At 68.0% G+C, this 42250-nt stretch carries 41 protein-coding genes (1 of these 41 running past the window's edge); 13 read left to right on the top strand and 28 right to left on the bottom strand.

Going from position 1 to position 42250, the window contains the following annotated elements; translation table 11 throughout:
* Positions 1-517: 517 nt before the first annotated feature.
* The 5 genes from ACTOWK_RS16540 to ACTOWK_RS16520 form a co-directional block, all read right to left on the bottom strand.
* Entirely contained in the window at positions 518-1294 is a 777-nt protein-coding gene (locus ACTOWK_RS16540) for an FKBP-type peptidyl-prolyl cis-trans isomerase (protein ID WP_441331208.1), read from the bottom strand.
* Positions 1295-1335: 41 nt separating this feature from the next.
* Positions 1336-2979, bottom strand: a complete 1644-nt coding sequence (locus tag ACTOWK_RS16535; RefSeq protein WP_441331207.1) for a multicopper oxidase family protein — start codon at positions 2977-2979, stop codon at positions 1336-1338.
* A 37-nt stretch (positions 2980-3016) separates the two neighbouring features.
* Positions 3017-3166 carry a hypothetical protein gene (locus tag ACTOWK_RS16530; protein ID WP_441331206.1) on the bottom strand — a complete coding sequence of 50 codons (150 nt, stop codon included), beginning with the start codon at positions 3164-3166 and terminating at the stop codon, positions 3017-3019.
* A 588-nt stretch (positions 3167-3754) separates the two neighbouring features.
* Positions 3755-6919 carry an efflux RND transporter permease subunit gene (locus ACTOWK_RS16525; RefSeq protein ID WP_441331205.1) on the bottom strand — a complete coding sequence of 1055 codons (3165 nt, stop codon included), beginning with the start codon at positions 6917-6919 and terminating at the stop codon, positions 3755-3757.
* 126 nt (positions 6920-7045) lie between these two features.
* Complete coding sequence (locus ACTOWK_RS16520) at positions 7046-8080, bottom strand: hypothetical protein (protein WP_441331204.1); 1035 nt, start codon at positions 8078-8080, stop codon at positions 7046-7048.
* 153 nt (positions 8081-8233) lie between these two features.
* On the opposite strand from ACTOWK_RS16520, the gene ACTOWK_RS16515 reads away from it, so the two are divergent.
* On the top strand, positions 8234-8824 hold the full coding sequence (locus tag ACTOWK_RS16515; protein WP_441331203.1) for a TetR/AcrR family transcriptional regulator: 591 nt from the start codon (positions 8234-8236) through the stop codon (positions 8822-8824).
* Between the two features lie 57 nt (positions 8825-8881).
* Here the strand turns inward: ACTOWK_RS16515 and ACTOWK_RS16510 are convergent, their stop codons facing one another.
* The 5 genes from ACTOWK_RS16510 to ACTOWK_RS16490 all read right to left on the bottom strand — a co-directional run bounded on the left by ACTOWK_RS16510 (position 8882) and on the right by ACTOWK_RS16490 (position 12532).
* A complete protein-coding gene (locus ACTOWK_RS16510; protein ID WP_441331202.1) occupies positions 8882-10141 on the bottom strand; it encodes an RNA polymerase sigma factor in 1260 nt (419 codons plus the stop codon).
* A 349-nt stretch (positions 10142-10490) separates the two neighbouring features.
* Complete coding sequence (locus tag ACTOWK_RS16505; RefSeq protein ID WP_441331201.1) at positions 10491-10973, bottom strand: VOC family protein; 483 nt, start codon at positions 10971-10973, stop codon at positions 10491-10493.
* Between the two features lie 80 nt (positions 10974-11053).
* A complete protein-coding gene (locus ACTOWK_RS16500; RefSeq protein ID WP_441331200.1) occupies positions 11054-11473 on the bottom strand; it encodes a YciI family protein in 420 nt (139 codons plus the stop codon).
* Between the two features lie 406 nt (positions 11474-11879).
* Positions 11880-12095 (bottom strand): hypothetical protein, encoded by a 216-nt coding sequence (locus ACTOWK_RS16495; protein ID WP_441331199.1) that lies wholly within the window; start codon positions 12093-12095, stop codon positions 11880-11882.
* A 50-nt stretch (positions 12096-12145) separates the two neighbouring features.
* Positions 12146-12532 (bottom strand): ArsR/SmtB family transcription factor, encoded by a 387-nt coding sequence (locus ACTOWK_RS16490; RefSeq protein ID WP_441331198.1) that lies wholly within the window; start codon positions 12530-12532, stop codon positions 12146-12148.
* 389 nt (positions 12533-12921) lie between these two features.
* Between ACTOWK_RS16490 and ACTOWK_RS16485 the strand changes: the two genes are divergently transcribed.
* Positions 12922-14031, top strand: coding sequence for a glycosyltransferase family 4 protein (locus ACTOWK_RS16485; RefSeq protein WP_441331197.1), 1110 nt, complete (start codon positions 12922-12924; stop codon positions 14029-14031).
* A 55-nt stretch (positions 14032-14086) separates the two neighbouring features.
* Here ACTOWK_RS16485 and ACTOWK_RS16480 read toward each other — a convergent pair whose 3' ends face one another.
* Positions 14087-14311 (bottom strand): hypothetical protein, encoded by a 225-nt coding sequence (locus tag ACTOWK_RS16480; protein WP_031373937.1) that lies wholly within the window; start codon positions 14309-14311, stop codon positions 14087-14089.
* Between the two features lie 310 nt (positions 14312-14621).
* Positions 14622-15758, bottom strand: a complete 1137-nt coding sequence (locus ACTOWK_RS16475; protein WP_441331196.1) for an acyltransferase family protein — start codon at positions 15756-15758, stop codon at positions 14622-14624.
* 505 nt (positions 15759-16263) lie between these two features.
* On the opposite strand from ACTOWK_RS16475, the gene ACTOWK_RS16470 reads away from it, so the two are divergent.
* A complete protein-coding gene (locus tag ACTOWK_RS16470; protein ID WP_441331195.1) occupies positions 16264-17565 on the top strand; it encodes a hypothetical protein in 1302 nt (433 codons plus the stop codon).
* Between the two features lie 1330 nt (positions 17566-18895).
* On the opposite strand, the gene ACTOWK_RS16465 is transcribed toward ACTOWK_RS16470, so the two are convergent.
* From ACTOWK_RS16465 to ACTOWK_RS16400, 14 genes are all read right to left on the bottom strand, one after another.
* On the bottom strand, positions 18896-19240 hold the full coding sequence (locus ACTOWK_RS16465; protein WP_441331194.1) for a hypothetical protein: 345 nt from the start codon (positions 19238-19240) through the stop codon (positions 18896-18898).
* Positions 19241-19440: 200 nt separating this feature from the next.
* The gene (locus ACTOWK_RS16460) at positions 19441-19920 is read right to left on the bottom strand and encodes a hypothetical protein (RefSeq protein ID WP_441331193.1); all 480 of its coding nucleotides are present in this window, start codon (positions 19918-19920) and stop codon (positions 19441-19443) included.
* Positions 19921-20194: 274 nt separating this feature from the next.
* The gene (locus ACTOWK_RS16455; protein WP_441331192.1) at positions 20195-21049 is read right to left on the bottom strand and encodes a hypothetical protein; all 855 of its coding nucleotides are present in this window, start codon (positions 21047-21049) and stop codon (positions 20195-20197) included.
* Between the two features lie 70 nt (positions 21050-21119).
* The gene (locus ACTOWK_RS16450; protein ID WP_441331191.1) at positions 21120-21890 is read right to left on the bottom strand and encodes a hypothetical protein; all 771 of its coding nucleotides are present in this window, start codon (positions 21888-21890) and stop codon (positions 21120-21122) included.
* An 11-nt stretch (positions 21891-21901) separates the two neighbouring features.
* Positions 21902-22393 (bottom strand): hypothetical protein, encoded by a 492-nt coding sequence (locus ACTOWK_RS16445; protein WP_441331190.1) that lies wholly within the window; start codon positions 22391-22393, stop codon positions 21902-21904.
* Entirely contained in the window at positions 22390-23742 is a 1353-nt protein-coding gene (locus ACTOWK_RS16440) for a FliI/YscN family ATPase (RefSeq protein ID WP_082639035.1), read from the bottom strand. Before ACTOWK_RS16440 ends, ACTOWK_RS16445 begins: the two co-directional genes overlap by 4 nt.
* A gap of 58 nt (positions 23743-23800) precedes the next feature.
* Positions 23801-24538, bottom strand: a complete 738-nt coding sequence (locus ACTOWK_RS16435; protein ID WP_441331189.1) for a hypothetical protein — start codon at positions 24536-24538, stop codon at positions 23801-23803.
* Positions 24539-24572: 34 nt separating this feature from the next.
* The gene (locus tag ACTOWK_RS16430) at positions 24573-25208 is read right to left on the bottom strand and encodes a hypothetical protein (protein ID WP_441331188.1); all 636 of its coding nucleotides are present in this window, start codon (positions 25206-25208) and stop codon (positions 24573-24575) included.
* An 8-nt stretch (positions 25209-25216) separates the two neighbouring features.
* Positions 25217-26017 carry a type III secretion system inner membrane ring lipoprotein SctJ gene (gene sctJ / locus ACTOWK_RS16425; RefSeq protein ID WP_441331187.1) on the bottom strand — a complete coding sequence of 267 codons (801 nt, stop codon included), beginning with the start codon at positions 26015-26017 and terminating at the stop codon, positions 25217-25219.
* A 19-nt stretch (positions 26018-26036) separates the two neighbouring features.
* Positions 26037-26450, bottom strand: a complete 414-nt coding sequence (locus ACTOWK_RS16420) for a hypothetical protein (RefSeq protein ID WP_051885287.1) — start codon at positions 26448-26450, stop codon at positions 26037-26039.
* A gap of 207 nt (positions 26451-26657) precedes the next feature.
* On the bottom strand, positions 26658-27020 hold the full coding sequence (locus tag ACTOWK_RS16415; RefSeq protein ID WP_441331186.1) for a hypothetical protein: 363 nt from the start codon (positions 27018-27020) through the stop codon (positions 26658-26660).
* A gap of 178 nt (positions 27021-27198) precedes the next feature.
* Complete coding sequence (locus ACTOWK_RS16410) at positions 27199-28623, bottom strand: FHA domain-containing protein (RefSeq protein WP_441331185.1); 1425 nt, start codon at positions 28621-28623, stop codon at positions 27199-27201.
* Between the two features lie 142 nt (positions 28624-28765).
* Entirely contained in the window at positions 28766-30805 is a 2040-nt protein-coding gene (gene sctV / locus ACTOWK_RS16405; RefSeq protein WP_441331184.1) for a type III secretion system export apparatus subunit SctV, read from the bottom strand.
* Positions 30806-31208: 403 nt separating this feature from the next.
* Positions 31209-31676: a flagellar biosynthetic protein FliO gene (locus ACTOWK_RS16400; protein ID WP_441331183.1), complete on the bottom strand. Its 468-nt coding sequence runs from the start codon at positions 31674-31676 to the stop codon at positions 31209-31211.
* Positions 31677-31817: 141 nt separating this feature from the next.
* Between ACTOWK_RS16400 and ACTOWK_RS16395 the strand changes: the two genes are divergently transcribed.
* The 6 genes from ACTOWK_RS16395 to sctT all read left to right on the top strand — a co-directional run bounded on the left by ACTOWK_RS16395 (position 31818) and on the right by sctT (position 36850).
* Positions 31818-32912: a sensor histidine kinase gene (locus tag ACTOWK_RS16395; protein ID WP_441331182.1), complete on the top strand. Its 1095-nt coding sequence runs from the start codon at positions 31818-31820 to the stop codon at positions 32910-32912.
* Positions 32913-32994: 82 nt separating this feature from the next.
* Positions 32995-33594, top strand: a complete 600-nt coding sequence (locus ACTOWK_RS16390) for a response regulator transcription factor (RefSeq protein ID WP_441331181.1) — start codon at positions 32995-32997, stop codon at positions 33592-33594.
* Positions 33595-33607: 13 nt separating this feature from the next.
* Positions 33608-34681, top strand: coding sequence for a type III secretion system cytoplasmic ring protein SctQ (sctQ, locus tag ACTOWK_RS16385; protein WP_441331180.1), 1074 nt, complete (start codon positions 33608-33610; stop codon positions 34679-34681).
* 3 nt (positions 34682-34684) lie between these two features.
* Positions 34685-35626, top strand: a complete 942-nt coding sequence (locus ACTOWK_RS16380) for a hypothetical protein (protein WP_441331179.1) — start codon at positions 34685-34687, stop codon at positions 35624-35626.
* 137 nt (positions 35627-35763) lie between these two features.
* On the top strand, positions 35764-36030 hold the full coding sequence (gene sctS, locus ACTOWK_RS16375) for a type III secretion system export apparatus subunit SctS (protein ID WP_031373468.1): 267 nt from the start codon (positions 35764-35766) through the stop codon (positions 36028-36030).
* Positions 36031-36061: 31 nt separating this feature from the next.
* Entirely contained in the window at positions 36062-36850 is a 789-nt protein-coding gene (gene sctT / locus ACTOWK_RS16370) for a type III secretion system export apparatus subunit SctT (RefSeq protein WP_441331178.1), read from the top strand.
* A 539-nt stretch (positions 36851-37389) separates the two neighbouring features.
* Here the strand turns inward: sctT and sctU are convergent.
* Positions 37390-38499: a type III secretion system export apparatus subunit SctU gene (gene sctU, locus ACTOWK_RS16365; RefSeq protein ID WP_441331177.1), complete on the bottom strand. Its 1110-nt coding sequence runs from the start codon at positions 38497-38499 to the stop codon at positions 37390-37392.
* 302 nt (positions 38500-38801) lie between these two features.
* Between sctU and ACTOWK_RS16360 the strand changes: the two genes are divergently transcribed.
* From ACTOWK_RS16360 to ACTOWK_RS16345, 4 genes are all read left to right on the top strand, one after another.
* Positions 38802-39122 carry a hypothetical protein gene (locus ACTOWK_RS16360; RefSeq protein ID WP_441331176.1) on the top strand — a complete coding sequence of 107 codons (321 nt, stop codon included), beginning with the start codon at positions 38802-38804 and terminating at the stop codon, positions 39120-39122.
* A 109-nt stretch (positions 39123-39231) separates the two neighbouring features.
* Complete coding sequence (locus tag ACTOWK_RS16355) at positions 39232-39912, top strand: hypothetical protein (RefSeq protein WP_441331175.1); 681 nt, start codon at positions 39232-39234, stop codon at positions 39910-39912.
* Positions 39913-39985: 73 nt separating this feature from the next.
* On the top strand, positions 39986-40525 hold the full coding sequence (locus ACTOWK_RS16350) for an SCO family protein (protein WP_441331174.1): 540 nt from the start codon (positions 39986-39988) through the stop codon (positions 40523-40525).
* Positions 40526-40532: 7 nt separating this feature from the next.
* A complete protein-coding gene (locus tag ACTOWK_RS16345) occupies positions 40533-40988 on the top strand; it encodes a copper chaperone PCu(A)C (protein WP_441331173.1) in 456 nt (151 codons plus the stop codon).
* A 1025-nt stretch (positions 40989-42013) separates the two neighbouring features.
* On the opposite strand, the gene ACTOWK_RS16340 is transcribed toward ACTOWK_RS16345, so the two are convergent.
* Positions 42014-42250, bottom strand: partial view of a response regulator transcription factor gene (locus tag ACTOWK_RS16340; protein ID WP_441331211.1) — the end only. 333 nt of this gene lie beyond the right edge of the window; 237 of the gene's 570 nt are visible here — the last part of the coding sequence; the start codon falls outside the window, past its right edge; its stop codon occupies positions 42014-42016.

The raw sequence follows: 42250 nt of genomic DNA, 5'->3' as shown, positions 1-42250 counted from the left end.
CCGCGGGTGAGCCTGGACATCCGTATGCCGGCGGAGGTGTTTCTGGAGAAGCTTTACAGGCGGCCGGTGAACTTCTCTATTGAGGACGTGCTTGCGGTGGGGTGATGCACTTGGATGTTGACTCCGCATAACCAAAGAAAAATGCTTTGTTTTGAATCACCAGCCCGCACGAGCGGTGCATACGAGGGGATGCTCCGCACAGGCCATCCATGGCCTGGCTGCGCACGGCCCGCATCCATGCGGGCCGCCCTCCGGGTCTCCTATTCGCAGGAAAAGCGAAGGGCGTAAAGCGGCAAGGCGGCAAGGCGGCAAGGCGGCAAGGCGGCAAGGCGGCAAGGCGGCAAGGCGGCAAGGCGGCAAGGCGGCAAGGCGGCAAGGCGGCAAGGCGGCAAGGCGGCAAGGCGGCAAGGCGGCAAGGAAAAATCTTGGGGAAGGCACCAGCTAACACAACCATTCTTTTTCGCGTAGCACCGCAGCCTGCGCGATCAGAGAAAAACCCCAGTCGCGACCGCCACCCTCACTCGCCCTGCACCGGCAAGCCCTGACCAGCCACCTCCAACAACTCGATCTCGAACGCCAAGGTCGCATTGGGTTCGATCTGGCCGGGCAGGCCCTGCTCTGCGTAAGCGAGCTTGGCCGGAATCCAGAACCGGTAATGGCTACCCGGGGTCATCAGCTGCACGGCTTCGGTCCAGCCCGGCATGACTTGGGCTAGGACGAATTCGGCCGGATGATCAGTGTCGTAGGTGCTCTCGAACTTGCTGCCATCGAGCAGGCGGCCGACGTAGTTGACGCGCACGGTGTCGCTGGCCTTCGGGTGAGCACCCTTGCCCGCACGCAGCATCTGGTACTGCAGGCCGGAGGCCGTGCTGGCCACACCGTCGACTTTCGCGTTCTTCTTCAGGAAGGCGTCGCCGGCTTCGAGATTGCGCGCCGCCAGTTGCTTGAGTTCGCCATCGCGCTGGTTGCGCAGATGCTCGCTGAAGCCCTCACGAATCTGCTTGCTCTTCGCTTCGTCGAACAGCAGCGGCGCACCGGCCTGGGCATCGCGGATCGCCTGCAGCACGATGCGCTGGTCCAGTTCGCCGCGGATCGGTTCGATGCTGCGGGCGAAGTCGCGGCCGACGATGTAGCTGATGCGGGCTTTTTCGCTATCGAGTTCGGCCGCGGTCAAGGCCGGGCCGGCGGCTCCGCTGGCGGCCTCATGCTTGGCTTGCCCGCCCCCAGGCGGCGTGCAGGCGGCCAGGCCCAGTACCGCGGCAAGCAGGGTCGGACGCAGGAAATCGTGGCGCATGCAAACTCCGTAATGCAGAGGCATCGATCGGGAAGACGGCATCAGTCGGTCACCGCGAAGGTCAGCATCATGCCCATGTCCTCGTGTTCGAGATTGTGGCAATGAAGCATGTAGCGCTGGTTGCCGCTGAGCGGTTGGGCGAAGTCGATGGCCAGGCGCACGATCTCGCCGGGCCAGACCACGACGGTGTCGTTCCAACCCAGGTCCTGCGCGGTCAGGCCGCCGGCGGCGACCTGGCGGCCGCGGATGTCCGGCGGGCTGATGCTGCGCGAGAGCACGCGGAACTGGAAACCGTGCAGATGGATCGGGTGCGGCATGCTGGTCATGCTGTTGCGGATTTCCCAGACCTCGCGGCTGCCGCGGCGCACCGAGAACGCCGGTTCGTGGCCGTCGTCGTGGAAATTCCAGTCGTTGATGAACCAGCGCCCTTGCTCGTCCATGCGCAAGCGCAAGGCGCGCACCGGCCAGTCGGCGGTGTCGGGCAACGGGTCGATCTTCGACAAGGCACTGAGGTCGGGCAGTCGCGCCGGTGGCCGGCGCTCGTCGGCGCATTCGATCAGGCGCAGTTCCATCAGGTCCAAGGCGGCGCCCATCGGCGCGGCGCCGGGATGATCGGCCATCGGGTCGGGCAGGAAGGCGCCGGACTCGTCTTCGTTCTCCATCGCCACGTAGTCGAGGCTGCGCAGCATCACCCGCTGCCCCGGCGTGAGCGCGCCGAAGTCGACCAGCACATCGATGCGCTGCGCCGGGGCCAGAAACACATCGTCGACCGGCCAGGCCTGGCCGAGCAAGCCGCCGTCGGTACCGATCAACTGCATCGGCAGCACCTGCTCGCCCTGCACGAACGCCACCCGCAGCATGCGCGCATTGGCGACGTTGGCCAGGCGGAAGCGGTACCAGGCCGGGATCACGTCGAGATAGGGCTCGGGCGTCCAGTTGACCAGCACGCGGTTGCCGATCCAATCGTCGGCACCGTCCTTGTAGACGATGGCATTGTCGGCACCGACCTGCTTGTCGGCGATCATCAAGGGCAGGTCGCGTTCGCCCCAACGCATGCCGAGGCGTTGCCGCAGCGCGCGTTCTTCGTCGTCTTCGACCAACAGCAAACCGGCTAGGCCGCGCTGCAACTGCACGCCGGTGCGGCCATGCGGATGAGCGTGATACCAATACAAGCCGGCGCGGTTGTCGACGCGGTAGCGATAACGGCGACTGGCGCCGGCCTCGACCGGATGCAGGCCGCTGCCGTCGTTGGCCTCGTCGATGGCGAGACCGTGCCAATGGATCGTGGTGGCCTCGGCAAGGCGGTTATCGAATTCGACCTCGACCGTGTCGCCGCGGCGCGTGTGCAGTAACGGATTGCCGACGTCGTGCGCGCCGACATGACCGGTATAGGCCCACAGCGCGGTCGGCGCGCCCGGGAACAAGCCCACGCTCAGCGCCTGCGCCGATAAGCGCAGCGGCTGCTTCAGATCGACCTCGGCGAGCAGGCCCTCGGCGCCGGGCAGGCGCAGCGGCTGCACGAAGCGCGCCTCCGGCGCGAGCTCCGACAACTTCGGCGCCCGGCCCGAACCCAGGCTGTGCCCGTGGCCGCCGGTCCAACGCCACAGCGCCAAGGGGCCGGCGACGGTCGCCGCGCCACCCACGGTGAGCCCGACCAGAAAGCGGCGGCGTTGCGGGTCGGTCATCGGTACGGCATCCCCGGAAGCGTCAGGCGACCCGCCATCATCCACAGCCCATGTTGCAGATGTTGCAGCCGCGCGTCGCTTCTGTGACGCCGATCAATTTGATGACCATTGCGGCGGGATCGAGCCGGTCGGCGGCGGGGTTAGGGCTGGATGCGCCGCAACGAAGTACAGCGCGGTCGCGGCTCACGCCGCTCCTACAGAGGTTGCAGTCGGTGACGCCGCAAGACCCATGCAACGCGGTCGCGACTTGCGTCGCTCCTACCCAACAGCCGCCGCGACCGGCCAACCGTTGTCGTTGCCGTTGCCGTTGCCGTTGCCGTTGCCGTGATGAGCTTGGCGCAGTGCCGAACTTGCGATGCAAGCGGAGACCCGGAGGGCGGCGCACAGGACGTGCGCCGTTTTTCGATAGGACAAGGATGTCCTATCGAAAAATCCCGGCGTAAGCCATGAACTCGCAAGGGAGCTTCGTCAAGGAAAGCCCTTTTCTTTGGTTAGCTTTCTTTTGGGCTTAGCAAAAGAAAGTAACCCGGCCGCGTCAGCGGACGGAAGCTCTAGATGTTGCTTCACCGCTCTGCGGCGAGAAACGCAACAACCGCCAGCTGCGCGGTCGCGACTTGTGTCGCTCCTACCCTGGCGAAGAGCATGCCGCTTCGACGAACGATGACGGCCTCGTTATCTCTGCGCGTCCCGCGGTCGCGGCTCACGCCGCTCCTACAGGGGTTGCAGTCGGCGACGCTGCAAGACCGATGCAACGCGGTCGCGACTTGCGTCGCTCCTACCCAAGGGTGATCGCGTTAGCAGGGCCCCGCGCCGCCGCGCCGCGTGTCACCCACTTGCGCAACGCCACATAGAACACCGGCGTCAGGAACAAGCCGAACGAGGTCACCCCCAGCATGCCGGCGAATACGGTGATGCCGGTGGCGGCACGCACTTCGCTGCCGGCGCCCTGGCCGATCAGCAGGGGCACGGTGCCGGCGATGAAGGCGATCGAGGTCATCACGATCGGGCGCAGTCGCAGGCGGCAGGCTTCCAAAGCAGCCTCGACGACGCCGCGGCCTTGCAGTTCGAGTTCGCGGGCGAATTCGACGATCAGGATCGCGTTCTTGCACGCCAGGCCCATCAGCACGACCAGGCCCACCTGCACGAACACGTTGTTGTCGCCGCCGCTCAGCCACACGCCGAACAAGGCCGACAGCAAGGTCATCGGCACGATCAGGATCACCGCCAACGGCAGGGTCCAGCTTTCGTACAAGGCCGCCAGCGCGAGGAAGGCCAGCATCACCGCCAGCGGGAACACGATCAGCGCAGCGTTGCCCTGGGTCGCCTGCTGATGGCTCAGGTCGGTCCACTCGATGGCCATGCCGTTCGGCAAGTGCTTGTCGGCGAGTTCGCGCAGGGACTGCATCGCTTCGCTCGACGAAAACAGGCGCGGGTCGGATTCGCCGACCAGATCGGCGGCGGGATAGCCGTTGTAGCGGATCACCGGATCGGGGCCGTAGGTTTCGCCCAGGCTGACCATCGAGCCGAGCGGCACCATCGCACCGTCGACGTTACGTACACGCAGGTTGGCAATGTCCTCGACGCTGTCGCGGTGCGCGCCGTCGGCCTGTGCGATCACCTGGTAGGTGCGGCCGAAGCGGTTGAAGTCGTTGACGTAGGCCGAGCCCAGGTAGGTCTGCAAGGTATCGAACAACTCGTCGAGCGGTACGCCCTGGGCCTTGGCTTTGGCGCGGTCGACGCACGCGTCGAGTTGCGGCACGTTGGCCTGGTAGGTGCTGATCGGATAACCCATGCCCGGGGTCTGCGCGACCGCGCCGCTCAAGCCGTTGAGTGCGTTCTGCAGCTCGCCGTAGCCCTGCCCGCTGCGATCCTGGATGTACAGCGCATAGCCCGAACCGGCGCCGAGGCCGAGGATCGGCGGCGGCATGAACGAGAACGCCGCGCCTTCCTGCAAGGCCGCGAATTTCTCGTTGAGCTCGGCGTTGATCGCCTCGGCGCTGCGCTCGCGCTGGCCGAAGCCGTCGAGTTCGAAGAACAGGGTGCCGGTGTTGGGCGTGTTGGTGAACTGCAGCGGGTTCAGGCCAGGATAGCCTTCCGAGGCCGACACGCCTTCGGTCGACATCGCGATCGCGCTCATCTTGCGGATCACCGCATCGGTGCGAGCGAGCGAGGCGCCTTCCGGCAGTTTCACCCCGCCGATCAAATAGAGCTTGTCCTGGGTCGGGATGAAACCGCCCGGCACTGCCTTGAACATCAGGCCGGTCGCGACCAGCAACACCGCATACACCACGAACACCGCGCCGCGCTTGCCCAGCGCGCGCGAAACCGCGCCCTGGTACTGGTGCGAGCTCGATGCGAAGAAGCGGTTGAAGGGACGGAACAACCCGCCGAACAGACGGTCGATCAAACGCGTCGGCGCATCCTTCGCCGCGCCATGCGGCTTGAGCAGTTTCGCCGCCAAGGCCGGCGACAGGGTCAATGAGTTGATCGCGGAGATCACCGTCGAGATGGCGATGGTCACCGCGAACTGCTTGTAGAACTGGCCGGTCACGCCCGACAGGAACGCCATCGGCACGAACACCGCGCACAACACCAGCGCGATCGCGACGATCGGGCCGGACACTTCCTTCATCGCCTGATGCGCCGCGGCGAGCGGGGTCAGGCCTTCCTCGATGTTGCGCTCGACGTTTTCCACCACCACGATCGCGTCGTCGACGACGATGCCGATCGCCAGCACCAGGCCGAACAGGCTCAAGGTGTTGATCGAGAAACCGAGCAGGTACAACGCGGCGAAGGTACCGACCACCGACACCGGCACCGCCAGCAGCGGAATGATCGAGGCGCGCCAGGTCTGCAGGAACAGGATCACCACCAGCACGACCAGGGCGACCGCTTCCAGCAACGTCGTCACCACCGCTTTGATCGAGTCGCGCACGAATACGGTCGGGTCGTAGACGATGCGGTATTCCAGCCCGGGCGGGAAGGTTTGCGCAAGCTCGCTCATGCGGGCGCGCACCGCGTTCGACAGGCCGATCGAGTTGGCGCCGGGCGCTTCGAACAGGCCGATCGCCACCGCATCCTGGTTGTCGAGCTGGGCGCGCAGGCTGTAGTCGCCGGCATCGAGTTCGATGCGGGCCACGTCGGACAGCCGCACCAGCTCGCCGTCCGCGCCGCGCTTGATCACGACGGCGCCGAACTCGGCTTCGCTGTGCAACCGGCCCTGGGCGTTGATCGGAATCAGGAACTCGCTGCGGTTCGGCATCGGCTCGGCGCCGAGCTGGCCGGCCGAGACCTGCACGTTCTGTTCGCGGATCGCCCGCACCACGTCGCTCGCGCTCAGGCCGCGCGCGGCGATGCGATTCGGGTCGAGCCAGATCCGCATCGCGTAGTCGCCGCTGCCGAACATCTGGATCTGGCCGACGCCGGGCAGGCGCGCGAGTTCGTCCTTGAGCTTCAAGGTCGCGTAGTTGCGCAGGTACAACGAGTCGTACTTGCCCTCGGGCGAGATCAAGTGCACCAGCATGGTCAGGGTGGCCGACTGCTTCTGGGTGGTGATCCCCTGCCGCCGCACGTCCTCGGGCAGGCGCGCCAGGGCCTGGCTGACCCGGTTCTGCACCTGCACCTGGGCCTGGTCGGCATCGGTGCCGGGCTTGAAGGTGACGGTGACCACGAGCACGCCGTCGGAGCCGGCCACCGATTTCATGTACATCATGCGTTCGACGCCGTTGATCGCTTCCTCCAGCGGCGTGGCCACGGTTTCGGCGATGACCTTGGCGTTCGCGCCGGGGTAGACCGCGCGCACCACGACGGTCGGCGGCACCACGTCGGGGTATTCGCTGACCGGCAACAGCGGGATCGCGATCAGGCCGGCGGCGAAGATCAGGATCGACAGCACCGCCGCGAAGATCGGACGGTCGATGAAGAAACGCGAGAAATCCATGACGGAGTCCTGGGTGCGGCGCGAGGCCGCAAGCGGTCGCAACCGACGTCGCCAGGACGTCGGCCGGGGATGGAGTGGTTTGCGGTCGGCCGTCGCTGCGTGACGAGCAGCGACGGCGACGTGGCGTCAGGCGGCGGCGCGGATCTCGACGGCCGGCCGTTGCGCCACCTGCACGCCGAAGGCCTGCAGTTGCGCCAGCTGGTAGGCCGGATCGATCAACAGGTCCGGCGTGTACAGGCCCGGCGCGACCGCCTCGCCGCCGGCGAGGCCGAGCAGGCGCTCGACGCCGAGCGCGATGCCGAGCGCAGTCATCGGCGCCTGCCCTTGTGGGTGCACCAGTTCGTGGCGGGTGCGCGCATGGCTGCCGTCGTGACGCTCGCCTTCCAGCTCGATCACGATCTCGGTCGAGAAGGCCTCGCCGCGGCGCCGGCTCGCGCTTTCGCCCAGGGCCATGTCGAGGCGGATCGAATGCGCGTCGGTCGCCGCGGCCAGGCTGACCACGTCCATCGGCGAATACGCCGCGGCTTCCACCACGGTGCCGTCGACGCTGGCGAAGGTGGTTGCGGCCTCCTCGCCGCGCACCCAGCGCCAACGCCCGCGCTCGAGGATCTGCGCCGCGGCGGCGGTGGTCAGGCGTTCGTAGTCGGCGGCCGCGGCCGGGCCGCCCATGTCCTGCTCGTCGAGCAGGGCCGAGATCACGATGCGGTCGAGACGGCGGAACTCGCGGGCGAAATGCAGCGCCGGCAAGGTCGCGGTGCCGGCCAGCCAATGGCTCGCCAGCAGGATCGGCGAACGCCCGGGATGGCGCAGATGGCGCGCGACTTCCGGGGCGATCTCGAACGAGCCGCTGGAGGTGCTGACGTAGGGCAGGCCGTGGCGCTGGGCGTACTTGAGCGTGTTGAGGCTGTCGTCCTTGACGAACACGACGACGGCGCCATAGCGGGATTCATCGCCCAGGCCGAGATCGGCGCGCTCCAGGTCGACCCGCACCGCTTCGGCTCGGCCGACCTCGGCCGCGACCTTGGCCGCCTTGGCCAGGTCGCGGCCGGCGATGGCGATCGGCAGGTCCGGCTGCAGGCGGCGCAGCGCCTGCGCGCCCTGGGCGCCGACGACGCCGGAACCGCCGACGATGAGGACGGGTTTGCTGGCAATTGCGTTCATGATCCAAGCTCCTGGGGGCGGCCTGTGGCTCGCCCGGCGGGCGGCGGCACAAGCTACGATTGGTAAGTTACTAATAGTAAGATACACTCCTGCCCAGGCTGTCAAGCGCTTTTCTTCGACGCACCCACCACCGGCCCCGCCAGAGATCGCTCCATGACCGACACCCCCGCCAAACGCCTGCCCAAGGCCGAACGTCGCGAGCAGTTGCTCGAAACGGCGATGGGCATCGTCCGCGAGCAAGGCACCGATGCCCTGACCCTGGGCTACCTCGCCGAACGCGCCGGGGTCAGCAAGCCGATCGCCTACGAACATTTCGGCACTCGCTCGGGCTTGTTGATCGCCCTGTACAAGCAGATCGACGACCGCCAGAACGCGGTGGTGCGGCGCGATTTCGAACGCACCCCGCATCGCCTGCACGACGTCGCGCGCCTGCTCGGCGAGAGCTATATGAGTTGCTTCCGCACCGCCGGGCCGGAATGCCACGCGATCAACGCCGCGCTCGCCGGCGACGAGGAAATGGAGAAGTTCCAGCAGGAACTGGTCGAAGGCTACGTCAGCTTCTATCGCGATCTGCTCGCACCGTTCGCGGCGGCGTTGCCGGCCGATGAGTTGCTGCGCCGCTGCGTCGCCATCATCGGTGCAGGCGATGCCTTGTCGCGCGAGATGACGCGCGGGCGCATCGAGGAAGCCGACGCCGCGGCGACACTCGCGGCGCTGATCGAACGCTTGATCGCCGAGGACTGAGTTCGCCAGCGCTGCGAGGACGCGACCGTCCCGGCAACAGCTACCTGAGCAGCGGCCTCAACTACTTTCGGCCGCGCGCGCGAGCAGCAATTCGCGTTCGCGCACGTTGCGGGTCATCGACGCGGCGCGTTCGAACTCGGCGCGCGCTTCCTCGCGCCGGCCGAGCTTGAACAGCAGGTCGCCGCGCACCGTCGGCAGCAAGTGGTAGTGCTTGAGCGAGGGCTCGTCGATCAGCGTGTCGACCAGCTCCAGGCCGGCGGCCGGGCCGAACGCCATCGACAAGGCCACGGCGCGATTGAGTTCGATCACCGGCGACGGCGTCAGCACCGCGAGTTGCTGGTACAGCGCAGCGATGCGCGGCCACGGCGTGTCCCGCGCGGTCGGCGCGCTGGCATGGCAGGCGGCGATCCCGGCCTGCAAGGCATAAGGCCGCTGCGCGCCGCCGAGGCGGATCGCGCGCTCCAGCGCGCTCAATCCGCGTTGGATCTGAATCCGGTCCCAGCGCGCGCGGTCCTGGTCGAGCAACAGGATCGGGGTGCCGTCGGGCGCGGTGCGCGCGCCGGAACGCGAGGCCTGGATTTCCATCAGCGCGACCAGGCCGTGCACTTCCGATTCGTTCGGCATCAGGCCGGCCAGGATGCGGCCCAGGCGCAGCGCGTCCTCGCACAGGCCCGGACGCATCCAGTCGTCGCCGGCGGTGGCCGAATAGCCTTCGTTGAAGATCAGGTAGATGACTTCGAGCACTGAGGCCAGGCGCTGCGCCAGCTCTTCGCCGCGCGGCACTTCGAACGGCACCTGCGCTTCGGCCAGGGTGCGCTTGGCGCGGACGATGCGCTGGGCGATGGTCGGCTCGGCAGCGAGGAAGGCGCGCGCGATCTCGTCGGTGGTGAGGCCGCCGAGCAGGCGCAGGGTCAGGGCCAGGCGCGCTTCGGTCGACAGCACCGGGTGGCAGGAAATGAATACCAGCCGCAGCAGGTCGTCGCCGATATCGTCGTCGAGCTTGTCGAAGAACGCGTCCTCGACCTCGTCCTGGCTGGCCTCGATCTCGCGCCCGATTTCCTCGTGCTTGCGGTCGAGCAGCTTCTTGCGCCGCAGCCGGTCGATCGCGCGGTTTTTCGCGGTCTGCATGAGCCAGGCGCCCGGATTGTCGGGCACCCCGGTCTCGGGCCAGCGCTCGAGCGCGACCACCAGCGCATCCTGGGCGAGTTCTTCGGCCAGACCGACATCGCGCACCATGCGCGTCAGTCCGGCGATGAGTTTGGCCGATTCGATGCGCCAGACGGCGTCGATGGCACGGTGAGTATCGATGGCCGTCACGGCCAAGGATCAGACCACCTCGCGCACGCCGATGCAAGGGCGAAGGACGAGGCCGATGCGGCCGCTTCAGGGTGGGAGCGGCGTGTTCCCGGGGCGCGACCGCATCGCCGCCTTGGGTAGGAGCGGCGCGAGCCGCGACCGTGATCCAGCGACCTCCGGCGAAAGTTGCGAGGTCCGATGGAATCGTCCCGGGCCGCAACGGTCGGCACCGCGGCCTTTCGCCGGCGAATGCGATTGCGCGGTCGCGGCTTGCGCCGCTCCTACCCTTAAGAGCGGCTCGAATCGCAGCCTTCGCTAGCGAATGCTGTGCCGCGGTCGCGGCGCGCGCCGCCCCTACCCCTTCAAGCGGTCAGGCGGCCTTTTCGCAATTGATCATCCACGGCACGCCGAAGCGGTCGCTGACGATGCCGTAGGACAGTGCCCAGAAGGTTTCCTGCAAGGGCATTTCGATCTTGCCGCCGTCGGCGAACGCGTCGTAGATGCGCTTGGCCTCGGCCGGGTCGTTCAAGGACACGACGACGTGCGCGCCGGTCACGCCCTTGTACGGATACATGACGGTGGCGTCGGTGCCCATCAGGGCGAAGCCGTCGAGCTCGAAACGCGCGTGCATGATCTTGTCGCGGTCCTGCTCGGTCAGGCCTTCGCAGCCGGGATGGTCGCGGAACGGCATCATGTCGGTGATCTTGCCGCCGAGAGTCTTGTTGTAGAACTCGAAGGCCTGGCGGCAGTCGCCGTTGAAGGACAGATAGGTGGTCAGTTGCATGGCGTAGTCGTCCTGGTTGGGAGGGTGGCGCTTGAACAGGGTGAGACGGGCGCTGTGGCAAGTGGGCATGGCTGTCGCGTGGCTGGCGACCGTAGCGGCCGGTCTTGTCTCAACGACGAACCCGCACGAGAGAAATCGACACGCGCCGATCAGTTGGACCAGGTCGCGACCTGGTCGCGCATGCGCTCTTCGGCGGCGCGCAGTTCCGGGCTCAGGGCTTCGCCGAAATCGGCCAGGTCGTAGACCTGGCGGATCTCGATCTGCGCTTGCACGCCCTGCGGATGGGGCACCCGCTTGACCCATTCGACCGCTTCGGCGAGCGAACGCGCCTGGATCAGCCAGAACCCGGCCACCAGTTCCTCGGTCGAAGCGAACGGGCCCTCGACGATCCGGCGCGAAACGCCGTCGAACTGCACGCGCACGCCCTTCGCGCTCGGATGCAGGCCTTCGGCGGCCAGCAGCACGCCGGCCCGGACCAATTCCTCGTTATAGGCGCCCATCGCACTCAACAGGGCCGGATCGGACAATACCCCGGCCTCGCTGTCGCGGTCGGCTTTGACTATCAGCATGAATTTCATCGTCGGTTCCTCGCGGGCGAGCGGCCGGGAGGCGGCTCTCATGAGGACGACGAACGGCGCGTGGGTAAATCGACAGGGCCTGCAGGCCGGCGGCGACGGCAAAAGCCACGGCCCGCCGGCGCGGGGCACGACGGGCCGCGAACGGCGCGCCGGCACGGGATCGGCGCGCAAAGCCCGGCTGGCCGGATGGATGTCGGGTGGGTGTTCGCGGGACCGCAGACGGCGGATGCCGCGCCGGCCATGACGCCAGCTTCGCAGGGCATCGCCGATGGCGTTTGATGCATCGCATCGTTGCGATGCGCCGAAGTCGTGCGCTCGCTGCGCCGTTTCGTATCGCGCGGCGCGCTGCGATGCGGCAGGAGCGCCTCTCGGCGCGGTGTCGGCGCCACACCGGCGCTTAGCGGATCGAAGCCGGCCCCGACTCGCCGTCTTCGCGCTGCACGGTCGGCGGCGCCGCAGTTGGCGCAGACGCGCCGGCATGAGCCGGTATGCGGACGGTGCTGCGGATGGCGCTCGCCAAGGGGCTGGGCAGGCCGCAGCACGGCGTCGCCGACGCAGGCGCGAGGTCGGCCGCGCCATGGCCCTTGCGGCCGTTCGCGCCGGTGTCAGCCATGGCGGCGGACGCTCCGCTCGCGGCCTGCATGGCGCGATCGGCAGGTGGCGTCAGTCGGAACGGTTTCCATCGTCCTGGTCTGCGCGCTTTTGCCTGTCGTCGCGACCGGCTTGGGTCGCCTGCAACTGCACGAGGTAGTCGTCGAGGCGGTCGAGGCGCTGCTCCCAGATCTGCCGGTAACGATCGAGCCAACCGGAGACTTCCTGCAGACGCTCGGTCTCGAGCCGGCATGGCCGCCATTGCGCCTCGCGGCTGCGCGCGATCAGGCCGGCGCGCTCGAGCACCTTGATGTGCTTGGAGATCGCCGGAAGGCTCATGGCGAAGGGCTTGGCCAGCTCGGTCACGCCGGCCTCGCCGTGGGCGAGCCGGGCCAGGATCGCGCGCCGGGTCGGATCGGCCAGGGCGGCGAAGGTCGCATTGAGCGAATCGACGGACATTCTATGAACCGAAAGGTTAAATAACTGATCCGTTGATAAAGCCGCAGGCCAAGGCTGTCAAGCCGCATGGCCGCTGCATCGCGAAAGCGCGTTTAGCTGAACGGGGAAGCAGTGTTTTCGTTCATCGTTTTCATGAACGATTCAATCGACCGGGTCAATTATGTCTACTTGCATCACATAATAAACGTGATGTTAATCACATTAAACGGCACTAAGTGGGAAGCGTCGATCCGGCTGCAATCCCGTTAGTGGTCTGGCCCAGGGCCTTGCGGGATCCCGATGAAGCATTCGTACTCCAACGCGATCGTTGCCTGTGCGCGAGCGACGGCCGATGCCGTCGCCATCGCATCGGCGCGGCCCATGCCGCGCTCGGCAGCGAGGCGCATGTCGTGCGCATAGGCCTGGATTATCGCGCCGCCACCGCCGCCCCGACGACGTCCGCCGGGCACCAGGTGCTGGCCCTGGAACACGCGTTGCGCGGCCGCGCCGGCATCGACACGGTACTGTTCACCGCCGCGCCGGCCGATCATCCGCATCGCGCCATCGCGGTCAGCGACGATGCGCCGCTGCCGCTCGACCACGACCCCGGCCTGCGCGACCGCTGGCATTACGACGCCGGCTTCCTGCCGGCCGCGTTGCGCCGGGAAAAAATCGACGTCTACATCGCCACCGCCGACGGCGGCCTACCGCTGTGGCGCAAGCCGGCCGAAGTGCGCCAGGTGTTGTTGCTGCACGACCTGTTCCGGCTGACGCTGCGCCGTCCGCGCACCTCGCCATGGCGCGCCCTGGCCACGCGGTTGATCGACCAGACCCGGATCGGCCACGCGATCGCCAACGCCGACGCGATCTGGACCCCGTCGCGCTACACCACCGCCGAATGCGGACGCTTGTACCCGGCGCATGCGCACAAGCTTTACGTGCTGCCCGATGCGGTCGCGCCGCTGCCGCCGCCGGCCGACCGCAGCAGACTGCCGCTCGCCTTGCCGCCGCGTTACTGGTTGTTGGTCGGCACCCGCGAACCGCGCAAGAACGCCGATCTGTTCCTGCGCGCCTGGCTCGACGCGCGTCGCCAGCATTACGACACGCCGGACGTGGCCGTGGTCGGCGCGCCCGCCGACGTCGCGCCGGAACTGCGCCGGCTCAACGGCGTGCACTGGTTCGACGAGGTCGACGACGAAGGCCTGGCGCGCTTGTACCTCGATGCCGAGCGCCTGTGGCAGCCCTCGTATGCGGAAGGCTTCGGCCTGCCGGTGCTGGAAGCGCTCGCTGCCGGCACGCCGGTCGCGGTCGCCGAAGGCAGCGCGCTGGAAGAAGTCGCGCCCGGCGACATGCCGCGCTTCGATCCGCACGACCGGCCGATGCTGACCCGGTTGATGATCCAGCTCGGTCGCGAGTCGATCGACGGCAATGCCGAACAGCGCCGCGCCTTCGCCCAGCGCTTTGCGCCTAACGCTTATGCCGCGCGGGTCGCGGCCTTGCTCGACGAATTGATCAGATAGCCGCGGGCACCGTCGCAGCCGCGACGGCGGTGCGCGCCGGCCTTATTCGCCGACCTTATTCGTACGGCGCGTGCTGCAAGCCCTGCGAGGCCAGCATCCGATTGATGTTGGACACCACATGACCGCGCTCGGGGCGCGGCGTCACCGTCAACAAACGTTCGACGAGACTGTCGACGCGCGGCCAGAACACCGCATCGTCGCGCCACTGTCGCCGCCACATCGGCAAGGCGGCACGCAGCTGGCACAGATCGCCGTCGAGTTCGGCACGGGTTCGATGCATCGTTCACACCCCTCTGGCAACGACGGGCAAGGCCCGCTTCGAGCACATCGGCCACGGACACACCGGGCCACTGGACTGTAGGCGCCCACGCCGGGGGATGCATGGACGGACCGGTCCGGATTCGCCGTCTGCGATCTGCATCGCCGGCCGACGATTCCGGAACTCTCCTTATCCCGAACGCGGTCCGGAGCGCTTTCCCCACCTTAGGCCATAGCCGGGATGCTCGAAACATGACGAAAGTCACACCTCAGGCATCGCCCACCGATGAACAGGACTGGGGAGGTGCCCTCCGACCGATGCGTCCACCGCCTCAGCTCTGCACGGAAGGCAGCGCGGCGCCCGGCGCCGGCACCTGAGCCTCGCCTTGGCCGTCGCGCCTTTGCAGCATGCGGTCGCGCAGGCGCAGGAACGGCCGTTCGACCGCGTAATGCAGGGCCGCGCCAGCAAGCAGGGCCGCGGTGGCATACGCGGCGAAGGCGAGCAGGCCGTGGCCGTCGAGCGACTCGCCGTAGTGGCGCGAAACCAGGCCGAACATCTGCTTGTGGGTCAGGTAGAGGCTGAACGAGGCCGCAGCCAGCCAGGCCGCGCCGGGCACGCGCACACGCCCGCTCCAACGTTGCTCCGAGGCCGCGGCCGCGACCAACAAAGCCAGCCCGAACGAAACCACCGGGAAACCGAACACCGAGGCCTGCAAACCCAGGCGATTCTGCGACAGCCAGATCGCCGCGGCGACGCCGGCCAGGCCGAACGCGAGCAACATGCCGGAGCGCTGCATCATCGCCGACCACCACGACGGACGATAGGCGCGGATCGCCGCCAGCATGACCCCGGCGAGCAAGCCGTCCAGACGCATCCAGGTCGGGTAGTAGACCCGCTCGACCCAAGCCACGCTGCCGTCGGGCAGGCTCAGCTGCCAGACCCAGGCGCGCAAGGCCATGCCGCCGGCCACCAGCAGCACGCCGAGCGCGAGGGTTTTCCACAACGCAGGGCGCCGCGTCAGCCACCATGCGAGCAATGGAAAGACCAGATAGAAATGCTCTTCCACGCACAACGACCAGGCATGCGAGAACGCCTTGTTGTGTTGGTAGTCGATCAGCAGGTTCACGGTGAAGCTCAGGAACTGCCAGGCCGGCTGCATGCCGGGGCGCTCGCGGAACTCGGGCACCAGCAGGTACAGCGCGATCACCACCCAGAACGCCGGCAACACGCGCATGGCGCGGCGCAGATAGAAATCGCCCCAGCGCAGCGGTTCGCCGCGGCTCAGCGGCTTGAGCACCTGCCAGCCGATCAGATAACCGCTGAGGGCGAAGAACAAGTCCACCCCCATCCAGCCGAATTCCGACATCGGGCCGTAAGGCGAGCCGAGTCCGGCACCGGCGGCATGAAAAAACATCACCCATACGATCGCGATCGCGCGCAGCAGATCGAGGCCGGGCAGTCGGCTCATTGAAGTTCCTGGTTGGGGTTTACGGCAGAGGGATGGTGCTGCGATCGCATCGCGGCGTTGCGCCGCGACGTAGAGATTGCGCGACTAGTCTCGCCGAGAACTACGACGGCAACAAGAGGATTTGCAGGCGAAAGACGCCTGCGTTGCCATGTTTGTGCGGCGATCGCAGGCCGGCGTGGAGTGCCGCGATCTCGATGCGGCTGCAATGCCGCGCCGTCGCGATCGAGATCGCGCACGCGGCATTGGCGACGCCGCAGGAAGACGCCGTCGAATCTCTTGCCGAATCGCGCGTGCGGCGAAGCAAGCGAAGTCTGGCAGGTCATCGCCGCGCCCGCGATTCGCCGAGCGCAGCGTCGTTGCCGCGGCGTCGCCCGCCGCGCACCGCCCCACATGCGCCGGCACCGAGCACCTAGGGTCGGCCCGAGGATGCCCCGGGCGGCAGGGCGGATTAATTTCCCAAAGCGCGCTATCGATCCGGTGCGAGGTTTCTGCTGGGAGAACGCCCATGTCGGGTTTTCCGAATTTCCCCGGATTTCCGGGCGGCAACCGCCCGTCCTTCCCCGGCCTGGGCGGTGGCCATGGTCATGGCCACGATCCGCTCGGCCTGGGCCTGCCCGGCCTCGGCGGCGACGATCACCACGGTCCCGGCTCGCCGCCGGGTCTGAGCGGCGACGGCCCGCCCGGCCTGGAGAAACCGTACAACGGCGGCGACTCGAACGCCGGCGGCAATGGTGTCGATAACCATCACGGCGGCGATACCAGTCCGGTCACGCCGCCGTCCGGCACCACGCCCAGCTCGACCGAGCACGACCGCCCGCACAACACTCCGAACGTGGTCAGTTCCGGTTCGGCGATGGACGACCAGATCGCCGCCTATCCGAGCCGTTTGTTGCCCGGCCAGTCGATGCAGTCGAGCGGCAACACCCAGACCGCGTTCAACCAGATCACCCAATACCCGCCGCCGACCTTGTCCGAACGCGCGCTCGGCAACAGCGCCGGGCTGCAGCCGGCCTTGAACCGGCCGGTGTCGGCCGATGCGGTGCCCGGCAGCGCGATGACCATGCAGCCTTCCGGCGTACAGACCGCGCTGCTCGGCAACCCGAGCGTGGCCGCGGCGACCAACGCCGGCCTGCCGGCGCAGGTCACCTATGCGGCGGCGCCGGCGCTCGCGGTACCCGTGGCGACGCCGAACGCGGTGCTGGCCGCACCGATGACCAGCGCGTTGTACAGCGAGTCCTTGCTCGCGCAGCAGAACCTGCTCAATCAGTTGTCGATGATGCAGCGCCTGAGCACGCCGCCGAACGTGGTGCCGGCCAACGTCGCCGCACCTGCGAGCGAGAGCATCGTGGCGCCGACGGTGGTGCCGCTGATGGTCAACGCCGCGCCGAACGACCCGCGCAACCTGCCGTTGGCCAACGACCGCCTCAACCTGATGCGCAACGACGGCCCGCTGAACAATGCCGTGTATGCCGACAGCCCCTACCGGCGCCCGCTGCGTCGCGGCGCCAAGGTCGATAACGCCTCGCTGACCTATTGGCTGTGGGCGCTCGGTCGCGGCGGCACCCATCGCACCAGCCACGAGGCCGAACCCAGCCGCGAAGTGCTGCGCGCGCTGCAGTGGCTGTTCTGGGTGCTGACCGTGGTCGCCTACGCCTGCCTGGCCATGGCGGTCATCATCCTGTTGCCGGGCGGTGAGTTCGTCAGCGAACGCGCGACTCCGGGCGTCAGCGGCCTCGCCCTGTTCTTAGGGGTGACGGTCGCGGCCGGCGCCTGGTGGTTGGGGCGGCGGTTGAATCGCCCCGGCTGAGACGGCGGGCGGGCCGAGCCGATTGCGACGACGGCGGGTGTAGCGGCGCCGTTGCGGACGTAGTCGCGCCGATGCCGATGTCGGTTATGGGCCGTCCCTGTAGCAGCGACACAAGTCGCGACCGCCGGACGCGCAGAGGCGACAAAGCCGTCGTCATTCGTCGAAGCGACATGCCTTCGCAAGGGTAGGAGCGGCGCGAGCCGCGACCAAGGCACGCGCAGACGCGGCAAGGCCGATGTCATCCATCGAAGCGGCATGCTTTCGCCGGGGTAGGAGCGACGCAAGTCGCGACCGCGCTAGCTCAGCCGTCGGCGTTGGTTACGGAATCCTGCGGCGGCTTCGATTTTGATCTGCTTTGCCGCCTTGCCGGTTAAGAGAAGACCCGTAGGGCGGCCCGCAAGGATGCGGGCCGTGCGCAAGCAGGCCATGGATGGCCTGTCTGGAGCATCCCCGCGTATGCATCGCTCGTGCGGGCTTGTGCCCTTGCAAGGAGAGCCCTTTTCTTTGGTTACCTTTGACCGAAGGAACTCCCTGTGGGACTTTTGGGCTTAGCAAAAGAAAGTAACCCGGCCGCGTCAGCGGACGGAAGCTTTGCTCTTGCTTGAAGGCTGCGCCGGAGGCCGACGGGACGTGGTCGCGACTTGCGTCGCTCCTACCCTTGAAGCCGGACCATGATGTCTTGATTCCGCGTCGCATCCGGCCGGAGCGAGGGTAGCAGCGACGCAAGTCGCGACCGCGCTAGCTCAGCCGTCGGCGTTGGTTACGGAATCCTGCGGCGGCTTCGATTTTGATCTGCTTTGCCGCCTTGCCGGTTAAGAGAAGACCCGGCTTGTGCCCTTGCAGGGAGAGCCCTTTTCTTTGAATCACAGGCCCGCGCGCTCGACGCCAACGCAGGGATCTACATACGGGACATCCCTGTCCCGATGAAAAACGGCCCGCATCCCTGCGCGCCGCCCTCCGGGTCTTCGTTTGCCTTCGCTAGTGCAAAGCTACGCACAGCAGCGGCAGCAGCCAAGGCAGGGCCAGGGCGACGACATCGAAAGGGCCGTGCCAGCTTGAAGCCCCACGGTCGCGGCTCGCGCCGCTCCTACCCTGCTAAAGCGCACCGCTTCGACGAATGACGACGGCATCGTTATCCCTGCGCATCCCTGGGTCGCGGCTCGCGCCGCTCCTACAGGGGAAGGCGCGTTCCCTTTCAAGCAAGTGCAGGGCTTGCCACCACAACCTGGACCCCATGACCCGGCGCCTCGACGGCGACGCCTCCCGACCGCACAAACGAAAACGCCAGGCCGCGAGGCCTGGCGTTCGTACGACCGAGGTCGTGTACGGCTTAGTTGCGCTTGGCCATCGCGCCCTGCGCTTCGCCCATGGTCTTCAACGCGGTGCTGACGGCGTTGATGAACATCGAGTACATCTGGCTCTGCACGGTCAGCTCGGTGGAGTCGGCAGCGGTCGGCTTGTCGCCGATCGCTTCAGCCTTGTCCATCAGCGACTGGCCGGCCTTCTCGATGAGCGCGCCCATCGCCGTGGCGAACGCCACCAGCCAACCGCCGCCGGCGGCGCCGGAACGACCACCGCGCTTGCTGTTACCGGCCTCGTCGACGCCTGCGCTGTCGATCATGTTCTGCTGCGACAACTGGGCGTACTGGCTGTTGATGGTGTTGTTGTCCGACATGACGCTCTCCCTGGTTTTTGGGTAGATCAGCCGCCCCGGTCAGATCGCCTGCGGTAGCGGGATTGGTAAGCCTGTAGATGAATTATCGGGATCGCCGCAAGGCTGTATAGCTGGGGCGTTCCCTAGGGCGAAACCGTTGCGGCGGGGCGTTTTCGCAAGATTTGTGAACGCCCTCACCCCGCGTCGCCGGCGGCGCCGATTCAGCGGTAGGTCTTGACCGGTTTCTTGATCCCCAGCGACGAAGGCAGGCCGGTCGGCGGCGGCGCCGGCGTCGATCCGCCGCTGTTCGCCGAAGCCTCGTCCTCGAAGTCGGGCTGGGTCTCCAGCCACTGCCGCGCCTTCTCTTCGCCATCGCGCTGGCTGCGCTGGCTGAACTCGAGCGCGCGCTGCACCTTCGGGTCCTTGAGCGGCTCCTCGAAGGCCTTGGTCAGGCCGTCGCGATCGCCGGGCTGGATGATGCGGTTTTCCTGCAACAGGTCCAGGGTCTGGCTGAGGTTGGCCATCAGCGCCTGCGGATCGGCCGCGTCGCTGGGCTTGGCTTCGTCCAGCGCGCGGGCGAAATGGTGCAACAGCGCGTCGCGGTCGGCCGCGTCGATGCCGGACTGTTCGTTCAACAGGGCCTCGAAGTCGGCGAACATCTGCTCGCGCTGTTCCTGGGTCGGGGTGAAGGGCTGGGACATCGGACTCTCCTGTCGCAACGATGGCGGTGATGGCGATAACGAATCAGTAGACACTGCGCGCGCGACGCTCCGGTAGCGGCAACGCGCCGATCTTTGACGGACATCTCTCGTCGGTCGCGGCGGCGGACGACGACGAGCGAGCGAAGCCGAGCGAGCCGGGGGCATCGAGTATCGGCGATGCCCGCGAACGCGGAAGCCTGGGAGCATCCCCAGGGTGGGGCGCGAGGCGCACGGCGATGAGGCGTGGATGCGCGACATGATCGGGCGCCCCGGCTCAACGCCGAGGCGCGAAGCCCCGGTCGGTCAGGGCGACGCGGCGGAAATCGATGCCGATGCCATGGCCGATGGCGTTGACGCCGTCGCGCAGGCTGGCGCGCTCGGCCGGGCTGCTCGCGTTCTGCCAGGCCGCCGCGGCCAGGGTCGCGACCAGGCCGTACAGCTCGGCCGCTTCCTGCATGCGGCTGCGCTCCATCGTGGTCATCGGCTCGCCGCGCGCGAGGCTGTCGCTGAGGCGTTGCCGCAGCACCGCGAAGGCGGCGCCGTGGTCGCTGCGCGCGCCGTCGTTGACCACGGTCCAGCCATCGATCATGAAGGCGTTGATGACGTCGCCGAGGTTGCGGCTCGAATATCCGTGTTCGGCCAGACGCCGCTGGAACTGCGCCTGCAGGCGCCCGGACTGCAGGGCGAGCAGGACCCGCTCGCGGTCGCCGCCGAGCTGGCGCGCCAGCGATTCGCGGAAGCGCGGATTGCGCACGAACTCGGCATCGATGCCGCGCAAGGTCGCGTGGTCGAGGGTCGGCCTTCGCCCGGTCAGGCTGTCGGCGAAGGCGGCGTTGAGCGCTTTCGTCACCGTCGGCGTCGGCGAGAAGGTCAGGCTGTCGAGGCCGAGCGGCGCGCGCTTGCCGGCGCGCTGGGTCGGCGCCGGTTTATCGCCCGCTTTATTGGCCGGCGTGGCCGCCTCGTCGCCGCGGTGCCGCATGATCTGCGAATGGGTATAGGCGCCGACGCCGTCGATCAACGGCGCGTTATCCTGCGCACGCGCCTCGCCCGATGAGGCGGCGAGCAGCAGCAAGGCGAGCGCGGCGGCGCCGACGGTGACGGTGGTGTGGGTGGCCATGCGGCGGTCCATGAGCGAGATCTCCCGGCCCGCTCCGCACCCGGGGAGGCTCACGGCCTGCCGGGCACGAACGGGCATCGGCTCAGTCGTGGAAATGCGGGTCGATGCTGAGCTGGCCGAGGTTGCGCGAAGCGAAGCGGCGCATCAGCTCGGGGCTGGCGTCGCGGATCGCATCGAAGCTGGAACGCGAGCGCACGTCGGCGCGCAGTTGCCAGCCGTCGGCGGTCTTGGTCAGCAGCAGATCGGTGCCGGGCAAGGTGCTGTCGGCGAGCCGCAGCAAAACCTGGCCTTCCTCGCCGCCGGCGGCGCCCTCGCCGACCGCAAGCTGGCGCACGTGGCGCTCGATCAGGTCGGCGAACGCGGCCGCGTTCGAATTCGGCTGGCTCGGCTGGGTCTGGGTCGCCGCGTCGCGCATCGCCAGTTGCGCCTGCCACATCGCCGAGGCCTCGGCCGGCGGCAGGCTCGCGAGCTCCTGCCGGCCCTGCTCCTGGCCACTGCCGGCGTTGCGTTCTTCCAACCGGCCGTGCTGGCGCGAATGTTCGGCGACGGTGCGGGCATGCGCCTCGCCGGCATGTGCGGCGCGGCGCGCGTCGGCCTTGGCGTTGCCGGGGCCGCCTTCCTGCGCCTGCTTCTTCAGCATCGCCGCGGCTTCTTCCTCGCGCGCCAGCCCTTCCTGGCCGGGCAGTTGGCCCAGCTTGCCTTCGCGTTGCTGCATCAGGCTGCGGAAACGGTCGACGGTGCCCTCGGCCGGCGGCTCGCGCCGGGCTTCGCGGGGCTTGTCGGTCTGGCGCGTGGATTCGCTGCGCTGGGCCGAATCGGAATCGGACGTCGAGGAGCTGCGGGTGATGCTCATGGCGACCTCGTTCAGAAGGGGCCGTTCGTGTTCTGGCGGGTGGCCAGCATCAGATCGGCGTTCATGGCTTCCTCGCGGCGCGCGGTCAGGGTGTTCTGTTCCTTGCGCCACAGGTCCTTGCGTTTTTCCAGCGCGTCCAGCCGCGCCTTGGCGCGGAAGAACGCTTTGCGCGCCTCGTCGAGCGAGGCTTCGGCTTCGCGCAGCTTGCCTTGCGCGTCGAGCAGCCGTTGTTGCGCGGCGAGCGCGAGTTCGCCGAGATGATCGATGTGCGCCTCGCGCTGGGTCATCGCCATCGGCCACGGCATGCCGGGCGGCGGCGGGTCCATCAGGCGCAGGCGCTGGCCGGCGCGTTCGTCGTTGAGCGCGCTGATCTCGCCCTGAATCTGGGTGCAGGCGTCGCGGCGCTCCTGCACCTGGCGCTGGCGTTCCAGCACCAGCATGCGCGCGGTCTCGACCCGGTGCGAGCGCAGTTGCAGCAGGGTATGCAGCGGATAGCGCTTCATCCGAACACCTTGCGCAAGGCATCCACCGATTGACGATAGTCGGCCAGGTCGTGGGAGGACTGCTTGAGCAGCTTGCGGATCGGCTCGATCTTCTCGATGGCGATGTCGGCCTCGGCGTCGCTGCCGCGTTTGTACTCGCCGAGCTGCAGCAGCAGTTCGATGTCCTGATGCTTGGCCAGGTACTTGCGCAACTGGCCGGCGGCGCGCTGGTGGGCTTCGTCGGCGACCCGCGGCATGGTGCGGCTGAGGCTGGTCAGCACGTCGATGGCCGGGTAGTGATACGCCGCGGCGAGCTTGCGCGACAGCACGATGTGGCCGTCGAGAATCGAACGCACTTCCTCGGCGATCGGGTCGTCGCCGTCCTCGCCTTCCATCAGCACGGTGTAGAAGGCGGTGATGCTGCCGCGGTCGTTGTTGCCGGCGCGCTCGAACAAGCGCGGCAAGGCGCTGAACACCGAGGGCGGGAAACCGCGCCGCGCCGGCGGCTCGCCGATCGCCAGGCCGACGTCGCGCAAGGCGCGCGCGAAGCGGGTGACCGAATCGACCAGCAGCATCACCCGCTTGCCGCGGTCGCGGAAATACTCGGAGATGGCGGTCGCGACCCAGGCCGCGCGGCTGCGCTCCAGCGCGGGCCGGTCGGAGGTGGCGACCACGATGATCGACTTCTTGAGCCCGGCTTCGCCGAGGTTGTCGTGGACGAATTCGTTGACCTCGCGGCCGCGTTCGCCGACCAGGGCGATCACGTTGACGTCGGCGTCGCCGCCGCGCGCGAGCATGCCGAGCAAGGTGCTCTTGCCGCCGCCGGCGACCGCGAAGATGCCCAGGCGCTGGCCGACGCCGGCGGTCATGACCGTGTCGATGGCGCGCACGCCAGTTGCGAACGGCCGCTCGATGAGCTGGCGCGACAGCGGATTCGGCGAGGCGGCGTAGATCGGGATCTGCACGGTCGGGCCGAACCCGCCGAGGCCGTCGATAGGCTCGCCGTTGGCGTCGAGGATGCGCCCGAGCAGGCCGTCGCCGGCGCGCACCGAGGCCTGGCGGCCGGTGGCGATGACCTCGGTGTCGTGGGCGACGCCGTCGAGCGCGCCGAGCGGGGTCAACAAAGTGTATTGGCGCGACACCCCGACGACTTCGGCGGCGAGGTGGAAATTGCGGTCGCGCGGGCTGCGCAGTTCGCACAGCTCGCCGATCATCGCCTTGAGCCCGGTGGCGCGGATCATGGTGCCGTAGGCTTCGGCGACCTTGCCCACCCGCACCACCGGCTGCACCCGCGACAGCGCGGCGATCAGCGGGTCCTGCTGGGCAGGCGCGGGCACGGCTTGCAGGATGGTGCGCGGCAGGCTGCTCATCGCGCAGTCTCCAGCCGCGTGCGCGGCCCGGGCATCGCGACAACGGCCATGCGGCGTTTCATTCGGTGTGCTCCGCGCCGTACTCGGCGCCGGACAGGGCGATGCGGATCGCCTCGATTTGCTGCGCCACGCCGGCACGCACCTCGCCGGCTTCGGACACGACGACGCAGCTGAGCTTGTCCAGGCTTTCGTCGTCGACCAGTTCGATCACCCCAACCACCGGATGCGCCTGGCGCACCAGGCCGAGGCCTTTGGCGACGTCCTCGCGCACGCTCGGGTGGACGCGGATCAGCAGGAACTGCTCGGCCTGCGCGGCCTCCACCGCGTGCATGACCAGCGGCGGCACCACGCTGCGCGCGTCGAACTCCGGCGAGATGCGCGCGACGATGGCGCAGGCCAGTTCGGTGACGCGGCTGCCGGCGTCGGCGAGCACGCGCGCACGGCGTTCGTTGAGGTCGGCCAGCTGCTGCGCCATCTGCTGCTGGGCGCGGGCGAGGCCTTCGGCGAAGCCGGCGGCGTAGCCGGCTTCTCGCGCCTGCTTGATCTCGTCGCCGGCCTCGGCGTACAGCGCGTTGACCCGCGCCAGGGTCTGGTCGAGCTCGGCGATCGCGTTCCACTGCTTGGCCGGCACCACCGTGCCGGCGACCGCGCGCTCGAACTGCTTGCGCTCGAACACCGAGATCGTCGCGCTGGGACGCTGCGGTTCGATCCTGCGCGCGCCGCCGTCCGTCATGCCCGTGGCCGCGGCGGATGCGGCGGACGACGGGGAAGCGGACTGGAGCGGATCTGCGTGCATGGGAATTCCGTGATTGGATGCGCGGCGCGGCGGCTCAGGCCGTCAGCGGGCGCGCGCCGTGGTGGGCGTACAGGCGCTCGACCGCTTCCGGCGGCAGATGGGTGCCGAGCGAGGCCGAGGCTTCATGAGTGATGCGCGGCAGCAGCAGCCGCGACCAGTCGGCCAGGCCGGGGTCGCGGCGTTCGGCCCACACCCGCAGCTCGGTGCGGCCGCGGCCGTCGAGCAGGTCGAACAGCAATTGGTCGGTTTCCGACGCGCGCAATGCGGCGTCGAGTTCGGCGCTGAGCTGCGCGCCGAGCTGGGCCTGGACCTTGCCGTCCCAGACCAGGCTGTCGAGCGCCAACAGATAACTGTTGTCGAGCGCCTGCTTGAGCCGGCGCACCGGTTCGCGCCGCACTTCCGAGCGGATCGCCGGCGCATAGGCCAGCGCGCCGAGATCGCGCACCAACCGCGCCATGCGCACCCGCGGCCAGCGCCGCGCGGCGGCGCCGAAGCCCTCGCCGGGCTGCGGTGCGAGCAGGGCCGGCGCATCGGCGGCGAGCCAACGCGCGAGCAGACGGCGTCCCAGCGGACTCTGGCGCGCCGACACGAGCAGTTCGGGATCGATGGTATCGGCCCCGGCACCGTGCCAGCTCGGATCGACCTCGGTGAGGATCGTCCGCAGCGCCATCGACGCGCTCATCCGTTCCAGACCCCGCTACGGGCGTTCGAGGCCGGTGCGGCGGCCGCCGCCGGAGCGAAGCGCGAACGCAGGCGACCGAAGAAGAACGCCACGATCCCCAGCAGCACCAACACGCCGGCGCCGATGATGACCACGCTCAGATCGATCGAACCGAGCACGGCCGCGAACGGCCCGCCGGCCTGGTGCGCTTTCGGCGGCGCGGTGACGGTGAAGAACTTGACCGTGACCTTGTTGACGTCGTCGAGGCCCTCGACGCTGTCCTTGACGAAGACCTTGATGTCGGTTTCGCGGTCGCGCAGGCTCTGGCCCGGACGCTCGAACACCAGCACCGAGGCCGAGGAGTCCTGCACGTTGCCGCCGAGCGGATCGCGGTCGGGCAAGGCGATGTGCACGCGCGCCTCGACCACGCCGTCGATGCGCGACAGGGTGCGCGAGAGCTCCTGCGACAGGCCGTACAGATAGCGCGCCTTCTCTTCCAGGGCCGACGACGCGAAGCCCTCTTTCTTGAACACGTCGCCGAGCGAGCGGTACTGCGCGCGCGGCAAGCCGCGCGAGGTCAGTACCTGCATCGCGTACGGAATGTCGCCGCGGTTGACCATCACTTCCCAACCGGTCTTGCTCGGCGACGGATCCTTTTCCGCCGGAATACCGGCATCCAACAGAGCCGCCATCAGTTCGTTGGCCTGTTGCTCGTCGAGCTGGCTGTACAGCGTGGTGCGTGTGCAGCCGACGATCAGCAGGCAAGCCAGCAGGGCCGCCATGACTCGTACCGCGTTGAAGCCTGACGCCCTACCCATGCATTCCCCCGATTTGGAATTACGACTGCTGACGGAACAATTGCTGGACGCCGTCCGAAGTGCGATTGGCGACGTTCGAGGTCAATTGCGAGGTGAACATGAACTCGTGACAGCGCATGGTCATCTGGATCATCTCGCCCGGCGTCAGGTCGGCGGAATTGGCCGACATGGTCTTGGACGCCGCATCAATCTTGTCGGCGCCGCCGTTGAGATTGTCGAGCGCGGCCAGGACCGCACGCGTGCCCTGCGAGGGTTCGCTGGACGCGGTCGCGCCGGCCTGGGCGGTGCCGCTGCCCTGGGACGTGGGCGCGGCGCCGCGGTCGAACGCCGCCGCGAACTCGCGCACGTCGTAGGCCGAGGCCTGCGGCGATTGCGCCGGCGATGCGGCTGCCGGCTGCGCGGCTTCGGCCGCGACTGAGATGGCTTCGATCATTGCCCTTTCTCCCGAAAGGTGAAGTCCGTTTTAAGAAATGACTTTACAAAACTACTCGACAAACCGCTTGCGACGCAGCACCGGGCAAATGCACGGCGATGCCGAAGGCCGCTCGCGCCCGCTCGTCCCGGACCGGGCCGTCCGAATCCTGCGATCCGGACGACACCACGGCTCGGAACGGCGGCGGACGTCGCGCCGCCGTCGCGATTACTTCCTGGCCAGCGCGTTCAGCGCTTCGCCGACGCTGTTCTGCGAGGTCGCCGCACTGTTGGAAACGAACTGCATGCGCAGGCTCTCGGCGGTCAGCGCGACCATGTTCGAGGGCTGGTCGCCGCCGCCGCCGATCGAACCGGACAGCTCGGTGATGCGCGAGGCCTGGGCGTCGAGGGTCTGGCCCCAAGCCTGCGACAGCGCTTCGTACCAGCTCTTGCCGCTGCCGCCGCCACCGCTGGCTGCGGTCGTACCGCCGCCACCGTTGCGGGCGGTGCCGTTGTTGTTGTTGTTCGCCGCGGCGATGAAGGTGGTCACCAGGCCACCGGCGTCGGCGCCGGGATTGATCGTATTGCTCATTGACGTCTCTCCTGCAGGAAGCGGCTCAGGCCGCTGATTAGCGTGGAACTACGGATGGCACTGAATACTGAATGCGGGAACTGCGATCGGTCGGACTCAGGGTGCATGTAGCCGATCTTGGATTTAACCGATGATCCGAATGTGAAACCAGCTAGTGCTAACCCGGGGGTGGTCGTCCTTACTGGCGGTTGCCGGTCGGGCGCGCGGGCGCCTCGGCCACGGCTGAACGGGGCGCCGCCGGCTTTCCGGCCGCGCTCGGCGCAGGCTGGGCCGGCTGCGCGGGCAGGGTCTTGGCCGGCGCCGGCTTGGCCACGGTCGGGCCGGCCGGAGCGGTCGTCGTCGGTGCCGCCGTGGTCGCAGCGGCGCTCGCCGCCGTGCCGGTCGGCGCAGTCGTCGCGGCCGGTGCCGGCACGCCGCCCGCGGCCGCAGCGGCGATCGCGGCCTGCTCGGCCGCGGTCACCGGCTGCGCCTTGATCTCCTCGACCTGGCCGCTGACCTTGTTCAAGGCCCAGGCCTTGTCGCCGATGGCGATCAGCGAGCGGCCATCGGGCATGACGTCGCCGACCGCGTACTCGGCGCCGTCGACGTCGGTCACGTGCGGGTTGGTGCCGCGCACGATCTGCACGATCCGGGTCGGCGCGGTGCTGACCGGCTTCTTGGGTTCGGCGTCGGCCGCGGCCACGGTCGGACCGGCCGCGGGCTGGGCGCTCTCGTCGAGGTCGCGCGGGATCACCCGGCGCACGCCGTTGACGTCCTGCATCGCGCGCGAAGCGATCGCGCGCTTGAACTTGTCCTGGTCGGCGAAGCGGCCGGCGACTTCGACGTCGCCGTTGCCGAGGTACTTGGTCTGCACTGCCAGGCCCTGGCTGCGCAGCACTTCGCGCACGTCGGCGGCGATGTCGTCGCCGGTGCGCAGGTCGAGCCGGGCCTGCACGTTGTTGGTGACCAGGCGCTTGCGGATCATCTCGCGCGTCGCCGCGTCCTTGATCGTGCCCGACAATACCAGGCTGCCGTCTTCGTGCTCGACCGCGCGGCCGCCGACGATCGAGAACTCCTTGATCAGCGGCGTCACCACTTCCATCGCGGTGGGTTCTTTCTCGAAGCCCGGCATCACCGCCGCGGCGATCGCCACCGACACCAGCGACAACGCCGCCAGGCCGGCGATCAAGGGCAGATGGCGCATCGACGAACGCGGCGGCTTGGTCATCTCGCCGAGGTTCGGCAGGATCGTCGCCCAGGCCGGGTCTTCGCTGGCGCCGACCGCGAGCGAGGCGCTGCCCAGATCGACGCGCTGCATCGCCGACAGCTCGGCCGGATCGCCCGGGCTCAAGGTCTGGCCGTCGATCTGCAGCGGCGCGTCGACCGCGCGCAGCGAGACCGTGCCGCCCATGCGGGTGATGAAGGCGTGGTGCGGGGCGACACCGGCATCGGACAACACGATGTCGCAATCGCCGCCGCTGCCGATCAACAGGGTTTCCTGCGCCGACAGCGGTCGGCTGGCGCCGGCGTGCAGGCCGGAGACGATGCGCAGCACGCTGACCGCGGGCGACGCGGCGGCGACACGAGGTTCAACAGGTTCGATATGGATATCGGTGGAAGACATGACGGACTCCTGTCTAGACGCGGCCGCGTTTGGCGGCGCGTACGGCCGGGCCGCGCGAAACGCGCGCACCCACCGGCCGATGAGGGATTGGGGAGGTGACCTGGCGATGGAGGCTGGGACGTTGCATCGTCTTGGCGCTCACCTAGGCGTTGACCTGGCCGGCCTGCACGATCCGCAGGTCGGGTGCGAGTTCCTGGTAAGACAGGACCGGCAGTTCGAAGAAATCGATCTCCAGCAGCTTGCGCAGGTGTCGGCGAACGTCCAGTGAACACAGCAGCACCGGCCGCACGCCCTCGGCCTGACGGCCCAGGTGCGAACGCACCTCGGCGCCGAGCCGTCCCGCCAGTTCAGGCGAGATCGCCAACTGGGTCGCACCGCCGGCGACGCGCACCGACTGACGCAGACGATCCTCCAATTCAGGATGAATCAATAGCACCTGCATTGTGCGTTCGCTGTCGGCGTAGCGATCGGCGATCTCGCGCTTGAGCGCGACCCGCACGTATTCGGTCAGCAGCACCACGTCCTTCTCGCGCCCGCCGACGTCGGTGATGGCCTCGAAGGCATCGCGCAGGTTGCGGATCGGCACGCCCTCTTCGACCAGCCGGCGCAGCACGTCGGCGACGCGTTGCGGCGCGACCACCCGCAGCATCTCCTTGACCAGGTCCGGATAGTCGCGCTGCATCTTGCCGAACAGGTTCGAGGTTTCTTGTATGCCGATGAAGCTGCCCATGCGGCGCTCGAGCGCGGCGCGGCAGTGCTCGATCAGCGTGGCCAGGGCGTCGCGGGTCTCGCCGCCGGTCTGGCCGGTCCATTCGCCGGCCAGCGGCGGGAAGAAGCCGGCGAGCTTGGGCGCGGCGGCGTCGCCGTTGCGGGCCGGACGGAACTGCGCGTTCGGCGACAAACGGCCGAAGGCGATACGCGCGCCGTACGCGGTCAGGCGATAGCCGCCGAGGCCGTCGCCGTTGTCCAGCGCCGGCACCACCTTGACCACCGGCACCGGCAAGGGCACGCCGTATTCGTCGCGCAGGCGGCGGGCCACATCGACGATGCGCTCGCGCACCGTGGCCTCGCCGAACACCGCCGCCAACGCGGGCGACAGGTCCAGTTGCAAGGGCGCGGGCGGGGCGATCTCGTCTTCGTTGACGACCACGTCGTCGGCGCCGCGCTCGCCTTCCGGCACCCGGAACACGCGTCGCAGCACCACCGTGCCATGGCGGTAGCGCCAGGCGGCGAAGCCGAGCAGCACCGCCGACAGCATCAGGAACACCAGCTTCGGGAAGCCCGGCACGAAGATCATCAGGAAGGCCAGGCAGCCGGTGATCAGCAGCACGCGCGGCTGGCCGGTGACCTGGCGGGTGATCGATTCGCCGAGGTGGCGGTCGTCCTCGTCGCCGGCAGTGCGGGTGACCACCAGGCCCGCAGCGATCGTGGCCAGGATGGCCGGGATCTGCGAGACCAGGCCGTCGCCGATGGTCAGGATGCTGTAGGTGTGGGTGGCGTCGCCGAGGGTCATGCCCTTCTGCAGCACGCCGATGGCCAGGCCGCCGAGCAGGTTGATGATGATGATGACGATGCCGGCGATGGCGTCGCCTTTGACGAATTTCATGGCGCCGTCGAGGCTGCCGTGCAGCTGGCTTTCGACTTCGAGCAGGCGGCGCTTGCGCTTGGCCTCGTCCTTGTCGGTCAGGCCGGCGCGCAGGTCCGAGTCGATCGACAGCTGCTTGCCGGGCATGGCGTCGAGGGTGAAGCGCGCGGCGACCTCGGCCACGCGCTCGGCGCCCTTGGCGATGACGATGAACTGGACCACGGTGATGATCAGGAACACCACGAAGCCGACCACCAGGTTGCCGCCGGCGACCATGCTGCCGAAAGTTTCGACGATGTGACCGCCGTTGGCTTCGAGCAGGATCGAGCGGGTGATCGCGATCGACAGGGCCAGCCGGAACAGCGTGGTCAGCAGCAGCACGCTGGGGAAACTGGAGAACGCGACCGGGGTCGGGATGTACAGCGCGATCAACAGCAGGCCGAAGCCGATGGCGATGTTGACCGCGACCAAGGTGTCGATGATGGCCAACGGCAACGGCAGGATCATCACGCCGATGATCGTCACCGCTGCGACGGCCAGCACGATATCGCTGTAACCGGCCCGACGGCGGGGCGTCGCGCCGGGAGCGGCGGCCATCAGAGAGCTCAACAATGCGCGCATTCGGTCAGTCCCGGTTCCTGAGAATCGACGAGCGGACCTCGCTCGGGCGCGCAGCCGCGACGGCGCGGCCCCGCGGCGGCAGGCCACGGGTCGCGATCGAAGGAAGTTCGGCCCTGCATCGAACGGTGAAAGCAGTCACTGCTCTACCACGTACCCCTGAGCACCCAGCCATGGCGCTGTCCTTACACGATCCCGGTTCGGACGCCCGATACTAAGTGCTGATTGTCATCATTTGTGTGAACGAGGTGCTTATTGTGCGGGATGTGCACAATCACGCCCCCTCGATCTCGGGCGGCTACATTCGCGCGCATTCATCATTGTTTTTGTGAGCCCGTGCGCAATTGCGCAATTGCGTTCGACTAACGTAGTCGAAGACTCGTCACGATTCGGCTTCGGCCGCGGCGACGCTCGATTCCGGTATCGTCGTCGCAGTCGGCAGCGGGGCGATGTCGGCGGAATCGAGTTCGGCGATCAGGCTCATCGATTGCCCGCCGACCCCGATCGCCAGGGCGCGCCCGCTGCGCGTGCGCAGCACCACGATGCGCTCGCGCGGGCCGACCGGAAGCACCTGCAGGACCGACAGCGGGTTGTCGCGCGCGGTCAGTCCATGGCGCTTGCGCAGGTAATACAAGACCGCGACCAGGCCGACCAGGACCACCGCGACTGGCAGCATGATCGATAGCAGTTCGAGGAAGAACGAAGGCGGTTCGGGAACGTTCGCGGGCGCCGCGGCGACGCGCGCGGCACCCGGCGCCGCCGCCAGCGCGGTCGGCGGCGACAGCGACGCGACCAGGGCCAGCAACGGGGAACGATCAAGCAGCGAACGCAGTGGGAGCAGTATCGGCATGGTGGGTCAGTGCGGAACCGGTAACGAGGCGAGAGGAGCGGCGAGGCCGCGCCGACATACCGTAGCAGCCCGGCCGCCCCGCAACGGCGGCGGATCGTCGCTTCACGCCGACGAGTCGTCGCGCATGGCATTGATGTGAGCATGGTCACAGCAAAACGTCGTAGCAAATCCAGCGATGAATCGGGCGCGGCCAGCGCCGCGGACCGCGACGCCGGCCTGTTGGGCGCGGTCCCCTTCGCCTGCGCGATGTTCGCCGTGGACGGCGCCCTGATCGCCGGCAACGCGCGCTATCGCGAAGAATTCGGCGCACTGCCTGAACATGGTGAACGCGACGCCCTGCTCGCCCGCCTGCAAGGCGAGGCCGGCGACGGCGAGCGTCCGCGCGAAGTGCTGGCGCCGCACAGCGGCCGTTGGTACGCGCTGCACTGGGGCGGCGCCGAGCACGGCGGCGGCCAGGTCGACGTGCTGACCGCGATCGACATCAGCGAGCGTATCGAGACCCTGGATTCGCACAAGACCCGCCAGGAAAAACTCCTGTTCACCTCGCGCTTGATGTCGGTCGGCGAGATGGCCGCGACCCTCGCCCACGAATTGAACCAACCGCTCGCGGCGATCATGAATTACCTCAACGGCAGCCTGCGCCTGGTCGAACAAGCCGGCGGCCCGGTCCAGGTCGAACGCGCCCTGCAGGCCGCGCGCACCCAGGCCGAACACGCCAGCGCGGTGATCTCGCGGGTGCGCGAGTTCGTGCGCGCGCGCGAACCGCGTCGCGACGCCCACGACCTCAGCCAGATCGCCGCGACCGTGCTGGAGCTGCTGCGCCTGGAGGCCGAGCGCCTGCAACTGCGCATCGACCTCGGCCTGCCGGCGCGGCTGGCGCCGGTGTTCGCCGACCGGGTCATGATCGAGCAGGTGCTGCTGAACCTGGTCAAGAACGCCATCGAGGCGATGCGCGAGATCCCGACCGCGCGCCGCGAGCTGCGCATCGACGCGCGCATGAACCTCGACGACCAGATCGAGGTGCGCGTGTCCGACCGCGGCGCCGGCCTCAGCCCGGCCGAACAGGACCAGTTGTTCTCGCCGTTCTTCACCACCAAGACCGACGGCCTCGGCATCGGCCTGGCGATCTGCCGGTCGATCATCGAGTACCACGAAGGCCGGCTGTTCTTCGAGCCGCGCGACGGCGGCGGCAGCGTGTTCGGCTTCACCCTGCCGCGCTTCGAAGCCAGGACCTGAGCACGATGCCCGAACGCTTCCGCGCCGCTTGCGCCGTGCCCGCCGACCGCCTCTCGCCCGCCGCCTCCGGGAACGACCGCCCATGAGCGAAGCACGCATCTATCTGGTCGACGACAACGACGGCTTCCGCGATTCGACCGCGTGGCTGCTCGAAACCGCCGGCTTCGAAGTCCAGGCCCACGCCTCCGGGCCGGCGTTTCTCGAGGCCTATGCCGGCGAACGCCACGGCGGCGGCGCCCACTGCATCGTCTCGGACATCCGCATGCCGCTGATGAGCGGCCTGCAACTGCAGGAAGAACTGCGCCGGCGCGGCATCGGCCTGCCGCTGGTGTTCGTCACCGCCCACGGCGACGTGCCGCTCGCGGTCGAGGCGATGCGCAAGGGCGCGTCCAACTTCCTCGAAAAACCCTTCAGCGACGACGCCCTGATCGATGCGATCCGGGCCGCCATCGCCAACGCCCGCAACCATGCCGCCGAGGCCGGCGACGACCGTCTGGCCCGGCTCAGCCCGCGCGAACGTCAAGTCATGGACTTGGTGGTGGCGAGCAAACCGAACAAGATCATCGCCGACGTGCTCGGCATCAGCGTCAAGACCGTGGAACTGCATCGATCGAACATGATGAACAAACTCGGAGTACGCTCGCTGCCCGAACTGATGAAGGTGGCGCTGGGCCATGGGTGAGACGAGCGCAACGATGACGCCGATGCATTCGGCCGACGCCGCCGGCCTCGCCGCTTCGCCGCGCGGCCGCCTGCCCTCCCTGCATCCCTGGCAGGCCGAAGCCCTGCGCGACGTGTTCGCGCTGCGCCAGCGTTGGCCCACCCGCGACGGCGGCTGGCTCAGCTTCGTGCCGACCGAGTCGGTGCAAGGCGAGCTGGTCACCCTGGAAGGCGACGGCGCGCGGGTCAAGCTGCGCTTCGACAGCAGCCTGGCCAACGCCAGCGACACCGGCCTGCACTGGAGCGACTACCAGGGCCGCTCGCGTCTGCTCGCCTGGAGCCTCGCCCACGAAACCCAATTGGTGCGGCTGAGCCAGGGCATCGACGTCGCCCTGATCCCGATCGTCGACGACGGCAGCAACGACCCGATCCGCGCCGCGCATGCGGAGGCCGAAGCCGAACTCGACGGCCTGTGGCTGTCGTTCGTGATCACCGACGGCGGCGGCGCCCAGGTGCTTAGCCGCGGCACCTTGCGCATGCCGGTCAACTGGGTCGGCCAGTTGCTCGCCCGCGCCGAAACCCCCGAACCCGCCTACGGCGACGACCCGAACGCACGCTGGGCCGACCTGCCGGTGCCGATCGCGATCCGCTGGGCCGGCCCACAGCTGCGCCATGCGCAATGGCGCCAGCTGCGTCCCGGCGACGTCCTCGTCATCGGCAACTCCCAACGCCCGCCGCCGATGCAGGCGCACGTGCCCGGCTTCGCCTGGCCGCTGGCGCCGGCCGCCGACGGCTGGCGCATCGACGGCGCGCCCTTGACCCTTTCCACGCATCAGGAGACCTCCGCGATGAGCGACACCGAGTCCGCTGCCCCCGAGTCCGCGGAACCCACCGCACCGGACGTTCCGGTCCGCCTGGAGTTCGACCTGGGCCGGCTCGAATGCCGATACGACGAACTGTCCGGCTTCCAGCCCGGCTACGTGTTCGCCCTGCCCTCGCGCCTGGAAGGCGCGAACGTGGTGATCCGCGCCAACGGCCGCGACGCCGGGCGCGGCGAGATCGTCGCCGTCGGCGACACCCTCGGCGTGCGCCTGATCGCCTGGAGCTGAACCATGGATTTCAGTTCGTTCTCGCCGGCCCTGGTGCTGATCACGGTGGTCAGCCTCGCGCTGGCGCCGTTCGTCGCGGTGATGGTGACCTCGTTCACCAAGATCGTGGTGGTGCTGAGCCTGCTGCGCAACGCACTGGGCCTGCAGCAGGTGCCGCCGAACGTGGTCATCAACGGCCTGGCGATCGTGCTGTCGATCTACGTGATGTATCCGGTGATCCTGGAGACCCACGACGCGATCAACGCCCGCGTCGGCGGCGGCACCGCCGCGACCGCGACCCAGGGCCAACCGCCCGGGACCGCGACGCCGGCGGCAACGGCCGCAGCGGGAACGACGCCGGCGACGACGGCCGCGCCTGCTACCGGCACCGCGCCGTCACCGGCCGCGACCACTGCTGCAACGCCGGCCGCGACTGCCACCACGGCGACGCCCGCAACCGCTGCAGCGCCTGCAGCCGCCGCATCCGCAACGGCCGCGCCTGCCGCGACCGCAGCCGCGGGCGCGGCGAAGAAACCGGCGACGCCCTTGCTCGGCGGCGGCGGCAAGATGGACACCGCGCGCCTGCTGGCGATGATGGACGCCGGCAAGGAACCCTTGCGCGGCTTCCTGATCAAGCATTCCAGCGACGCCGAGCGCGCGTTCTTCCTGCGCAGCGCGCAGCGCCTGCTGCCGCCGGCCGCGCGCGGCGATATCTCGGTCAACGACTTCATCGTGGTGATCCCGGCCTTCACCGTCAGCGAACTCACCGCCGCGTTCCAGATCGGCTTCCTGATCTTCCTGCCGTTCCTGATCATCGACCTGGTCGTGTCCAACATCCTGCTGTCGCTCGGCATGATGATGCTGTCGCCGACCACCGTGTCGCTGCCGTTCAAGCTGCTGCTGTTCGTGCTGATCGGCGGCTGGGCCAAGCTGGTGCATGGGTTGGTGCTTACTTATGGCGGCTGAACTTCGTCTAGCGGGACTCGGGGCTCGGGACTCGGGACTCGCACGAGCGGTCGAACCGCATCTGTCGGTTCCATCCAGAGACCAAACTCCCGGCGCCGGCATCCGAGTCCCTTGTCCCAAGTCCCGAGTCGCGAACCATGGGTGACATGCTCGAACTGACCAAACAGGCGCTGTGGCTGACGCTGCTGCTGTCGGGTCCGCCGGTGGTCGCCGCGGCCGTGGTCGGCCTGGTCGTGGCCTTCATCCAGGCCGCCACCCAGCTGCAGGAACAGACCTTCGCCTACGCGATCAAGTTCACCGTGATCGTGGTGACTTTGTTCGTCACCGCTTCGATGATCGGCGGCACCCTGTACACCTTCGCCGACCGCATCTTCATCGACTTCCCGGGCATGGTCCGGCATTGATGCGCGCAGGCGAGCCCTGCGCGACCGTCGCATGATCAGCTTCGATTCGGTCACCAACCTGATGCTCGCGCTCGGCCTGGTGCTGCCGCGGGTGATCGGCGCGTTCATGATGCTGCCGCTGCTGACCTCGGAGAACATGCCGCCGCTGGTGCGCAACAGCTTCATGGTCAGCCTGGGCATCATCGCGATCCCGGTGGCGGTGAACGGCGTGTCCTTGCATTCGCTCGGCGCCGTCGACTGGGCGCCGATCATCCTCAAAGAGTTGTTCATCGGCATCTCGATCGGCTTCTGCTTCGGCATGGTGTTCTGGGCGATCAGCGCCGCCGGCAACATCATCGACACCCAGGTCGGCATGACCCTGGCGCAGGTGTTCGACCCGATCCAGGGCCACCAGGCCTCGCTGCACGGCAGCTTCCTGTCGCAGTTCGCAGCCTGGTTGTTCATGGCCAGCGGCGCGTTCCTGGTGTTCCTCGACCTGCTGCTGTCGAGCTACGCGATGTGGCCGGTGACCTCCTATTTCCCGACCCTGCATGCGGTCGGCATGGAGCTGTTCGTCGGCCAGTTCAGTTATCTGATGACCGCCTTGCTGGTGCTGGCGGCACCGGCGATGGTGGTGTTGCTGCTGATCGACCTGACCTTCGGCCTGGTCAACCGCTTCGCCCCGCAGCTCAACGTGTTCACCATCACCATGCCGATCAAGGCCTGGCTGGCGACCTGGATCATCCTGCTGATGCTCGGCGTGTACGTGGAGATCGTGCTCGACCGGCTCAACGACAACCGCGGTTTGCTCGAGGCCTTGAACCGCGTCTTCACTGTGTAGGCGGAGCTGCTGCGGGTTGTCTGTGCGGGACGGGGAAAGCAAAGCAAGCCAACGCAGGAGCAAATCCCCCCTGCCCCCCTTTTTCAAAGGGGGGAACAGCACGGGCCTCGGGGGACAGAACGAGCCTTGAGGGACAACACGGGGGCCTTGGGGAACAGCATGGCCTCGGGGAACAACGCAGACTTCGGGGAACGGCCTCGGCATATGCGAAGCGCTTCGGCAAGCACCGCCGGATGATGCCGATGAGCCGATCGGCAACCCTTGAGCGAGCTCCGAGCCAACCATGACTGTCAGGCGCAATGCTGTTGCCCCCTTTGGAAAAGGGGGCAAACGGCCGCGCAGCGGACGTGGGGGATTTGCTCTTGCTCTGCCTTGCGTCATCCCGCCTTCGCAACGACAGCGTGGACAAACATGCCGACGGACAAAGCGGGCCATACCCGCTGGCTCTGAGGCCAGCGCGACCTGCCTGCTCAATGCGGTTGCCCCTTTGCAGAGGAGGCGAACGGCCACGCAGCGGTCGCAAGTGACCGCTTGCGCCCTCAGCGCGGCTCGTCGAGCGGAGGCGGCAGTTCCATCTCGCTGTCGTCGCCGTCGCGCAGGCGGCGCACGCTTTCGGCCCAGTGCAGCACTTCGGCCACGGCCTCGAAGAATTCGTTGCCGATGTAGTCGTCCAGCGCCACGTGCTCATGCAGGCCGCGCGCCAGCTCGACGTTCTGCAGGATCGGCACGCCGGCCTCGGCCGCGGTGCGCTTGATCTGTTCGGCCATGTAGCCCTCGCCCTTGGCGACCACCACCGGCAGGTCGGTGACGCCGTGTTCGTACTGCAGGGCGATGGCGATGTGGGTGGGGTTGGTCACGACGACATTCGATTGGCGGACGGCATTGAGCATGTTCTGCTGCGACCACTCCTGATGCAACTGCCGGCGCCGGCTCTTCACGTGCGGGTCGCCCTCGTTCTCCTTGACCTCCTGCTGGATGTCGCGGCGGCTCATGCGCAGTTGCTTGGTGTAGGCGAACTTCTGGTACCACACGTCGATGGCGGAGACGAAGAAGAACACGAAGATGGTCCAGATGCCGATCCGGATCAGGCCGTGCCAGATGCCCGCGCCCATCGCCGCGGGCGGCGCGTACGGCAGCAGCATCAGTTGGGCCAGCATCTTGTAGAGCACGAACATGCCGATGCCGATCAGCGCCGCGCTCTTGATCACCGACTTGATCAGCTCGACGAGGTTGTCCATCGAGAACATCTTCTTGACGCCCTCGGCCGGGTTCAGCTTCTCCAGGTTGGGCTTGAGCTTGTCCAGGGTCAGGATCGGGCCGATCTGCAGGAACTCGATGATCACGCCCAGGAACACCGCCGTCGCCAGCAGCGGCAAGGACAGCCACAGCAAGGTATCGAACGCGGTCGAGCCGACCTCGCGCAGGGCATCGCCGAAGGGTTGGTTGATCGCTTTCAGGCTGGTCTCGAACAGGCGGATCAGTTTCATCCGCATGAAGTCGAGCATCATCCAGCCGCACACCACCCAGCCGAGCACCAGCACGGTGCTGGTCAGCTCCTTGCTCTTGGCGACGTTGCCCTGCTTGCGGGCGTCCCGGATCCGTTTTTGGGTAGGCGGTTCGGTCTTGTCGGCGCCCTGGTCCTTCCCCATGCGCGGCCCTTCCAGCGAGAGGGGGTCGAGGCTAGCACGGGCCTGCGAAAACGGTCGTGCCGGCACACGCCAAATGCGAACTCGATACATGCCGCGGTGCGGCGCCCGCGGCGTTGCCGGTTCCACTTTCTTTGCATGCCCTCAGCCAGGCCTGACGCCGCTCCCGGCATATCCCGCAGCGGCCCCCGCAGACGCGGGGATGAACGGCCCGACCACCACCTAGGGTCATCCCGAGTTGGCCACTTCGGCCCCCGGCGCTACATTTCGCCCATCCCCCCGACTTCACCCGTAACCTGCCCCGCATGAGCACGATCGGCAACGACCCGCGTATCGACCGCAGCAGCCTCGACGGGCAAGCTGCGCTCGAGAACCTGCGCGGACGCGAGCCGACCCCGCAAGAGCAGATCCAGCACGCCCCCCAGGTCGCCGAGACCGTCCCCGCCTACGCGCCGCCCGCGGTCGACCAGGGCGAGGACGTGCTCAATGCCGACGCCTGGAGCGAGGTTCCGGCCGGTGAGCGCCTGCTCGCCGGCGATCCGGGCTTCGAGCATCAGCTCGGCCAGATGGACCTGTCCTCGGCCGCCGACCACGGCGCCGACGCCGTCCTCGATTCCCTGAGCTGAACCTCGCTGGCGGCGCTCGACGCCGCAGCGCATCCGCCTGGGCTAGGCTAGTCCTCCCTCCCGTCCGATCGCCGCGCTTGCCGCGGCCCGCCGCGACCGACGCCTTGCCGTGACCGAAGCCACCCCCTCTCCCGAAGCCCTGCGCGCCGGCGCCGACCGCCTGGTCTCCGCGCTCGCCGCGCACAGCGACCCCGAGTATCGCCTGACCGTGCTCAAGCGCGTCGTGCGCCGCCTCGGCGAGGACCGCTATCCCTTGTTCATCCGTTTGCTCGGGGTCATCGCCGAAAGCGACGATGCACGCGCGCAGCGCCTGATCGCCGACACCTTCGGCACCGCCCTGCGACGCATGGACCTGCCCGGCGGCGCGTTGAGCTCGTGGGGCGCCACGCGCCTGCCCGACGCCACCGGCCCGGTCGCGGTGAGTTCGCTGTCCGGGCATTTCTTCGGCGCCACGCCGCGGCGCCTGCTCGGCCCGGTCGAATACCTCACCGTCTGGCACCTGCAACGCACTCAGCGCACCGCACTCGGCGCGGCAACCTTCCGCACCGCACTGTCGCGCCTGATCGCCCTGCTCAACCGCAGCGAAGACGCACGCACCCTGTATCCGCAGAAACTCGCCGCCGACGCCCAGAACGAACTCGAAGGCGCCTACACCCGCGCCACCCGCGACCGCCTCGCCGCGATCGCCTCGGCCTGGCGCGCCGGTCAGTCGCCCGATGCCGTCGCCCAGGCCGCGCTCGCCGCCGACGAGTCCCCGCATCCGAGCGGCTGGGTGGTGCGCGACCTGTAATCGCGCACTGCGCTCGCCGCGCCGCGTCGCTGCGACACTCGACCACATCCGCCGGCACCGCGGCGATGCTGCAATGTCCGCCTTCGGTTTCGACGAGGTGGATCGTGTTCGAACGCCAGTTGCCATCAACCTGAGCGGGCGCGATTTCGCCAAGGACTTCCACCTGCTCGACCCGCAGGGCCGCGAACGTTCGCTCGCCGACTTCCGCGGCAAGCTGGCGATGGTGTTCTTCGGTTTCACCCAATGCCCCGACGTCTGCCCGACCGCACTGACCCGCGCGGTGCAGATCCGCAAACTGCTCGGCCGCGATGCCGAGCGCCTGCAGGTGATCTTCATCACCGTCGACCCCGAGCGCGATACGCCGAAGGTGCTCGAGGCCTACACCCAGGCCTTCGACCCGAGCTTCCTCGGCCTGTACGGCGATGCCGAGCGCACCGCGCAGACCGCCAAGGCCTTCCGCGTGGTCTACGCCAAGGTGCCCACCGGCGCGTCCTACACCATCGACCACTCCGCGCTGAGCTACGTTTTCGACGCGACCGGCGCGATCCGCCTGGCCCTGCGCCACGAACAAAGCGCGCAGGACTGCGTGCACGACCTCCGCCAGATTCTCTGAGAACGCCATGACTTCGATCCGTTTACTTGCTGCCCTCGTCGTTGGACTGCTGCTGAGCGCGAGCGCCGTGGCGCAGCCGCCGCCGGTCGCGATCGAATCGCCGTGGGTGCGCGCGAGCGTGCCGCAGCAACAAGCGACCGGCGCCTTCATGCGCCTCACCGCGCGCACCGACCTGCGCCTGGTCGCGGCGCGCTCGGAGGTCGCCGCCGCCACCGAGGTGCACGAAATGGCGATGCAGGGCCAGATGATGCGCATGCGCCAGGTCGCGTCGGTGGCGTTGCCGCGCGGCCGTACCGTCGCGCTAGCGCCTGGCGGTTACCACATCATGCTGATCGGACTGAAGCATCCGCTCGGCGCGGGCGAGCAGGTGCCGTTGACCTTGGTGTTCGAGGACGCGGCGGGGCGGCGCAGCGAGCACACCGTACAGGCCGAAGTGCGGGCCTTGGGCGCGGGTGCGCCCTGAGGACCCGGCCGCAGCGCAGCAAAGGGTAGGAGCGGCGCAAGCCGCGACCCCGCGGTCTCAATCTCGCGCCGCATCCGACCGTAACCCCTGTAGGAGCGGTGTGAGCCGCGACCACGGAACGCGCAGAGGCGAGAACGCCGATACCGTCCATCGAAGCGGCGCGCTGTCGCGAAGGTAGGAGCGGCGCGAGCCGCGACCGCGTCGTGATCCGTTGCTGCGTTTCTAACCGCAGAGCGGTGAAGCCACGGCAAGAGCAAAGCTTCCGTCCGCTGACGCGGCCGGGTTACTTTCTTTTGCTGGCCCAAAAGAAAGCTAACCAAAGAAAAGGCCTTCCTTGACGGAGCTCCCCTACGAGTACGTAGCGCGCGCCGGAATTTTCCGATAAGACATCCCTGTCTTATCGGAAAACGGCGCACGTCCTGTGCGCCGCCCTCCGGGTCTAAGGTTGCATCGCAAATTCGGAACTGCGCCGAGCTATTCACAGCAACAGCAATGATTATTGCCGTTGCTGTTGCTGTGCGTAGCTTTGCACTAGCGAAGGCAAACGAAGACCCGGAGGGCGGCGCGCAGGGATGCGCGCCGTTTTTCATCGGGACAGGGATGTCCCGTATGAAAAATCCCCGCGGATGCACCGCTCGTGCGGGCCTGTGATTCAAAACAAAGCATTTTTCTTTGGTTTGCACTGACCAGGACCAAGTGCATCACTCTTCATCTGATGACCCGCTTTTTCCTAGGCGGACGGCAAATCAGAAATTCTCGACTGATCAAAGACTTACTCTGAATCAAGGCCGGTTTACCAGGAAGGAGGTTTAAGCCTTTGATCCGCTTGGGTGATGCACTTGTACCTTGAGAGTGCAGTTACCTTTCTTTTGTTGCTTTAGACAAAAGAAAGTAACCCGCCGCTTTAGTGGCGGAAGCTTTTATCGTTTGATCTTGATCTTAATTGAGCGACACGCCGCGAGACCGTCGCAACGATGTCGCGGCTCGCGCCGCTCCTACCCCTTGCGACGCGAGCCGCCCCAGATTCAAAACCCGATCAAGCCACGCTCCGGCCCCGGACGTTTGCCGAGCTTGCGCTGCAAAGAGCGGCGGTGCATCCCGAGCAGGCGGGCGGTGGCGGAGATGTTGCCGCCGGTGTCGTTGAGAGCCTGCTGGATGTGTTCCCACTCCATCCGCCGCAGCGGCATCATCGTCTCCGGCGCAGGCAACACCAGGGGCGTGTCGTGCGACTCCAGGCCGAGCACGGCGAGGATGTTGGAGAT

Source organism: Lysobacter sp. CA196, from assembly GCF_052078695.1.
GTDB lineage: Bacteria > Pseudomonadota > Gammaproteobacteria > Xanthomonadales > Xanthomonadaceae > Lysobacter.
This window is presented reverse-complemented; position numbering and strand designations above follow the sequence as displayed.

What these genes read in the sequence shown, in the direction of transcription:
- ACTOWK_RS16540 (WP_441331208.1), bottom strand. Translation starts at nt 1,294, where the DNA reads ATGCGCCACGATTTCCTGCGTCCGACCCTGCTTGCCGCGGTACTGGGC.
- ACTOWK_RS16535 (WP_441331207.1), bottom strand. Translation starts at nt 2,979, where the DNA reads ATGACCGACCCGCAACGCCGCCGCTTTCTGGTCGGGCTCACCGTGGGT.
- ACTOWK_RS16525 (WP_441331205.1), bottom strand. Translation starts at nt 6,919, where the DNA reads ATGGATTTCTCGCGTTTCTTCATCGACCGTCCGATCTTCGCGGCGGTG.
- ACTOWK_RS16520 (WP_441331204.1), bottom strand. Translation starts at nt 8,080, where the DNA reads ATGAACGCAATTGCCAGCAAACCCGTCCTCATCGTCGGCGGTTCCGGC.
- ACTOWK_RS16515 (WP_441331203.1), top strand. Translation starts at nt 8,234, where the DNA reads ATGACCGACACCCCCGCCAAACGCCTGCCCAAGGCCGAACGTCGCGAG.
- ACTOWK_RS16505 (WP_441331201.1), bottom strand. Translation starts at nt 10,973, where the DNA reads ATGCCCACTTGCCACAGCGCCCGTCTCACCCTGTTCAAGCGCCACCCT.
- ACTOWK_RS16500 (WP_441331200.1), bottom strand. Translation starts at nt 11,473, where the DNA reads ATGCTGATAGTCAAAGCCGACCGCGACAGCGAGGCCGGGGTATTGTCC.
- ACTOWK_RS16495 (WP_441331199.1), bottom strand. Translation starts at nt 12,095, where the DNA reads ATGGCTGACACCGGCGCGAACGGCCGCAAGGGCCATGGCGCGGCCGAC.
- ACTOWK_RS16490 (WP_441331198.1), bottom strand. Translation starts at nt 12,532, where the DNA reads ATGTCCGTCGATTCGCTCAATGCGACCTTCGCCGCCCTGGCCGATCCG.
- ACTOWK_RS16480 (WP_031373937.1), bottom strand. Translation starts at nt 14,311, where the DNA reads ATGCATCGAACCCGTGCCGAACTCGACGGCGATCTGTGCCAGCTGCGT.
- ACTOWK_RS16475 (WP_441331196.1), bottom strand. Translation starts at nt 15,758, where the DNA reads ATGAGCCGACTGCCCGGCCTCGATCTGCTGCGCGCGATCGCGATCGTA.
- ACTOWK_RS16470 (WP_441331195.1), top strand. Translation starts at nt 16,264, where the DNA reads ATGTCGGGTTTTCCGAATTTCCCCGGATTTCCGGGCGGCAACCGCCCG.
- ACTOWK_RS16465 (WP_441331194.1), bottom strand. Translation starts at nt 19,240, where the DNA reads ATGTCGGACAACAACACCATCAACAGCCAGTACGCCCAGTTGTCGCAG.
- ACTOWK_RS16460 (WP_441331193.1), bottom strand. Translation starts at nt 19,920, where the DNA reads ATGTCCCAGCCCTTCACCCCGACCCAGGAACAGCGCGAGCAGATGTTC.
- ACTOWK_RS16455 (WP_441331192.1), bottom strand. Translation starts at nt 21,049, where the DNA reads ATGGACCGCCGCATGGCCACCCACACCACCGTCACCGTCGGCGCCGCC.
- ACTOWK_RS16450 (WP_441331191.1), bottom strand. Translation starts at nt 21,890, where the DNA reads ATGAGCATCACCCGCAGCTCCTCGACGTCCGATTCCGATTCGGCCCAG.
- ACTOWK_RS16445 (WP_441331190.1), bottom strand. Translation starts at nt 22,393, where the DNA reads ATGAAGCGCTATCCGCTGCATACCCTGCTGCAACTGCGCTCGCACCGG.
- ACTOWK_RS16440 (WP_082639035.1), bottom strand. Translation starts at nt 23,742, where the DNA reads ATGAGCAGCCTGCCGCGCACCATCCTGCAAGCCGTGCCCGCGCCTGCC.
- ACTOWK_RS16435 (WP_441331189.1), bottom strand. Translation starts at nt 24,538, where the DNA reads ATGCACGCAGATCCGCTCCAGTCCGCTTCCCCGTCGTCCGCCGCATCC.
- ACTOWK_RS16430 (WP_441331188.1), bottom strand. Translation starts at nt 25,208, where the DNA reads ATGGCGCTGCGGACGATCCTCACCGAGGTCGATCCGAGCTGGCACGGT.
- sctJ (WP_441331187.1), bottom strand. Translation starts at nt 26,017, where the DNA reads ATGGGTAGGGCGTCAGGCTTCAACGCGGTACGAGTCATGGCGGCCCTG.
- ACTOWK_RS16420 (WP_051885287.1), bottom strand. Translation starts at nt 26,450, where the DNA reads ATGATCGAAGCCATCTCAGTCGCGGCCGAAGCCGCGCAGCCGGCAGCC.
- ACTOWK_RS16415 (WP_441331186.1), bottom strand. Translation starts at nt 27,020, where the DNA reads ATGAGCAATACGATCAATCCCGGCGCCGACGCCGGTGGCCTGGTGACC.
- ACTOWK_RS16410 (WP_441331185.1), bottom strand. Translation starts at nt 28,623, where the DNA reads ATGTCTTCCACCGATATCCATATCGAACCTGTTGAACCTCGTGTCGCC.
- sctV (WP_441331184.1), bottom strand. Translation starts at nt 30,805, where the DNA reads ATGGCCGCCGCTCCCGGCGCGACGCCCCGCCGTCGGGCCGGTTACAGC.
- ACTOWK_RS16400 (WP_441331183.1), bottom strand. Translation starts at nt 31,676, where the DNA reads ATGCCGATACTGCTCCCACTGCGTTCGCTGCTTGATCGTTCCCCGTTG.
- ACTOWK_RS16395 (WP_441331182.1), top strand. Translation starts at nt 31,818, where the DNA reads ATGGTCACAGCAAAACGTCGTAGCAAATCCAGCGATGAATCGGGCGCG.
- ACTOWK_RS16390 (WP_441331181.1), top strand. Translation starts at nt 32,995, where the DNA reads ATGAGCGAAGCACGCATCTATCTGGTCGACGACAACGACGGCTTCCGC.
- sctQ (WP_441331180.1), top strand. Translation starts at nt 33,608, where the DNA reads ATGACGCCGATGCATTCGGCCGACGCCGCCGGCCTCGCCGCTTCGCCG.
- ACTOWK_RS16380 (WP_441331179.1), top strand. Translation starts at nt 34,685, where the DNA reads ATGGATTTCAGTTCGTTCTCGCCGGCCCTGGTGCTGATCACGGTGGTC.
- sctS (WP_031373468.1), top strand. Translation starts at nt 35,764, where the DNA reads ATGGGTGACATGCTCGAACTGACCAAACAGGCGCTGTGGCTGACGCTG.
- sctT (WP_441331178.1), top strand. Translation starts at nt 36,062, where the DNA reads ATGATCAGCTTCGATTCGGTCACCAACCTGATGCTCGCGCTCGGCCTG.
- sctU (WP_441331177.1), bottom strand. Translation starts at nt 38,499, where the DNA reads ATGGGGAAGGACCAGGGCGCCGACAAGACCGAACCGCCTACCCAAAAA.
- ACTOWK_RS16360 (WP_441331176.1), top strand. Translation starts at nt 38,802, where the DNA reads ATGAGCACGATCGGCAACGACCCGCGTATCGACCGCAGCAGCCTCGAC.
- ACTOWK_RS16350 (WP_441331174.1), top strand. Translation starts at nt 39,986, where the DNA reads ATGTCCGCCTTCGGTTTCGACGAGGTGGATCGTGTTCGAACGCCAGTT.
- ACTOWK_RS16345 (WP_441331173.1), top strand. Translation starts at nt 40,533, where the DNA reads ATGACTTCGATCCGTTTACTTGCTGCCCTCGTCGTTGGACTGCTGCTG.